Raw genomic sequence first — 56784 nt, 5'->3', positions numbered from 1 at the left:
GAATGTTCAGTTCGACCCGTAAAAGGCTGGGCATGGCAGGTGTCGGAATCAGACTACCGCCCTGCCGACAGCAAGCGAGCACCGGCAATCAGTGCATCAGGTTGTGCAGTCGCAATGAATACGCCGAAGGCTCTACGAAACGCGGGGAGGTGTTTGTCCGGGCACTGCTGGCCCGACGTTCCGAGAGTGGGCTGGAGACGCTGAGCTAGTTTATACGGGCGCTTCTTGGGATAAATCCGAAGGTTTGAGAAACATTGTTGGTGAAACAGTAATAATCCATGGCAACGAGGGGGTTTCAGCCCCTTATGTTTTCTCTTTTTTTGACCTGTGACTGATCTCAAAAGCACTAAGCGTTGAACACTAACGATCGTCGTTTCTGCAAGCGAAAGTCCGGATATCGCCAGCGGATTATTACTGCCTGCCCAATAATGTTTCTTAGTTCCCTGGATTTATCTGAAAAAAACATCGGCATAAACTTAGCCTTACGGCTCACACAACTAACAGGCCCTGCCACCTTCAGGGCCTGTTAGTTGTGTGAAGCGAAGACCCGAACGGCTTCGAGCATCAGCACCCCCGTCATAAACCCGCTCATGGACACCCCCTTGCACACCCAAGGAGGGACCAACTCGGCCCGGGATCAGGTGCTGACACCGCAGTTCTCAAGACGGTATCAGGCCAGAAAAGCCAGAGCAGGCCAGTTTCCAGCCCTGCCAGCGTGTCGTAGAGCGATACACCAACATTTTTTGCAACGGAGCACACCCCAATGTTTTTTTCTTTCCGCGCGCTGCTGACCACCAGCCTGTGCAGCGGTTTGTCGCTGTGTATCTTGAGTCCGTCTTCAGCACTGGCTGACACTTCCGACCTGATGAGTCGTTCGACACTCACCGGCGATTGGGGCGGTGAGCGCCAAAAACTGGCGGACAAGGGCATCACACTGACCGGTGACTACAGCTCTGAAACGATTTCCAACCTGCATGGCGGGATCAAGCGCGGTACGCGCTATGCACAACAAATACGCGTGGGCGCCAAGTTTGATCTGAGTAAACTGCTGGACACCCCGGACGCCGGATTTGTGCAAATTCTGGTTAACGACCGTCGCGGCCATAGCGCCACGGAAGACTTGCTCGGCAACCGCCTGTCTGCGCAAGAAAACTACGGTGGCGAATACACGCGACTGACCGAGTTCAGTTACCAGCGCAATCTGTTTTCTGCGGACGTGTCTGCCAAAATCGGTTACATGGTGATGGGCACCGATTTTGGTGGCATGCCGATCCTGACCAACTTTGTGAGCGCCGGCTTTTGTGCGCACCCATTGACCATGTCCAGCGGCAGCGGGTGGGGCAACTACCCGACGGCTCACTGGGGTGCAGAGTTGCGTTACGACGTCAACGACTCACTGACTCTGCAAACCGCGGTATTCCAGGTCAACCCGGAGCACAACAGCCTTCGCTCCGAAGCGTTTTCCATGCCCAGCCACGACTCCACCGGGGCCATTCTGCCGCTGGAAGCCATCTTCAATAACAACGCCTTTCTCAATGGCCAATACAAAGTCGGCTGGTACTACGACAGCTCTGACTCGCAAAAAATTGGCAGCACAGAAAAAAGCAGCAACCGCACCGGGGCTTACGTGTTGATGGACCAGGCAATCTGGAGGGATGAGCAAGACCCTGAAAGCGTGCTGCGCCTGTTCGGCCAGGCAGCCACCAGCAACGCAGCCACCTCCCCCATGCGTCGCTGGTACTCGGTCGGTCTGGTCAAGCAAAAGCCTTTTGCCAGCCGCCCCCATGACAGCATTGCCTTGGGTTATGGCCGGGCCGTACTCAACTCCCGTACGCGGGATGTTCAAGAAGCGACGGCGACCAGCTTCGGCGAATCCGAGATGATCGCCAACCTCGACAATGGCGAGCAGATGATTGAGCTTAACTATGGCGCCCAGGTCACTCCCTGGCTGCTGCTGCGTCCTGACCTGCAGTACTACATTGAGCCTGGCGCGTTCTCCGGCAAAAAAAGAGGCAACGCTTTGGCCGTGGGCTTACAGATCAAAGCAACGTTTTAAACAGAGGGATTGTGTGAGGTTCCAGCAAAAGCCTGCGGACCTTCACGATATCTCAACTTCAAGACTCAATGACCAAAGCACCCCTCATCCAAGATCGAAGCAGGTGATCGCTGCCAGATCCATAAGTCATCTCAACGCCTGAAAAATAACTGGGTGATCGCACTCACCGGGGAGAGCAAGGCAATTACAGCAGAGCAAGTCGAGGCAGAGGAATTGGGTTGATGCCCTCCGCCTCGACAGCCAAATCTTTGAGATCAAGGCCAACAGAAAATCACTTTGCTTATGGTGCAATCCATATCGTGGAAGACCGCCCGATTCATTGGTGTATTCTCACTGTTCTGACCTGTGGTCAGGCTCAATACTCAGTCCCTTGATCAAGTCATCGACTCTCTCCTTCGGCCCGGACTCGTCAGCCCGCCACCAACGGCTGGAAATGCGCATGGTGTAGCGACGACGGTACTCTGAAGGCGTTACTCCGGTAGCGCGTCGAAACAGGCGCCGGAAAGCACTGGCATCCTGATAACCGCAGTACTCCATCACTTCCGTTAGATCAACCAGGGTTACTTCCAATAATTGCTTGGCCCGCTCCACCCGAAGTCGGTGCAGATAGTCGAGCGGAGTCATGCCCTCCACTTCTTTGAAATGACGTAGCAAGGTGCGCGGGCTGGCTGCCGCTTCCTGGGCTACACGTTCCAGGCTATAGGCCGTCTGAATGTTCTGCTGAAGCCAGTGCTTGGCCCGGAACACCACGCTGTCCCGGGTCTTTACCGAAATGCCAGGAAAGTTCAGGCTCGAATGCTCAAAACGCATCGGGTGATAGAGCAACCCATTGGTCGCTATTTGCGCCATTTCTTCACCGGCAAAATGACGAATCAACTCCACCATCAAATCGCACACAGCCGCCGGTGCGCCCGCCGTAAAGACCAGCCCGTCAACCACCACCGGGCCCGCCATCGCCAACTGCACCTCAGGAAAGCTGGAGGCAAACCAATTGGCAATCATCCAGGTGACTGTCGCGCGCCGGCCGTCCAGCACACCGGCTCGGGCCAACATCACCGGGCCATTGAAACTGGCCGCGACGATGCGCCCTTGAGAGTGATAACGCGCGATGCAATTGAGCTCCTCGGCGCATTGATCGAGCACATGCTTCAGATCCGGCACGCTTTTCATCTGCACCCCCGGCACAAACAGCGCGGTCTGCGAGGGCCGCAACGATTTACGCCCACCGGCAGGCGACTGCATGCCTGACAACCAGTCCGCAAGCGGTAGCTCATTGCCCGCCGCGTCAATCAATCGCCAGTGAAAAAAAGCCCCTCGTTTATCCGGATTGCGCATCTGCCACAGGTTATTAAAGGTGCGCAGAATATCGATCACACTGAACAGCGTTCCGGTCATGCCATGGGGGCTGTGCAATAAATCTATTCGGACGTTCATAGACCTGCCTGGCGTTATTGAATTTATTTTTGGCGATATTAGCCCTACTTCCAAATGCTGTCTGCCTGCAACTCGTACTGCCCGCCCTGCCCTGTGCCCCTTGTCGGAACACTCAATACAACAGCCTGTTGACCCACTGTTATTCAGCGAGCTGCGCAAGCGGGCTGGCTCCTGCAATTCGCTGTGCCTGGGCGAACAGCATCAGGCTATTCATGCCTGTTTATAGCTGGCGATATCGACCCTATTGCTGTCGGTATTCGCCGTATTAAAGGGGATGACTTCAGCGCTAGACTGAAAAACGCCTGGCATTCACAAGAGAAACAAAAACAAAGGTATTAGTCAGTGACAACAACAATAAGAAAGAAGTGGGCCGTGACCCGGACTCCCGTATTTGCGGGGTTGGCCACGTCTGTGTTGAGCGTTGCCATGACTGCTCCGGCAATGGCTGGCGAGCTGGTATTCGGTGACCTCAAGTCAGGGTTGGGTAAAGGTATCGAGTGGCAGCAGGACGACACTCGCCTGAACCTCAAAGGTGCTCTGTCATTGGGTTCTGTGTGGCGCATGGACAAACCGAGCTACCGCTTGACCAGCTCCGAATACGGCATGAACCTGTTCAACGACGGCAACCTCAACTACAAGCGCGGCGATGCGGTTTCTACCTCTACCGAGGCCTACCTGCAGGCGGATCTGAGCCACCGTAATCTTGGCGTATTTGTAAGTGCCAAAGGCTGGTACGACTACACCCAAAAACACCAGAACGTCGACTACGGCAGCGTTCCAAACGGCTATCAATCCGGTGAACCGCTGAGCGATGACGGGTTTGACTCGCTGGCGCGTTTTTCCAATGCAGTCATCAACGACGCGTATGTTTACGGCACGTTCCAGCCTGGCGGGCACGACCTGCTGGTGCGACTCGGCGATCAGGCGATTCCCTGGGTCACGCCAACCACCATCGGCGGCGGTTTACAGGCAGTGAACGCTTTTGATTGGGCCGCGGCACGTCGAGCCACTTCAATTGCAGAAGCCCGTACCGTCGCGATGCCGACCCTTTACGCCAAGCTGGCGCTGACTGAAAACCTGTCGGTGGATGCATTCAACCAGTTTGAGTTCCGTCCCAGCGCTTATCCGGGGTGCGGGACCTTTCTATCGACCAGCGATTACGCTCAACCGGGGTGCGACCAGTTTCTTCTCAATGGCAGCATTTTGAGCTCCATGGCCGGGCGACCGATTTACACCACCGACGGCCAGGCCTTGAACAACCCTCTGGATTACGTGTCCCGTGGCCCGGACCATCGCCCCAGTAACAATCAGTTCGGCGCCAGCCTGCAATATTTATGGCAAGACGTCGGCATGTTCGGGCTGTATTTCGCTGACTACACCAGTCGTGAAGCAGTCACCCAGGCAGTACGTACTGGCCCCGGTGTTCTGACGCCGCCCGCCGCCAACCTCGGCCAGGCCAAACCAACGGGCATTGCCGCTTATTATCAACGCGCCTACCCGACCAGCATCCGGATGTACGCCCTTAATTTCAAAACCCGACTGCCAGGCGGCACAGGTATCTACGCTGAATACAGCTATCGTCCCAACCAACCGATCGCCTGGAACGGTTCCGATTTCATTGCTGGCCTGTTAGGGGGCAGCGGGCCCATGGGCTACCTGTCCAAAACGCCCACAGGCTATGTGGCCAGCGGTTTCGACAGGTTTCGAGTGAGCCAGCTCAATCTCGGCGCCAACCATCCTTTGGGCACTGTATTGGGCGGCGAGATGAAGTTGTCAGCCGAGGCGGGATTCAAATATGTCCACGACCTGCCCGACACTGACGACATCCGTTACGGACGCCCCGGCTTCGGCAGCGCGCCCTACGGCAACAGCTCGAAATGCACAGGCCCGGCGGCAAAATGTGCAATCGATGGTTTCGTCACGCCTTTCTCGTGGGGAGCTCGTTCCAAAGGGGAGATTCGTTATAGAAACGTCTTGCCTGAGCTTGACCTGACGCCTTCGTTAACCCTGGTGTATGACGTCAAAGGGCACGCCTATGACGGCGTGTTTTCCGAAGGGCGTTATGCACAGATTTTCGGACTGCAGGGGGAGTACAAAAGCGACTACAACTTTGAGCTCAACTACCTGAACACCGGGGGTGGCGATTACAACATGGTTGCAGACCGAAGCATGTTGGAAGCCAGTGTCGGCATGCGCTTCTGAAAAAGCTCCTCAATTAAAGGCCATACCCATGCACTCACTTCCCGATAAAAGACGTCCGTTCGTTGTTGCCTTGCTGATGACTGTGGTGATTATCAGCGTGCTGGATAAAACCATTTTTGCCTTCGCCGGCCCGCAGATTATTGACGAACTGAAACTGACGCCCGAGCAGTTCGGTTTTATCAGCAGCGCGTTCTTTTTTCTGTATTCGATCTCCGGGGTACTGGTGGGCTTTGTGGCCAACCGAATGCCAAGCCGCTGGATCCTTTCGGGCATGGCCTTGGTCTGGATGGCCGCGCAATTGCTCGCCGCCCTGTCCAGCAGCTTCGTCACCCTGCTCGTCAGCCGCGTCATGCTGGGCGCTGGTTGCGGCCCTGGCACAGCCGTCACCCAGCACGCCTGTTTCAAATGGTACGCCACCCGCGAGCGGGTGCTGCCTGCGGCGCTGATTCAAGTCGCAATCATGTTAGGCGCCATCGCAGGCGCCCTGGCCCTGCCGACCTTGATTGAACATTACGGCTGGCGTACGGGGTATGTGCTGCTGGCAGGTGTTGGCCTGGTGTGGCTGCTGCTGTGGCAACTGTTTGGCCGCGAAGGCCAGCATGACGATACAAAAACCGCCAATGGCAGCCTGTTGCCCACACTGCCCTACAGCCGACTGCTGCTCAATCGCACGTTTGTCTGCATTACTCTGGTCGCTTTCTGTAGCTATCTGCCCAATGCCCTGCTTTACAGCTGGCTGCCCACCTACCTGCAAAGAGGGCTGGGGATGACGCCGATGCAGTCCGGGTATCTGGTGCTCGCCACCACCCTGGGGGTGATATTCATGAATTTGCTGGTGTCCAGCCTGGCCCAACAAGCGATGAAGCGTGGCGCCAGCATACGCAAGGCGATGGTTATTCCGCCCCTCGTGGCATGCCTGATCGCAGCCGTGGCTTACATCATCATGGGCTTTAGCTCGACATCCCTGACAGTCACGCTGGGGCTGTTTCTTCTGGGCAGTATCCTTCTCAACTTGCTGTCAGCCTTTGGTTTCAGCATCGTCGCCCACATCGCACCGGCCCGACAGCGCGGAAGTATGCTGGCCATCCACATCGCCTTGTTGACTACGGCAGGCATGCTCGCACCTCTTCTGGTGGGTCAGGCCATCGGCTGGCAGGGAGGAGATTTAGTCACCGGTTTCGAACTGGCGATTGGCCTGTTCGGGATCGCACTTTTAGTGTTCACCGTACTTGGCCTGGTGCTCATCGACCCTGAGCGCACTCGTCGCGAACTTAACGCCATCCTTCCCGAGTCCGCCCCTTCAGCCGCCTGCCCGGCCCACATTGCGCAGTGACTACCCCCGCTCCCTGATCGCCAAATCTGGCACGACTGTTAATAGGACATCCATGATGGACGTATCCTGCTTTTCACAAAGCTACGCCGAAGCTCGGCAAAAATTCCTGCAGGCTTGCGCCAATGCCCATCTGGAAGTTGAATCCCGCGTCCACCCGTTACCCGGTCGCGATGGAGAAGAACTGGCACTTGATGTCGCACTTGTCGGTTCGCCCACAGCGGCCAACCTGCTGGTAGTGAGCAGCGGCGTGCACGGCGTTGAAGGCTTCTGCGGCTCGGCTGTTCAGGTGGATCATCTGCGCAATCATGATTGGAGCAGGCAGTGCCGCGCTCAGGATATGGCTGTGCTTTTTCTGCATGCAGTCAACCCTTACGGCTTCTCCTGGCTGCGTCGGGTCAACGAAGACAATGTCGATATCAATCGCAACTTCATGGACTTCGATCAGCCGTTGCCCGGTAACCCCGAATACACCTCGATCGCTCCGTTACTGGTGCCACGGCGTCAACCGCCCACTCTGCTCAGTACCCTCGGGCTCCTCGGGTATGCGTTACGCCACGGCACCAAAGCCTTGCAGTCGGCCATCACCCGAGGCCAGCACAGCGACCCTGACGGCTTGTTTTTTGCGGGCACCCAGCCCACCTGGAGCAACGTACAAGTTCGCCAGATCATTCGACATTATGGCGGCCAATGTCAGCGCATAGGCTGGATCGATGTGCATACAGGGCTTGGTCCCAGCGGCGTGGGAGAGCGTATTTATAAAGGACGCGATACCCCGGACGCGATTGCACGGGCACGAAGCTGGTGGGGTGAACAGGTCACCCTCAGCACACAAGGCACGTCTTCATCAGCGGTTTTAAATGGCACCCTTGATTTAGCCGTCATGCAGGAATGCCCCGACGCGCAATACAACGGATTGACCCTGGAGTACGGCACCAAACCCGGACCATTGGTGCTCAAAGCGCTACGTGCCGATCAGTGGTTGCACAACCAGGCCGCTGTCCCGACAGAACGGTTAATGCAGATCAAACGCCAACTGCGCGATGCCTTCTATATTGATACCGACCCATGGAAACGCCGGGTACTGCAGCAGGCGCAAGACGTGCTTGAGCTCACCCGGCTCGGGCTGGCCGGCACCTCGAAAGAACGCAGTTAAAACCGACTTGCGCTGTAATCATCAAGCAAACCAAGAGGATATTCAGGATGAATGCTTATATGTTTAAAGCCTTGAAGGAGCTTATACAGTCGATCAAATGCTGCCTCGACGGGCACGAAGCCGAGACCATCGACATACTGCGGCGCGTCGCTGATGGCGACCTGGAAATGGTCGAGACCATCAGCCCCGAGGAAGAGGCTTACGCGCGGGCGTTGTTCGGCTGGATTGCACAACAGGGCCCGAAGCGGGTCTTGGAGAGGCTTGAGCCGGTGCTCGCCGATCCTTCTCCATTACTCAAGGCGCAGATCCTGCTCGAGGATTTCCTGGTTGATCCCGGATTTGGAGTACTTCCCCCTGCCCTCAAGGACCCGATACACCAGCGCACCCTGCTCAGGCTTGGTCTTTTGCTGATGAGTTACATCTGCTATGAGCAGTTTCATTACCCGCAACCCGAAACAGGCGTGTATGACATCTCGGGCAATACTTTCCAGAAGACCAAGTGGCTTTACCGCTACTGGCTTAATCAACTTGAAGTTGCCGAAAAAGAGTCGGGGCTCGAAGGATTCTTCGCTGACCAGACCTTGAAGTTCCGTAACCTGAGTGACCCCTCAATTGAACAAGGGGGTGTGTTCCCGGTTATTCCCGTCCTCTCGGTTTCATGTGCGGGTGACTTGCTCGCGGTGGATGTGCTGACCCCCGAAAACACACCGCACCTGTTCGACGACATCACAGATTTTTACAGCAGCGCTGACATCGTTAGTGCCAACCTGGAGTCGACCGTTGATGAGAGCAAGCCTATAGGGCGCCATCAACAAACTGGCAAGCCGGCGCAAATGAACACCTCTGAAGCGATGTTCAACAAATTCCGCCATGAAGCGAAGATCAACTTCTTCAGCACAGCGACCAACCACGCGATGGACTGGGGCAAGGAAGGCGTGGAGGCCACACTCAAAGTGCTTGAGAAGTCAGGGGCCTACTACTCCGGCACTGCCCGTAGTCAGGCCGAGCAGGATGATGTCGTCGTCGTGGAAAAAAACGGCATCAAAGTGGCTCTCCTGTCTTACACCTTTGACCTCAACGGTCACTCACGGGACGGGGAGCTTTACCTGGCCAACGAAGTGAGATTCAACGACGTTGACCCGCCTACGGATTACGCGCTGATCAAAAAACAGGTCGCTGCCGCCAAGGCCAAGGGCGCCGACTGGATCATCGCCTACTGCCATTGGGGGTGGGAGTTCGAAATGTACCCCCATGAGAAAATTGTTGATGCCGCGCACAAGGTTATCGAGTGCGGCGTGGACACCATCCTCGGCAACCATGCGCACGTCAGCCAGCCAGCGCAAGTGATTCCACGCCATGGCAAGCAGGATGCGTTGGTCATCTACGCTTTCGGCGACTTTGTGAGCTTCCATCCAGAGAGTCGCAACTCAAAACTGGCCTACGCCGTAAAGTTCGATATTGGCAAAGCCCTTGGGGTGACCCGGCTGTATAACCTGAAGGTATTGCCCATCTATATCGTTAACGAAAAACGGGATACGACCGACTACAACTGTCGCATCGTCAAGTTCGAAAATGTCCTGAGCAACCCCGACCACTTTGGCCTGACCGAGCTGGAAAAGAGTCAACTGCCTCATCTGCGCGACAAGGTGTGGAACGCTATTCTGTCGCCGCTTTCGGACCTTTATTCAGACCTCTAAATAGCGGCTCGAACAATATCCGTTGTCAGCCGTGCTGGCTGCGAACGGGGCCACATGGCCCTCAAGAACAGATAGCGCCAAAGATTTTTCAAATCTATAGAAAAGGCATATCAAAGAAAAACGTGGGCGCGGTTGAAAGGCCCGAGATACTTTTGACCCTATGAAATAACTACTGTGCTCGGGTTTTTGACGAGCACAGTATATTTCGATTATCGCTTTCTACCGTCCGGCATGATTTCCCGCTTCAGCTTCACGGCCTTTAAAGCCGTGGGGCTGATGCTCAGCGAAGAATTGAATATCCCGCACAAAGTCGGCCAGCAACAATTTGGCCATGTCGATCGACATCCCCTGCTTGACCAGAATCCGCTGCACCACCACGTCTTCTACATTGGCAGGCAAGCTGTACGCTGGCACCAGCCAACCGCGGACGCGCAGGCGGTCCGCCAGGTCATACAGGGAGTAATTGGTTTTCGCCCCCGGCTTCAAACGCCAGGTCAGCGCCGGGATCCCCAATTGCGGATCACCGTTGTAGAGCATCTCGAACGGCCCGATCTTGACCAGCTCTCGCGCCAAAAATTGCGCTGTTTCGTAGCACGCAGAATGAATACGCTCATACCCCTCACGCCCCAGGCGCAAGAAGTTGTAGTACTGGGCAATGATCTGCCCGGCCGGGCGCGAAAAGTTCAGGGCGAAAGTCGGCATGTCGCCGCCCAGGTAGTTCACATGAAAAATCAGGCCTTCCGGCAGTTCCTTCGCATCGCGCCAAACCACCCAACCCGCGCCTATCGGTGCCAGGCCGAACTTGTGCCCGGAGGTGCTGATGGACTTGACCCGCGGTACACGAAAGTCCCAAAGAATGTCCGGTGCGCAAAACGGCGCCAGCATCGCGCCACTTGCACCATCGACGTGAAGGTCGACACTCAGGCCGCTGCTTTTTTCCAGATCGTCCAGGGCATCGGACAACGGTTTTACGGTTTCATACAGACCGGTAAATGTCTGGCCGAAGGTCGGCACCACCACGATGGTGTTTTCATCGACCCGCTCCAGCATGTCCTCAGGCCTCATGAACCAATGCCCCTCGGACATCGGTACTTCACGGATTTCTATATCCCAGTAACGGGCAAACTTGTGCCAACAAACTTGCACCGGACCGCACACCATATTCGGCGTAGTGGCAGCCTTGCCAGCCGCTTTGCGCTCCGCACGCCAGCGCCACAACGCAGCCAGACCACTGAGCATGCAAGCTTCACTGGAACCTACAGTTGAAGTGCCGAGGGTGGTGGCCGCCGCCGGGGAATGCCATAGATCCGCCAGCATATGGATGCAACGGTTCTCCAGTTCCGCCGATTGCGGATATTCGTCCTTGTCGATCATGTTCTTGTCGATCGACAGGTCCATCAGCTTGTGAACTTCATCCTCTTCCCATGTTTGGCAAAAAGTGGCGAGATTCTGGCGGGCGTTGCCATCCAGGTACAGCTCATCGTGGACCAACTGGTATACATCTCGTGGCGACTGCTCCGCCTCCGGGAAGCCCTTGGTCACAGCGGCGTGAGCCAGTTCAGAAGAACCAAAAACGGGATCTGTGGCCGACTTGTGCTTGATGCGGTGCAACGCCATAAGAACTCTCCTTGAGTAATGCAGGGTCTGTTTATTCACTTTGACTCAGCCTTCGCCAAGCCAGCATAGACAAGCATTTTGAGTCTGCTGTCCGATTCCCGACCACCGTGTATTTTCCGATCTATAGTTCCGTTTCTTTGAAGTACTCACGGAGCGAGCGCGATGAAGCAAAGACCCACGACCGCAGACAGCACGGTCAAACAAGCACTGGAGCAGGCACTGCAACAGTATTCAGGTAATCATCACGGCAAGAATGCCAGCTACATTCCTTTCCTGGCCTCAGTGCCATCCCATCTGTTCGGCATCAGCATCATGTTCTGCGATGGCACCCATGCCGAGGTAGGCGACACGGATTACGCCTTCGCCATCGAGTCGATTTCCAAAGTATTCACCCTCTCCCATGTACTCGATGAGGTAGGTCCACAGGCCTTGCGCAGCAAGATCGGCTGCGACCCCACCGGTGAGCCATTCAACTCGGTGGTGGCCCTGGAACTGCACAAAGGCCGACCGCTCAACCCCTTTGTGAACGCAGGCGCAATGGCCACTGTCAGCCTGGTTGAGGCCGATTGCGCCCAAGCTCGCTGGGACCGGATACAGGCCACCTACAACGCTTTTGCCGGGCGCGAATTGACAGTAAACGACGAGGTTTACCAATCCGAAACCAGCAGCAATCAACACAATCGCGGCATTGCCTGGCTGCTGCAAAGTTACGGCTACATGTACGCCGACCCCATGCAAGTGTGTGATGTGTACACCCGCCAATGCTCGGTGGCGATTACCTGTCATGACCTGGTGACCATGGGCGCGTGCCTGGCCAACGGCGGCGTCAACCCGATTACTGGCAAGCAAGTCGTGGCAGCCAAACACGTGGCGCCAATCCTCTCCGAAATGACCTTGAATGGTCTGTATGACACCACAGGCGACTGGTATTACAAGGTCGGCCTGCCGGGTAAAAGCGGGGTCGGTGGCGGCATTCTGGCTGTGGTTCCCGGCGTTTGCGCTATCGCCGCCTTTGCCCCGCCACTGGATGTGGCCGGTAACAGCGTTCGCGGTCAACTGGCCGCCGAATACCTTAGCCGCACGCTCAATCTGAGCCTGTTGCACGAATTCGCGTAAGGGAGCGGGTACTCATGGCTACCACCAGCAAAGCTAAAACCTACATGTCTTGGCTCACCATCTGCTTCATGATGGTTGCAGCCGTTGCCAGTATTCGTTCACTGCCCAGCATGGCCGTGTATGGCCTGGGTTCGGTTTTTCTCTATGTCATCCCGGCACTGCTGTTTTTTATCCCGGTTTCCCTGGTCGCCTCCGAACTGGGCACCGGCTGGAACGGCGGAATCTATGGCTGGGTCAGGCAAGCCTACGGCGACCGCCCGGGCTTTTTCATCATGTGGTTCATGTGGGTACAAGTGGTGGTCTGGTACCCGATTGTGCTTGGGTTTGGCGCAAGCACCATGGCGTATCTGATCAACCCGGAACTGGCCAAAAGCGGTGTCTTTACTGCCGCGGTCATCATCGTTTTGTACTGGCTATCGACATTTGTGGCACTTAACGGGCTGACGGCACTGTCGAAGCTGACATCATGGTTCATGCTGCTGGGCACCGCATTGCCCGCCGCGCTGCTGGTTTTGCTCGGCGTGGCCTGGCTGGTGCTGGGGCATGAGTCAGCAACACCGCTGACCTGGGATGCCTTGATTCCGGCCATTTTCGATACCCACACCACAGTTAAATCGGGCTCGCGCAACCTGCACCCGGATTTTTGGCAGGAATTCACCGGCGCCGTCACTGGCCTGGTTCTGATTGTGAGTAACTTCCTGGCGTTTGCCGGTATCGAAATGAACGCCATTCACGCCCGGGAATTGCGCGACCCGCAAAAAGAAATGCCCCGAGCGATTCTGTTGGCCTTCTTCATGATCCTGCTAGTGTTTATCCCGCCTACGGTGGCGATTTCGCTGGTGGTACCTGCTGACTCAACCAGCCTTACCGCCGGGGTTATCCAGGCTTATGCTGCGTTCTTCCAGGGTTTCGACATGCCTTGGGCAACCCCGATCATGGCCATATTGCTGATTATCGGTGCATTGGGCGGGGTTCTGGCCTGGACAGCCGGACCGTCCACAGGCCTGCTGTTTGTCGGCAAGGCCGGGATGCTTCCACCTGTGATGCAGGAGGTGAACAAGAAAGGCGTGCAGAAAAACATTCTGTATTTGCAGGCCATCATCGTCACCTTGCTGTCGACGATTTACATCTTTCTCGACAACGTATCCGACGCGTTCTGGATGATCAGCGCGATGGCTGCACTGATGTACCTGATCATTTACGTATTCATGTTTATGGCGGCCATGAAGCTGCGTAAAACACAGCCCAACGTAAAACGCGGTTATGTGCTCAAGGGGCTGCATGGCTGGTGCTATCTGGGGTTGTTTTCGACCTGTGTGGCGCTGATTTTCGGCTTTATTCCACCGAACAGCTTCAGCAGCATGCCATTTTTTGAGTATGCGGGGATTTTGTTGCTGGGGTTGATCGTGGCAGGCGTGCCGCCGTTTATCTTCTATGCGTTGCGCAAGCCGTCATGGCAGATGGTACCCAAAGCCGAGTCTGATCAATATTCTGCAGCGCTGCAGGATCTTCAAGCCGCGGACGACAAGGCTGCGAACGCGAGCACCAGCACGCCGCCGCCAGCATCCGCTGCAGCTCCAGGCGCAAGTTAAGGCATGTAGCCGCTGCTGAGGAACGAGGGCTGCGAAGCCATCACTGCGGTTCAGCCGATACACCGCGTGATGCCTCTCGCAGTTTGCGAACCCCGGCAGCGGCCACAGGTTCGCAAAAGGTTTTCTGCAGGAATAAAAAAGCATCCTTGAGGACGATTTTTTATGGACTGCAGCGCTACTCCGGCAGACGCCCCAGGTCGGGGTGTTTATCGAGAAAGGCCCGGTCGCGGCAGACGACCGGGCTGACAGGCTTGCTGGTCATCGTTTCCTCCAGGCAAAAAATACCCGCTATATGCGGGTTAATGGATAACGACCAAAAGGCTATGGTCAGAGCCGATTGCTTTCGTGCTGTTCACTCTGTCAAACGCATAAGTCAGCCAGGCGGTTGAGCTGCGTTTTGTCTTCTACACTCTTTTTCGGCCAGCTTTTGGACAAGCCTATGAAGGCCAAATATAAAAGGGAGTAACGATGATGGTTCGCAGAATTTTGGCCGTTGTGGCATTGGTACTGTTAGCCGGTTGCGCTATCAACAGGGCAGAAGTGGATGTTTTGCCGCCCGGCAAGACTCAGACACCTGCCCCCAGCAATGGCAAGAAGGTTTATATCCGCGCGGTTGATGATCGAGTTTTTCAGATCAAACCTACCAGCTTCGACATGCCTTCACTGAAGTACGACGAGATCGACGACAAGTCGATTACCGAGCGGGCGATTGCTCGTAAACGCAATAACTACAATATGGCCATCGGCGACGTGCTGCTGCCCAAGGGCCGTACCGTTTCAGAGCTGGTAGGTGATGCCGTAGCCAGCGCTTATCAGCAGGCAGGCTATGAGGTGGTTAGCGCTCCTGGTGCCCCTGATGTCCGTGAAGTCAAAGTACAAATCATTGAATTCTGGTCATGGTCCATGACGCAGGGTGTGCTCGACAAAGTACTGAGCAACAAGTCGTTTCTTCAGATAAAAACCCTTGGCATGCCTGAACAGACCTTGAAAACGCTGGTCAGTGAGAACGTGAAAGTGGCCACAGAAACCGACTGGAAGACAATCACCGAAGCAGGCCTTGAAGCCATTACTCAGGAAACCCTGAAGCAGCTCTAAGGGGCTCCTGAGCACTACAGGTCAGTGACCGTCTATTTCATGTACCCGCCCACGGTTGGTCATCGAAGTATTCGGTCACTCAATGTTTATGGTTACCAACCGCCTGCCCCCTGCCCGCTTTGCTTGGCAACACCAGTGGGATCGAATCTCTAAGGTCTAGCCGCCCGGCTTTCGATCTGTGTACCCGAAAAGAACACTATAAGCGCCACTGAGCAAACCGAGGTCTGGATAACGCCTAAGGTCAACACCGGCGCATACGCCAGCACCGACACCAACCAGGTAGTGACCGCCGCCGCCCCCATGGTCAAAAACCCGAGTAATGCCGACGCAAGCCCCGCCTCCTTGCCGAATGGCCCCATGGTGATGGCCGTCCCCAGCGGGTTGGCGTGGCCCATGCCGCAGAGGAAGATCACCATCGACAGCGAGTACCAGCCAAGTCCTGGGTCGCTCGGCCCCATCAGCAGCAGGCAGCCGGCTAGCACCGCAGTGCTCAGCCCGACAGTAGCAACGGTACGACTGCCGAACCGGCGGGCCAGGCGTGGCGCGGACATGCCGGCGGCGAAGACTACGAATACCGTGGCGGCGAAGTACAGCCCCGTCTGCAAGGAGGACAAGCCCATGCCGTTGATCAGGATCGCCGGAGCGGCGGCGAAAGAGGCGAACAGTCCGCTCATCAGCAAGCTCACTGCGGCACCCGGCAGAATGAAGCGGCTATGCGCGAGCAGCCGGCCGTAGGCGCTTACTACTTGTGGGATCGACTGTGTGGTTCGGCGTTCAGCCGGCAGCGTTTCGCCAAGGCCGCGCGCATAGAAAAACGCGATGACGACGGCAGCAATCCCCACCATCAGGAAAATTGCTCGCCAACCCAGCGCGGTGGTCAGCAGGCTGCCGAGCAGCGGTGAAAAACCGGGAGCTGCTGCGGTGGCGATCATGGTCAGTGACAGTGCTCGCGCCAGGGTTTCGCCTTCGAACAGGTCGCGTGCAATGGCGCGGGCCAGTACGGCGGCGGCGCAAACACCCAGGGCCTGGATGACGCGTCCGGCGATCAGCATGTCGAATGAGCCGGCACAGCCAGCAACCCAGGTACCGACGACGAACATAGAGAGGCCGCCGAGCACCAGGCGCTTGCGGCCGTAACGGTCGGCCAGCGGTCCGACCACCAATTGCGCGAGCGCGAAGGTGATGAAGAAGCTGGAAAGCGTCAGGCCCAGCTCGCGAGACGACACGCCGAGCTGCTGGCCGATGTCCGCAAAGGCGGGAAGGATGATGTTGGTGGACAGGCTGCTGATCGCAGACAGCCCCGCCAGCAGCGCCACGATCTTGCCGGTCAGCGGCGTGCCGCTGTGCCCGGCTGCTACATTGCCGAGGGTCACGGTTTCACGCGCCGCCCTCACGTTGTGGCCTCCCAGCGGCGGAACAACACGCTGGCGTTCACGCCGCCAAAGCCGAAGCCATTGGAGAGCGCGTAGGTGATTGGCATTTTTCGGGCATTGAGCCCGACCAGGTCGAGCCCCGTCGCGGCTTCGTCCGGGTTGTCGAGGTTCAGGGTCGGCGGCACGATCTGGTCGCGCAGCGCCAGCACCGTGAAGATCGCTTCGATGCCACCGGCAGCGCCAAGCAAGTGGCCGGTAGCGGATTTGGTCGAGGTGATAGCTACGCCTGCATCGGCGCCGAACAGCGTCTTGATAGCGGCCAACTCGCCGTTGTCGCCAACCTGGGTGGAGGTGGCGTGGGCATTGATGTGCTGCACATCCTCCGGGCTCAGGCCCGCCTGCCGCAGCGCCTGTTGCATGGCGCGGCGAGCGCCATTGCCATCCTCCGGCCCGGCGGTGAGGTGATAGGCATCCGCGCTGGTGCCGTAACCCACCAACTCCGCCAGCGGTGTGGCGCCACGTGCAAGGGCGTGCTCCAGGGATTCGATCACCAGCAAACCGGCGCCTTCGGACATCACGAAACCGTCGCGGTCACGGTCAAACGGCCGCGACGCTTGCTGCGGGTTCTCGGCGTAGCCGGTGGATAAAGCGCGCGCTGCCGCGAAACAGCCGAGGGTCACACGGTCGATCGCCGCTTCGGTGCCGCCACAGATGGCGATGTCGGCCTCGCCACTTCTGATCAAGCGAGCCGCATCGCCAATCGCCTGGACACCTGCCGCACACGCGGTGACCGGCGCGCCAAGGGGACCTTTGAAGCCGTTGCGGATGGACACATGCCCGGCCGCCATATTGGCCAGGAACGACGGCGCAGTGAATGGCGACAGCCGGCGCGGCCCCCGTGAATCGGTGGTGCGCACCGCGTCGGCAACAGCGCCGAAGCCGCCCACACCCGAGGCGATGATGGTTGCAGTTCGAACCTGTTCGGCTTCACTGGTCGGGTGCCAGCCCGCCTGCTCCAGCGCCTCATGGGCGGCGATCAGGGCGAATTCGATGAAGCGGTCCATCTTCTTGCGCTCCTTCGGCAGGATGACCTGCTCGGGTTGGTAACCCGCCAGCGCGTCTTCCTCGAACGTGGGCACCTGCCCGCCTACTGTCACGCCCGTGCCTTCGGTGATGTGCGCCGGCAGTGTGCGAATGCCCGAGCGCCCGGCCAGCAGGCGGCGCCACACTTCATCCACACCACAGCCCAACGGCCCGACCATGCCGGTACCGGTGACGACGATGCGTGTGTGCTGTTGAACGTTGCTCATTGGAACCTCTCTGTATCGTTCGGCGCTCTCCCGAGTTGCAGGAGAGCGCGTTGGTCGCAAGCGGCGTCAGGCGTTCGCCACAACGCTCAAATCATCGGTTTGGTCGCTTGGGCGGATCTTGAACCAGATGGAATACATTGCCGGCAGGAACACCAGGGTCATGACGGTGCCGACGAAAGTGCCGCCGATGAGGGTGTAGGCCAGGGTGCCCCAGAACACCGAATGGGTAAGGGGGATGAAGGCGAGAATCGCCGCCAGTGCCGTCAGCAATACGGGGCGTGCGCGCTGTACGGTGGCTTCGACCACCGCGTTGTACGGGTCCAGGCCCTCCTGCTCGTTGTGATGGATCTGCCCGATCAGGATCAGCGTGTTGCGCATCAGTATCCCCGACAGCGCGATCAGCCCGACCAGGGTGTTGATGCCGAACGGTTGCTGGAACAACAGCAGCACCGGCACCACGCCAATCAAGCCCAGCGGCGAAGTGAGAAAGACCATGACCATCGCCGATATCGAGCGCACCTGCAGGATGAGGATCAGCAGCGTCAGGGCGATCATGATCGGCAGCAGCGGCACAATCGCCTGGCGTACAGCGCAGGCACCGCGACGGCGACCTTCCTGGGCCAATGGGTGGCCTCCGAGATCGCCTCAAGTGGGCTCATGACTTTCAAGAGTTTTCCACACTCGACGCGGACAAGGCAGCGCGCTCGGAGATTTTCCATTCGCTGGCAGCCGCTCGCGAACACCAGGACAACTTCTACGCAGCCCGCCAGGTGTTCACATTTCGCCGCGATGAAATCAAGAAGCTCATGGGTTGGATCAACGACCTTCACCCCTCAAAAACCATCGAGCAGGTATTCACCTTGCTCGCGCGCGACGACGCAGACATCTACTGGCCAGCGATCGGCCTGGCGACCAAGTCAGTACGTCACCCAGCAAGGAGGCAATAGTGAGCACATCAAGCACAATACGCGTGAAGCTCAGCTTCCAATGGGGCGCCTGGCAATTCAGGGAGTGCTTCATCGCCATTTCCGAAGCCGTACGACAGGGCTACACCACCAACGATGAGCTGATCAACGTCCTGCCCCAATTTACGGTCAACCGCCTCGTCTTGGGTTTGGACAAACTGCTCGCAGCGGAGATGGCCCACCTCAACATGGACACGCTCTCCATCAATGATGACATGCGCATCGTCGAGGCACTCGCGGCTGGCCAGGTACTTGAGTTGCCGCTGAGCATCGAGCAACTGGAACGAAACGACTCACTGCTGAGCAAGATTCTGATGGGCATTGGCGTACGAAACCCGGCGGGTGCATTGTCGCTCTTGAAGCCAAAAGTTGAGGGGGTCTGAAATGACATCCAAAGAGCACTTCAACCAGGGTGACCTGAGCACATTCCCCTCCCCTGTCTCACCGGCACCCGACCTCATCGATCACATCGACGACTGGCTGGAGTACCTGGTCAAGCTCGTCGAGATCACAGCCGATCCGATCACCCGCGCAAAGTATGAACGGCAGATCAAGTACATCCTGCGATTCCGCAGTGGTGCTAACTGCAACGTCGCTCACAACAACATCTTGGCCAAGTATTACACCGAGGCGGCAGGATCCGGAGACGATGCATCGGGCAGCAAATCGGCTGAGAAAACCCACACTACCGCTCGCAAAACGAAGGTAGGTGCTGAGCTTGCCGAACTGGGCCTGAACCATTCGATGGCTATTCACGCCATGGCACCGGTGCAGGAGTGCTACCTGGCTGACATCTATGCCTACTCCCAAATCCAGAAAGCCCTGGCTGGCGAAGACATCTTCTTCCTTCAAGGGCCTCCAGGTACCGGTAAAACCACCGCAATCGTGGAGATCATCCTCCAGACCCTGCGCAGCAAACCCGACGCGCGAATCCTCATCAGCTCCGAAACACACGTCGCGGTCGACAACGCTCTTGATCGCCTGACCACTCACCTTTCAGTTGCCGATATGTCCATGGTGATGCGCTACCCACGCTTCATGGTCTCCACCCTGGAAAACCCAGCCTCCATCGAAGTCCAAGCGCTTGATCGGGCTGATGCCGTATGGAGAGATGCGTGGGAGAAAGCGCCGGAGCTCACAGAGCGTTTGTGGCAAAAGCTGGATCGCGGACGCACGAACAGCGATGGGAGTATCGAACTTCCTCGGTGGTTGGTGCGCAACCTCGCCGACCGGCATCAGATCATCGGCGTGACCTGCAACCAGGTGGATCACTTAATCGACAAGGACAGTGACATGTTCGACCTGGGCAAACTCGATTTCCGCGAGCATCTGACAATCGAGGTAGATACCGTCGATGCGTTCCAAGGGCGTCAGGCTGACGTCGTCTTCTTCTCGTTCGTGCGTACCGTCGGGCCCGCCACGTTCTATGCAGACGACCGACGCATGAATGTCGCCATCTCCCGGGCCAGAGACTGTGTCTACCTGGTGGGAAGCATCGAATACATCCGAAGCAAGGAGCTGCCGGCACTGACAGCGCTTGTGGGAAGACCGGTGATTTCTATGGTTGGATGAATCAGGCCGCGCAAGCCACGCTCTCAACGGCAGCCTACTCTGGTCACGCGGCTTCAGGTGGATCGATAGGGGCTGAGAGTTTGAATGGATAAGCTTCGAGCCCCAGACCTTCTAGCCCGGATTTGCTGACATTTCGTCTTATGGGGCTATTGGAACTTCTCGGTTAACCGACTCACGCGCACCGGCGCTGACGATCCTGAAAAGGAGGCAGGGATAGCAGGAAAACCCAAGGTCACTCGAAAAGTCACTAGGGCAGAAATGAAAAAGCCACCGTGAAGGTGGCTAAGTCATTGAATAATATGGTCGGGACGGAGTGATTCGAACACTCGACCCCTAGCACCCCATGTTCGATCTTATAAAGCCCTAAGTCGTTGTAATAGAAGAATAAATTCCTTAATTGAGGATCGCAAAATCAACGGTTTCTCGTGCATTAGCAAACGATAAACAGTGGCCTCCAGCATAGGTTTTGCGCAGATTTTGGTATACCGCCACCCTAGCCTTAGTTTCCCAATACTAAGGACTAGCATTGCCAGGTGCTCTTCAGCATTCGGCCAGATGCAGACGCTGAATACAGCTGTTAGCTCGGAGACCTACGTAAGGTTTCCACCCTAGCGTGTTCAAGCGCATTCAATAGCTCATCAGAAAGCTCGCGACGAGAGACGATGACGTCCTGATTTACCTGCCAAGCGATGCCAAGGTCAAAAGCAAACCCAGGATAGGCGATATGACTGTCTGTCTTTTTATGGATTGATGCTGGCTCAAACTTCGCCAGCGGAACTCTTACACGAGCAAATCTTGCTTTGATCTGCTTAAAACTCTCAAAAACCTGGGGTGGATCGTTGCACTGATTTTCTGACAATCGCTGAGTCAACGTTCGAACGACTTCATAGGCACCAAGTACCCATAGGTATGACTGGGTCACATGTCCTTGAATATCTTCGTATGCGGGTGAGATATTTTTTTGGCAGTAGTCATCCACAAGCTTTTCATCAGTTCCACATAACTTAACGTCCATGTCCCCGAGGCTCTGAACTAGCCCCATAAGATGGGGCTCGAACCTCATCAACCCAATAGAAACCTTTATCCATCGCTCAAAGCGATCGCTCTCGTCGAAAATCATACTCCCACCCTAAAAGCTCACAATGACTGTGCTGGCCAACTCAATTTCATCTTGCTTGCCCCTACCATTGAATCGCCCTCAGTCAGGTCAGCCAATATCCAAGTTCATTGTCCACCCTGATCCTGATGGTAGCTCAAGAACTGGACGGTGCGACTGGCCGCTTTGGGGTCGAAAGCTGCCCTTTGTGACAGGCTGCTATCGGCCAAAAACGGTCTTTCAGCATCTACGAAATTAGGGACGATCCAGAGCAGCGCTGCCAATCAAATAACGGCATAATCATGTGATGATAGCAATTGGCCATGTAAAGACTCTTCGAATGTTCGCCGGTTTCTTTTGGAAAAGGTACTGAAGCCCCTCGAAGGGAGGCACTGACAACAAAGTGGGAGAATTCTTTCTTGCTGGAGCACTTGGTCATTCCACGCTAGCGAAAAGCAGGCTTAGTAACGGCAGACGACTCTGCCCCTATAAACCGAACCTTAAGGATAATCCATGAGTGCCGATCACAACGATCATCGTAAACAACTGCAAAAAGCTCTTGAAAATCTTGACCTACCCAAAGCCCTTGAAGCTTTTGAACACCTCAGTACCGAAGAGGTGACAGCTGAGTTTGCAGCAAAACTGGCACAGCCTGGGGCTTTTCAGATTCGCGGGAATTGCACCAAACGTAACAAGTTTTACGATTCGCTTTTGAACGCCCCCGCTCTGACAAACCAACACTCGCAGGCACAGGAATTCGCTCTTGATCTACACCGCAAGGTTATGGTCGTTGAGCAGCTGTTTGATCAGACCCGTTCCTCTCTACCTAAGTGTGACATCTCCAAATTTCCTGAAGACATTCAATTCTGGAGCCATGTCGAACGAGCATCGCGAGAGCTCAAGCTTTTCCATGATGCAGGTCAAAAGGAAATGCATGAAATAGCCAATACGGGAGTGCCGTTTACGATGCCAGAAATGGCAATAGTCAAGGATCCAGATGGTAATGAAGTCAACGTGGATGCTGCTTTCTCTAGCATCATCAGCACGCTGAGCTTGACGTTGAAAATGCTCTCTTATGAGCACAAATTGCTCTCTGAAGGCAAAATGATCGCTCCACCAAAAACTGCGATCACTGATGATCACGCCTTCAAAGCAGGATCCATACAGCTATACGCGATGACCTGGGGCGCGCTTGAGGACGTCGCCAACCGGACGCTTTTCTTTGGAGGCGAAATCACCACCTTGGAAAAGGCCGGGTTCCTTCGTGACACTCTTCCTGAAAGCTTTTACACAAAATTCACTGATACTTGTGTTTTTCTCCGTGCCCCTTCGGAGCTTGAGGTTTACGACTTCCTAGCAAACCGTAGGCTTCACTCCTGGACGGTGCAGAACACTATGCGCCTCACGTACGGGACTAAACTGGACATACCCGTCATGCCCACAGGAGGGGCAGCACCGAGCCTTACAGCCGGTCGGTTCGTTTCAATGGAAGAAGCGATTACCCTTTCGACATTATCGGAAATTTTGTCCTTTGACGTTTTTTCAGACCAAGAGCGGTACCACGGCCTGACCCTACGAGAGTGGGTGCGAGGATATTCCGCGCTGAAGTTGATGGTAGAAGCCAAACAGACCGACTCCGGCTTAGTAGAGTTTGACAAGATAGAGCTGGAGCAGCGCTTCAAGGAATTCCAGATTCCTGAGTTTTGCGTTTCAAAGCTAATCAATCATCTGACGTTCGGCCAAGATAGCCGTGATCTCTACGACTCACCGCTGATCCGTTCGCAGGACCATAAATTTTCACTGCTCGCAAATGCAGTTATGTCCAGCAACCTTCCAAACGTACTCTTTTCGAGATTGGGCTCGCTCGAAACACAATTTGAGAAAAAAGGGAAAGGATTTGAAGATAAGGTCGTATCGTTTTTCCAGGAGCGGGACTATCGCTGTAAAACTACCAACTTCAGTATCGACAACGCCCAGTACGAGTACGATGCCTTGCTCTTGCTGGATGACACGCTGTTTCTGATCGAGTGCAAGAACACTTTGCTCTCGGGCAACCATGCGGTCCAGGCGCTGCGCTATGGCAAGTTTATCGCCGATACAGTCAAGCAGGTCAAACGTTTGGAAAGCGGTTTAAGAGCCCGTCCTGAGATCGTCGAATCACTGTTCGACCGGAAACTCTCCGATCTGACGTTAGTGCCAATGATTTTGAATTCTCTGACCTACTCTAGGGAGCCTGTGGATGGCGTATACGTTTCCGACTACTCAGCGTTGAGCAAATTTTTCGACGAAAGCACAATTTCTGAATTTAACTACGTAAATGGTGAGAAAAAGGTGAGAAAGGTGATCCATAGACTCTGGTCAGGTGAACGGCCTACCTCTCAAGAATTGCTTGAATACCTGTCTCTACCGCCTCAATTGAAACTAATAACGGAACACTTGACTTACTTCAATCATCCACGTTGTATGTCCGAGAACTCGATGTTCTTTTCAGGCGTGCTAGACGTAGACGAGTCCGCGATGCTTATAGCGAAACAAGAAGCGGCAGAAGTCAACTGACTCTGAAGACTGTGGCCAGCGACGCTGGCCACACATAATTTAGTAACCTATCTATGCTTCTGTAGACAGTTTAGAGCAACTACTTCTGGCCGAAAGCAGACTACGATCATGCGCATCACGGAGGAATCGTAATGAGCCAGTACCTTTTGAACTTCGAAAAACAGAACCCAAAAGTATAATGCATTCAATCACGAGGACAGAATATATGAAACATTGGGTGCGCGAAATTTCAGATCCATCGTTAAAGAGATCGTACGAGTTGTACTTACAAAAGCAAGAGAAAATTCTTACGTTTTATTTGGTGTCAGTTGCAGTAAGCAAACATGCTGAGTTTCCAAATCGGTTTCACAACACTTCCGTCAGGGCTAGCACAAACTTTGAGGAAATTGTGACCTCCATTCGCTCCGTGGGCCAAATCAGTGAAATGGTTAAAGATGGCAGATACGATCAACTCTCTAGGTCCATCAATATCATTGGATTGGTGACCTCTTTTGGTGATTTTTTCGACGACGTAAAAAATCAGCTGAACCTGAACCCTCAGGATATAAAAAAACCAATCGAGTTGCTCAGTCACACTAAAACACGATTGCTCGTAAGGCCCGCTGCGCTGAAAATTGCTCACCGCGTAAATGCTGAGTACGATCTTAATGCCCGAGTCTGCGATGACTACTCGCTAAGATGGATCAATTGTGTAATTAATTTGCGTCATATTTTTATGCACGAGTGTGGCAACTATACAGCCAAGTACTCCCAAGATATGTTCGCAACATGGGTGGATATGATTGAGGGTGAGCCAATTACTTTTGGTGAAAATCAATTCGACTCGGTGCTGTGGTTCCTGAACGACCACGTACGTGACTTTGTTGAGCGACTCGACAAAAAGCTTTCGCAATAAAACACTAAATCGCTCGCAGTTTCCTAGGCTCTTCCTGCCTCATTGTAAGTTACATATTAGCGATATGCCATTTGACCAAGCCTTGAATCAGCGGCTGCTTTTGGCCCTGAGTGTGTAAAAACGCGTCGCCAAAATCGAAGTGTGCGCTTCTACGTTAAATCTGAAATTTATCGGCACGTCAGCAGATGTGGATTTTGCCTAGAAGCGCGGTTTCCAGTCTCGTATGAGTAACTGTCGCACTGAAAAAAAATTTTACACAGCCTGGGCCAATAGCGGTCCGTCACAAACGGCGGCTATTGGCCAACAGCCGACCGTTCTCCCCTTCGACTTTCGACCCAAATCGGCGGGACGACGCCTCAGGTTTAAGTAGCTCCTAAGTTTTTTGAATCGTCGTATGAGCCAGTCTGAGGAGCTCGGGGATCACCGCTGCCAATCGATACAAACATCGCCTCTGGCTACTGCTGAATGCTCAGAGGTTCCACGCACGTTACGCCCGGCCGCTCCGAAACCCGGCCGAGCCCGCCATCCCCCATGATCCCAAGCACTGTGGAGCTCAATCGCTTCGGCAGTTGGATGCCGAACCCGAGCCTTGCCGTGCTTGTTATTCGGGCCAAAGGAATAGACCAGCTTGGAATCATTCGCTTCAGTATGAGGGGCGGGAACATCGGTGCTTGCGCTCCTAAGTCGCGCCCCATGATGAGGAACGAGCAAACCAACAGGCGCTTTTGCCTGAAGATGCTTAAAACAGTGGTAATCACAATCACCCGGCAAAATAATGCTTTGCTCCACAGGTGTAGAACACTCTATTGCGGCCACAAGTCCGGAATCGTTCCTGTCCCGACCTGTTCCTTGCGCCCATCGTAAAACGCGACCTCCAGCAAGCGGAACTTCTTGCACGGCCGATGAGGGGGGGCTCAGCAAAACTAGCCGTCCACCATTAGCCTCAATGTTTTTGGCGAAGGCGACGTGTCGTGGCCCGACGACCTGATCCGGCGCATACCATATCTTCGTCAACAGCGAATCCGCCCCTGGACGCGTCAGCATAGCCCCAGCCCAGTGATCGGTATCCCAATGAGAGAGGAAAACCGCTTTCGCACCGCCAGCCTCCAACGAGAGGCCTGGCGGACGAGTGTTCTGGTTGGCATAAACGCCGGCCCCAGCGTCAAAATAGATCTCCGGCGTGCCAGCTACTTTTGCAGCATGTGCGTTGCCTGAGATCGAAGCACTGGCACTACCCTGTCCTACGTCAAATACGACTACGTGATCGCACTCAGCATTACCGAACAAAGCTAAATCAGCCGTCTCGAATTGCTTCTGACGAACGCCGGGTAAGGTGAAAATTTCGCTCAACCTTTGCTGCTGAGCCGCAAGCTGTAAGTGGACTCTTACCTTCTCAGGCTTTGAGAAAAGTCCACTGTAAGCCGTCGCCAGCCGACCAGCAGAATTAGAGCTTTTGACTATTTTAAACCAGCGGGAGGGGTCATAATCACCGCCCTGACTACCATCGTCGTATCTATCCGACCTTGATTTTCGCAGGAACTCATCGGGAATTAAGTAATTGCTGAATCGGTATGGGAAACATAGCTCGCACGGAAAGTAACCACATAGACCGTCCAATTGCCTCGACTTCAAGGTCGAAAATACTACCTGCAAATGAAATAGAGGCATGCGATCAAAATCAGGAGTGGAATCAACGCGATAATCCCTCCCACCTCTGGCCCTACTCTGGTTGCTATCAATAAAATTTGCATCCACAACGTCGAAGCTGACACGGGCAGTTCTGCCGCTTCGACTGATTTCGACATCATCTACTCGGGCGTAACCAGCGCTCGGGAACTCGACAACCTCTCCCTCCCCAAATCGATTGAAATGATTGTTCATGCGCCCTCAGATTATCTAGACAATACAGTCGAACTCGCCGGGGGTAAGGATACACGAGTAGTCTTGGACATTGCTGCTCCTGGAATACGGACGCAGTACACGATGCTGAAACAAAGCTGCCCACTGCGATCGTTATTGCGAGATCTGGGCTCGCGAGTCAATTTGACTGATCGTCACAATGAGCTCAGATAATACGAGCGGTTCAAGGTACATCAGATATTCATGCTCGGTCACAGGCTCTGATGGGAATCTCCCTGTGAGTTGAACCTGCTGCTGAGGGGCTTCCACATCATCTCCCGCCTCATCCCCCAATCGGGATTGCTCGGTACAATCGCAGCGCGCAGCGTCCCCCTTCCCCAGCGACTATTTATTTCATCCATTACAGCCATCACCCGGGACGCTTCTGCTGGCTGGTTGATTGCAAACGTATCGTCTGAAAACTCACCAGGCTACCGAAGGTCCAGCAGCAAGACTTATGCCTTGCTGTATATTTAGACCCGAGTGTGAAACACATTGTCGAGTGCATCCACAACCGTCCTTGTCAGCAGACGTAGATCGCCTGTTGGATATCCGCCCCAAAGTCACCAGTGATATAGAGCTAACGCACGCAACTCGCTTGCTGGGGTACTCAACTGAGGAAATGACTAAGAAGAGGTATCGGCGGGTTGGAAATTGTTAAGCCCACAAAATGACCATCATGCTTCCAAGGTGATCATTGTGTAGGAGTCAAGCACGCAGAACACAATGATAGCTATCGACCCGAGGCACGTGAAATGTTTCGAAGCCTCCGAAACGGGATATCGCAGAAATGACACCTGAAAGAGCTTTTGAATCATAAGGTCAGTCAATCGCGGACACGTTCACACAGCCTAAGCATAAGGCCCCCACTCATGATTTTGTTACCAATTTAACCGTTGCACCGAAGCCAACAATTAGCTCATTATTCTCACGCTTATCTACGGGCAAAAAGGTGTAACTGCTGTGATTTTCACCACGATAAACTTTAGATTGCGATAATTTTTATGACGAAAAGGATATTCAACTGGTAAGCATATGAATTATGACATTATTGATATTTCAAATTTCACCCCGGAGGAGTACGAGCCACTTGGAACCAAGTCAAAATATTGGTGTTCTGACCCTCAAGGCAACTACTACTTATTTAAATCAATTGAAACTTTTGACGCATCCAATAACACTATCTTAAGAGATGGAGAGGATTGGTCAGAAAAGATCTCATGCGAAATTGCTAAGAAGCTATTAATCCCCTGCGCAAACTATGACCTAGCACGCGACCATTCTACTCGTGGAGTCATTACCAAAAATTTTATCTCCAGCGATAATGCATTCTTAGTAACAGGGAATGAAATCTTAAAAAACTACAGCGCCCCGATTAACAACGAAACCCAGAAAAAAAATGAACGCCAGAACATCATGCACGTCTATATTATTTTGAGACGCATAATTAGACACAAGCCATTAGGATTTAAAAGTAGGCCAGGCATTAAAAGTGCCGCAGATTTTTTTACAGGTTACTTGATGCTAGATGCACTCCTATCAAATCAAGATCGGCACAGCGAAAACTGGGGTTTGGTTGCAACTGCCAAAGGACGTTTTCATCTAGCACCATCGTTTGATCATGCCGCTGGACTAGGAAGAAATGAGTCCGACGAAACAAAGTTTAATCGTTTAACATCTCTTGATCGAGGGCAGCATGTTTCAACCTACGTACAGCGAGCAAAGTCATACTTCTATTTAAAAGATAGAAGATTACGTACATTAAAAGCATTTGAATACTTTGGGATATTAAACCCGCTCGCAGCGCTAAGCTGGCTGGAGCAACTAAATGAATTGACTACTGAGGAAATGCAAGCTATCATTGATCCAGTGCCTGTGGAAGTAATGAGCGATGTATCTAAAAAATTTGCCTACGAAATGCTTTGCTGCAACAAATCGAATATGATGGCCCTTGCGCCTTTTTTCAAGGAAAACCTAGATCCATCATTTAGAAAGCGGCAGATTAAAACATATGAGTAGTGTATTTGTAATTTGGCAGGATCCCGAAACAACAATGTGGGAACCTGTAGCCAAACTAACTGAATCTCATGGAATTTATAGTTTCACCTACACCCGCGGAGCACTAAACAAAAATTTCATTCCATTCCCACGAATGAATCTGCTAGACAAAGTATATGAATCAAGTGAACTTTTCCCATTCTTCCAGAACAGACTGATTCCTGAGCGGCGACCGGAATATTACACCATGCTCTCTTGGTTAGATATGGCACCCGGTGCTAATGACCCGCTCGACATTCTAAGTGCATCAGGCGGATCAAAAAAAACGGATAATTTTCGAATTATCAAAGTTCCACAGAAGACGGCTGACAACGAATACAAATTAAAGTTCTTCACGAGCGGAATTAAGTACATTTCCGACGAAGCTAAAAGAGAACTGTTAAGCCTGAACAACAGGATTAAACTTACCTGCATTATTGAAGATGGAAATCAAGCTGACTCGAACGCAATCTCTCTGATCAACCCTAGTACGGGGAATCATCTTGGCTACTACCCTCACTATCTGAATGAAGATTTAATCTACGTCAATCGCATGCTCGGAGTGACTGGGCCTGAACTGATTACTACTATCCCTGTTATTAAAATCAATTTAAGCGCACCAGAGCAGTACAGGCTCTTGTGTGAATCAGTCACCCCCTGGCCAGAAGGCTTTGTGCCATTCCAATCAGAAAAGTACAAACTTCTTAATACAAGAAATCGAGTCACTAGTCACTAACGATATCTGCATCAAAACGTAACTATTACGAGACTTAGAGACCTGCCTCTTGAATTACATCTTTAGCTGATAGCTTTTGGCTATCAGCAAAGGCTATGTAATTGTTTTTTCAGCTAACCCCCACCCTCCTAAAGCCTTCTCGTCGATACCGCTAAGCGAATAGGGGTATGTAGACGCTGTAGTGGCAAAATGATACCGTTATGATCCCTAAAATGGAGTCGGGATCATGAATATAAAAGTTAGCTTCCCATTGAACAATACTACCTCCAGCGAAGATGTATTTGCGGAGTGCATGAATTGGATAGTGGACTCCCCTTATACAAATTTTGCTCAAGAAGAACTTAACAAACTTAACAACGATGAAGACTTCAACTATTCAAACAACGAAGAACATATTGAATTTTCTCGTGCTGAGACAACCGAGCTCTTTGTTTCTTCGCTTAGATATACAAAATCCACTGCAAATGCGCAGTGGATTACAGAGATATCAACCAGAATAGAACACAACCAACACTGGATTAGCGTTATTTCAAGCATAGTAACTTCAACCGCGTCAAACGCACCTCCCGAATTAAAAAAACCTCTGATCGTTATACGACTTATTAGCCGATTTGGCGGGGGTAATGACGGCGATATTCCGATAAATATAACACCAATAATATTAGAAGAAACGGAAATTAGCAGGCAGATAGCTAAAGCTATAATCAACTCCAACAACAGCTGTTCCCTACCTATTGTTTACGTCAGCACGAACAACAACGATAATCACTGTTTAATTCCCGATAGGCTAGCCAGAAAACTAAGCGGAATGGCCCACGTCGTAGTCGAACCGAGCAGAGCCTTTTCACACAGCCTGCGAAAAGAAGTGGGCTCCAGAAATGTTTATGGCGGCGTCGTAGGCATATATTGGCCAAAAGGTACTGGAGTGACAATATTCCGGAGAGGACTAAAAGAGATAAAGTGCTTTGAGCATGAGATTTTTGAAGTAGTATGTGATGCATTGTCAGTTTTAATCCCCCCACAAAAATGCAGCTGGGAGGAAGTAAGTCATGTGAAGAACCGAAACGCAATTGAGCACCTAAAGCGTGAAGGCGTAAACGCAACCGAAGCACAGGAAGTCGCTAATTTATACGAAGCAGAACTTACAGAGAAGATAGAGAATATTCAAGTTCTTAATCGAGAAATCGAACGCCTCAGTATATTGGTTCGACACCTTGAAGCAAAAACGCCCGTTCAAGGAGGAATTATTATAAACACTGGCGACGAGGAAGATTATTTCGATGAGGAAATATTATCGCTAACCTTACTTGCTATTAAGGAGTACGCGTCAAAAAACGCGCACCCAAAATCAAGGCGCGAACATATTCTGAATGCCATCTTAAATGGCAATATGTCCAACGACCTGCATGACCAAAAAACAAAAATCCTAAAAGAAGCGCTTCGCGGGTATCGCGAAATGAACAAAAAGGTTAAAGATACATTTGAAGAACTGGGATTTTCAATTACCGCCGACGGTAAACACTGGAAAATCATGTACCAAGAAGATGATCGTTATACTTACATTCTACCAAAATCAGGTAGCGATCATCGCGGCGGCCTGAATGCCGCAGCCGACATATCTAACATAGTTTATTAGACTTACATTGCTCGCTGACTCATTAGGTCCGCCCAAGAGCCAAGATGATCTGAAGCGAGCAGTGAAGCCTTGCGCAATCGTTGAAACCGCCCTCCCACACTTAACAGTATCCCGGCGTCCGCACCGCTCACGCGTAAGCCAAGCTCGCTGGATTCGATGAAAAAGGATGGAATGTCCCAGTAGAGTAGAGGAGCTTCACAGGAAATACCTATTGCCTTTGGAAAGCCCGCTTCGGCGGGTTTTCTCGATGGTATCTACAGGTACTTGAATTGGTACTGATTCTGTATTTACTAAAAAAGCCCTCCAAAATCACTCCGCACCCAATTCATCACAATCAACTCCCCTGTCACCTCTGCCTTCCCCTGACGCTGATTCGTGGTCGTGTACCGGATCTCAGTCGTCTCAAAATGAAATCCTTCAAATACCCGCCGAATGTCCGGATGGTCGTTGATGCTGACCATCACCTTCCCTTTGCAGCGTCACATAAAGTCTGCCATACGCTCGTAGTTTTCAAACGGAAAGTCGACGCCATAGCCAGCGGTCTGCCAGTAAGGTGGGTCCATGTAGTGGAAGGTGTTCGGCCGGTCGTAGCGCTCAGCGCACTCAAGCCAGGGCAGGTTCTCGACGTAGGTGCCTGACAGGCGCTGCCAGGCAGCAGAGAGATTTTCTTCAATGCGCAGTAGGTTGATTGCAGGAGCAGTTGTGGCGGTACCAAAACTCTGCCCTGAAACCTTGCCACCAAAGGCATGGTGCTGCAGGTAAAAAAATCTGGCCGCGCGCTGGATGTCGGTCAGGGTTTCGGGGCGGGTCATTTTTTGCCACTCGAATATCTGCCTTGAGCTGAGAGCCCACTTGAATTGACGCACGAATTCCTCCAGATGGTTCTGCACCACCCGGTACAGGGTCACTAGGTCATCGTTGATGTCGTTTAGCACTTCGACGGGAGCAGGCTGTGGGCGCAGGAAGTACAGCGCCCCGCCGCCGGCGAATACTTCGACATAGCATTCGTGGGGTGGGAACAGGGGGGTTAGGCGGTCGGCCAGACGGCGTTTGCCGCCCATCCAAGGGATGATGGGTGAATACATATTATGCAAGACCTTTACTGTATGGATAAACAGGTTCTAGGCTTGCTCCGCTTTGTGCACGGAGCAGGAGCTTTGACTGGCTTGCAGGGCTAATCTGCGGGTTTGGTGGCCGGGCTGTATGTTGAAGCATCCAGCTTCGGCCGCTCCTTTTATTTCGTGCCTGATACTTCTTTGGCGTAGGCCTGGCAGGCCTGCAACGCGATCAGTCCTTGATCGCCGTCGCCGGTGATTCCGATAATTCGTTGAGCATGCGCTGGGTCAAGTCTGGCTCTATGAGCGCCATGAACCACGCCGCCGGCGCCGGTGGTGGTTTGCACTGCGTCACAACCAGTTGCGGCAGTGGCGTCGAGTTGGACTGACAGCCGCAGGTCAGCAGTAGCAAGGCGATCACGCAGAAGTGCCTGTTTCGTTTTCTCATCGGTAAGGGCTCGGTAGTGGGATTGGTCACTGGCTGCCAGCCATTGCTCCAGGGCGAGACGCTTGCCCTGTTCGGCCAGAATTTGCGCGGAGTTAGCGTTGGCCAGATTCGTGCGCTCGGTTTGGTGGGCGGCTTCCTTGGCGGCCAGTTGCTGGCTGTAGGCGTTGGCCTGCCACGCCCATGCGGCCCACGCGCTGCCAGCCATCAGGGCAAGGCAGACCAGCAGCACCCCGCCCCACTTCACCGCATCGTTCTTCACGCGAACACCTTGAGCGCCCGGGCATACAGCGCCTGACGATCTGCAGCGCCGGTCTGGCCACCGTTTATGCGCAGTGTTATTTTGTCGAGCTGGCCCGCATCAGCCAGCGTGTTAAGCCCCTTGGAAGCCCAGTACCAGGCTGCAGACATGCAGGCGTGCTGCGGCCTCTCAAGCAGCTCCGGCTGATTGAGCAGATCCAGTGCCAGTGCCTCGCCGCAGGTCATGTAATTGGCCCGGCCGGTGATCTGAATCAGGCCACGGCCGCGATACTTCTGGCCGTCACCATCAGCCTCAGATGTGTTGCCCAAACGCTTGGCGAGTGAGCCGGTGTCGTACTTGCTCAGGTACTGGTCGTTGCCCAATTCGCGCACGTAACGGAACTGACCGGACTCATGCCCGATCTGGGCGATAAACGCCGCCATGCGCTTAGTCCCGACGATCTGGTAGTGCTCCATCGCGGTGTTCAGTACAGGAACAAAAACGCCGGCTGATTGGCCGGCGTTAGGAAGGATCTGCTGCAGCTGCAGCGCGGTGATGGGCATTACACTTCTCCAGATTTAACAAAGCCCGAACCTTACGGGCATAGAAGTTATGAAAGCTTGCTTGCCAATGGTGGCTATATGAGGTCAAAGACATGAACGACAGACCTAAGCGGGGCTGGACCTGGGCGTACCAACTAATACGCAGCCTGAAGTGCTCTCCACTGTCTGCCGCCTATAGGGCAACGCTGTACGTGACTCGAGGCGATACAGGGACGTTCTACAGCGGGACTGCCTACAAGGAGTACCGCTTCCGTCGCAACACCCACTAGATCTGACTCTCATAGGGGGGGCTGCATGTGGGTTTAATCAGAATTCAGTTGTACGACTTTGAGTGTCTTCTCGGGCTTCTTGCCTTTGGCCTTGGCTTTTCCCTTCTTGCCGCCGTTGCATTCAATGGTGGTCGACCAGCCGGACTGAGTGAAAACCTGCTCTCGGGAATCCACCAGATACTCGCCATCGAGCCCGTCCTTGAACCCTTGAGCGCTGATCATTCGCTCAGCGAAAAGATCTGACCGGCCCGGCATTTCCAAGCGCACGCTGGCTGTTGAGCGATTAAACGCAGACAAACGCGCCTTGGCGGCCTGCTCGGCGGCGGTTTTGTTGGGGTGAATATGCCGATCGGTATGCACCGGCGGCAGCCCGTCTGGTGAGTCGTCGTTGTCCAGACTGATCACCTTCAACTTGCCAGTGGCTTTGTCCTGGTACTTGGTTTTCACCGTCTTGTGGTTGGAGCGATCGCCCAGTTGGAAGCTGTAGCGACTGACGTCTGCCTTGGTGATGGGCACGACGCCCAGCGTCTTGCCGCTGGCCGTAACACCGCCCTGTCGGGGCATAACGATCAGCTTCCCGTCAGCAACCTTGGCCGTACAGTCGTGCTGTTTGGCCAAGCGGGTAACAAAGTTAAAGTCTGACTCTCCCAACTGGTCTGCCCGGGGCACGATCGTGGCGACCTTGCATGCTGGCTCCCAGCCGTTGCGCCGAGCAATGGTGCTGACGATGCTGGCCAAGCTGTCGCCTTCCCAACTGCCGCTACGGGTGGTCTTGCCGCTGCCGCGCATATCACTGGCCTTACCGCGAATCACCAGCGTTGCCGGCGGGCCTGAGACTTCAATGTCGTCGACCACATAGCGGCCCTCCCGGGATAGCGTCGACCCGGCATAGCCCAGAAAAATCTCAATACTGGCACCGCGTGCCGGCAACGTGACGGCGCCGTCGCGGTCATCGATGCGCAACTCAAACTCGTCCGATTCCATCCCGGGCTTGTCTGAGGTGCGCAGCAACAACAGCCGATCGTTGATCATGCGGGTAATGTCGCTGCTGGTAATGCTGATCGCGGATCACATCCACAATAACGCGTGCTTCAAAGGTGACCGTCAGAGTGCTTTCGCCGGTACCGATATCAGTTCCAGGTTCGATCTCGGCAATGCCGAGGAAGACCGCTGGCAGCGGGATATGCTGCTTGATGTCAGGCCAGAAGCGGACCAACTGAACTCCTGAAAGTTTCTCCTGCAGGTGCTGCTCGATCGTTTGATACAACAGGTTTATTGTCGCGGCATCAGAGTCCCTTGCCTCCGTGATAGAGCCTGACCACTTTTGAACGTGGCCCGGCAGACGTGACCAGCGAAGTGCGGATCTGGTCGCGGGCCTTGAGCAACTCATCCACCGTGCGGTACTCCACGGTGCGATCGGCGTAGCGCACGGTTTTCTCGCCGCGCGCGATGGCCGCCTCAACCGCGTCGAGATGCTTTTGGGTAAAGGACAGCAACTGGTTCCACGCTGAACTCGGTATGCAGTACAGCCAATCAACCCGGGTACGTCAGTCCGGCATCGCTTGGCTGGCCGAGCAGTTGGGCATGGCCCTTACAGCAATTCCGGCTGATCACCGTGACGTGGCCTACCCGCTTTGCTCCGCAACACCAGTGGGATCGATACGCCTGTAAAAAACAGTCTCTGCTGCGCAGCAGCAGGCATTACTAAAGCTTTTCGCGCCACTGCGGGGGTGCTTATACCCCACATAAAGCTGCGCGAGGCAGCGCGCATTGATGCCCCGCTAAACGCTCAAAATCGCCCGCCCGCGCAGCTTGTGGTGGGGTATACGCACTCAGGCACCGCTATCAAAGGGGATGGCCATGCGTAAAGAGCTGATCAAAATTAGCGAATACCAACGCCGCCGCTGGGGTGAGAACGGGACACCGCTCTGCTCGCAAGCCATACGCAATTACATCCGCAACGGAAAGCTGCCGGGCGAGCAGATAGGCTCGCTCTGGTATGTGGACTGGAACGCACTGAACATAGCTGACGGCAACGATCTGGTCGCTATGGTGCTAAGAGGAGTTGCCTGATGGCTCCACGGCCACGCAATAGTGCGAACAAGCACCTGCCACAGAACCTGTACTTTGATCCACGCCGCTCGACCTACCGCTACCGTCGCCCCAGCGACGGTAAGTGGTTTCAATTCGGTACCGATCGGATCAGGGCCATTGATGCCGCAAAGCAGCTCAACCTGGCCTTTATGCAAGGCGCCGATCTGGTCCGCTCTGTGATGGGCAATCCATCGGGCTCATTTGCGGGTTTTCTGGATAAATACGAAGCCGAGATCTTGCCTCCCCGAGAGTTGGCCAAGGGTACGCTCGGACTGTACGCCGTTCACTTCAGACGCTTCCGAAAGCATTTTGAGGGCAAAGCCGTCGATCAAATAACCATTCGTATGGTTGCCGAATTGCTGGACACACTAACCCCAAGGAGCGCCAATCAAAGTCGCGCTCTGCTGGTAGATATTTTCAATCACGCAGCGTCCAAGGGCTTATGCCCCGACAATCCGGCATCGAGCACCATTAACCGTATCGAGAAGAAGCAACGCAAACGCCATACCGTGGAAGGCCTGAAAGCGATCAGGGAGGTCGCACCACCCTGGCTGCGCAACGCCATAGACTTGGCGCTGATCACTGCTCAACGTCGCTCCGATATTCTGGACATGCGCTTTGACGGTGTTCGGGATGGCTTCCTGTACCTGGTACAAAAGAAAACTGCCAAGGCCAGTGATACTGCGTGGATTCGTTTCAAGGTGACTGACGAGCTGCAGACCGTCATAACCCGCTGCCAGGACAACATCGCCTCCCCTTTCCTGATTCATCGCAAGCCGCAACGACTGCTGCAGAAGCAGGCGCAGACTAAAGAGCACTGGACGAAGGTTGAAGATCGCTTTCTAACGCGCTCTTTTAAAGAGGCCCGGGAACTTGCTGGCTGTTATGCGGAATGGAAAGAAGAGGAAATGCCGGGCTTTCACGAAGTGCGCGCGCTTTCGCTGCACCTGTACAAAAGAGCCGGTAAAGATGGCCAGACAATTGCGGGCCATGCCAGCGAGACCATGACCAAGAACTACCAGAAAGACCACGCCGATGTGATCTGGTCGGATGCGATTCCGGACCTGAATATCAGTGAAATCACCGGATAGTTTTGCGCGCATTTTGCGCCAGTTTTGCGCAGGCCAGAAACGAGAAAGGGGATCAAGCACCTAAGTACTTGATCCCCTTACAGAATATGGTCGGGACGGAGTGATTCGAACACTCGACCCCTAGCACCCCATGCTAGTGCGCTACCGGACTGCGCTACGCCCCGACTAGGCGTTACAACTTGATGGAACGTCGAGGAATATACCTTAAGCTTTTGAAATACGAAAGTATTTTAAAGCCAGATTTATTTACGAAGAACCTGCAGAACGTCCTCCAGTTCGGAGATCGTCTGGCGGATCAATTGTTTGTATTGGGTGGTGTCGTCTTTGGCCTCATCCCCGGAAAGTCGCAGCCGCGCGCCTCCGATGGTGAACCCTTGATCATAAAGCAGTGCACGAATTTGCCGGATCATCAGCACATCCTGTCGCTGATAATACCGGCGGTTTCCGCGACGTTTGACAGGGTTGAGTTGAGGAAACTCTTGCTCCCAGTAGCGCAGCACGTGCGGCTTGACCGCACATAGCTCGCTAACTTCGCCTATGGCGAAGTAGCGTTTGCCCGGAATCGGCGGGAGCTCGTCGTTATGACTTGGTTCCAGCATAAGCCTCTACTCGGGCCTTCAACTTCTGCCCTGGACGAAAGGTGACCACACGGCGAGCCGTGATCGGGATTTCTTCTCCCGTTTTCGGATTGCGGCCAGGCCGCTGTCGCTTGTCACGCAGATCAAAGTTGCCAAAACCTGACAATTTGACCTGTTCATTGTCTTCAAGAGCGTGCCTGATTTCTTCGAAAAACAGCTCGACCAATTCTTTGGCTTCGCGTTTATTCAGGCCCAGCTCTTCATAAAGACGTTCCGCCATTTCAGCTTTCGTCAGAGCCCCCATACGTCACTTCCTTAACGTGGCGTTCAACCTTTTTTCGAGCGAGGTGAGGATGTTTTGTGTCGTGGTGTTCACCTCATCGTCATTAAGAGTGCGCGATGGATGCTGCCAGGTCAAGCCAACTGCAAGGCTTTTTCTATGAGGATCAATGCCTTTACCCTGGTAGACGTCAAATAACCTGAGGTCTGTGAGCCATTCACCTGCATTTTCACGTATTACTTCCAGTACTGCACTGGCAGCAACATCACGATCAGCCAGCAGCGCCAAGTCACGACGCACTTCAGGAAAGCGCGACAACTCCTGGAATTTAGGCATTTTGCCCAACGCTACTTCAGCCAGCACCAGCTCAAAAACGAATACTGGACGATCAAGACCCAGATTTTTTGACAGCTCAGGGTGGATGGCACCGATATAGCCAACTTCGCGACCATCACGTTCGATACGTGCAGTCTGCCCCGGGTGCAATGCCGGGTGCTTGCCCGCTACGAAGGTGAACGAGTCCAGAGCGCCCGCGAAACCCAACACGGCTTCTACATCCGCTTTGACATCGAAGAAGTCAACTACGTCGCGCCCTTGCGCCCAACCCTCAGGAAGACGGCTGCCACAAACCACACCCGACAGCATCGGCTCTTGCTTGAGACCTTCCAGCTGACCGACAAAGCGCAGGCCGCTTTCAAACAAGCGAACGCGATCTTGCTGACGATTCAGGTTGTGCTGCAACGATTTGACCAGGCCCGGCCACAAAGAGGCACGCATAGCAGCCATGTCGTTCGAAATAGGGTTGGCCAACAACAGAGGCTCAACACCCGGGCTGAACAGCTCGAACTGTTTCGGATCAATAAAGCTATAAGTGATCGCTTCCTGATAACCACGAGCTACCAGCAAACGACGCAATTCAGGCAAATCGCTACGTGCTTCAGCCTTGGCCTGCGGAGCCAGGCGGGCTTGCGGATAACGGACTGGCAGACGGTTGTAACCGTAAAGACGAGCCAGTTCTTCGATCAGATCAACTTCAAGGCTGATATCGAAGCGATGGCTAGGCACTTCTACACGCCACTGCCCTGCACCATCAGCCGAAATTGTCAGCCCCAAACCACTGAGCAGACGCTCGACTTCAGCGGAGTCCATTTCCATGCCCAGCATCTGGCTGATACGCGCAGCACGCAAGGTAATCGGCGCGATTGACGGCAGATACTGTTCGTTAACGGTCTCAATGATCGGACCGGCTTCACCGCCAGTGATTTCCAGCAGCAGGCCAGTAGCACGCTCCATGGCTTCACGGGCCAGTTTCCAGTCCACACCACGCTCATAGCGATGCGAAGCGTCAGTGTGCAGACCATAAGAGCGGGCCTTGCCAGCCACAGCAATCTGGTCGAAGAAAGCACTTTCGAGAAACACATCCCGGGTCGAAGCAGATACGCCACTGTGCTCGCCGCCCATCACACCGGCAATGGCCAGCGCACGGGTATGGTCAGCAATCACCAGCGTATCGCTACGCAAAGTGACTTCCTGCCCATCAAGCAATACCAGTTTCTCACCCTCTTCAGCCATGCGCACACGAATGCCACCGTTGATCTCGGCGAGATCAAAAGCGTGCAACGGCTGGCCCAGCTCAAGCATCACGTAGTTGGTGATGTCGACTGCGGCATCGATGCTACGCACATCAGCGCGACGCAGACGCTCAACCATCCATAGCGGAGCAGGCTTCGACAGGTCGACATTGCGAATCACACGCCCCAGGTAACGAGGGCACGCTGCAGGTGCAAGCACTTCTACAGAGCGCACTTCGTCATGCACTGGCGCAACGGTCGCCACTACCGGACGTGTAACCGGGGCCGCATACAACGCACCTACTTCACGGGCCAGACCAGCCAGGGACAAGCAGTCACCCCGGTTAGGGGTCAGGTCGACCTCAATGCTGGCATCTTCGAGATCCAGATAAACGCGAATATCTTCGCCTACCGGTGCATCTGCCGGCAGCTCCATCAAGCCATCATTGCCTTCACCCACTTGCAACTCTGCTTGCGAGCAGAGCATGCCGTTGGACTCAACGCCACGCAGCTTGGCTTTTTTGATTTTGAAGTCGCCTGGCAGTTCGGCACCGATCATGGCGAACGGGATCTTCAGACCCGGGCGCACGTTTGGCGCACCGCATACGACCTGAAAAGTCTCCGAGCCATTGCTGACCTGGCAAACACGCAGCTTGTCAGCATCCGGGTGCTGCTCTGTGCTGAGCACCTCACCGACCACAACGCCACTGAATACACCGGCGGCCGGCGTAACGCTATCGACCTCAAGACCGGCCATCGACAGACGAGCAACCAGCTCATCGCGACCTACCTGCGGGTTAACCCAACCACGCAGCCATTGTTCACTGAATTTCATCCTGCTCTCCTAAGAATTCGTTACGACTAGCGAAATTGCGCGAGGAACCGCAAGTCGTTGTCGAAGAACAGACGCAAGTCGTTCACGCCGTAACGCAGCATGGCCAGACGCTCTACACCCATGCCGAAGGCAAAGCCAGAGAACTCTTCCGGGTCAATCCCGGACATACGCAGCACGTTCGGATGAACCATGCCGCAGCCCATAACTTCCAGCCAGCCAGTCTGTTTGCAGACCCGGCAACCTTTGCCGCTGCACATCACGCACTCCATATCCACTTCCGCGGATGGCTCAGTGAACGGGAAGTACGACGGACGGAAACGGACGGCCAGTTCTTTTTCGAAGAACACTCGCAGAAACTCTTCAATAGTTCCTTTAAGGTCGGCGAAATTAATATCGCGATCTACCAGCAGGCCTTCTACCTGATGGAACATCGGCGAGTGGGTGATATCGGAGTCGCTGCGGTACACACGGCCTGGGCAGACGATGCGGATCGGCGGCTGCTGCGATTCCATGGTGCGGACCTGTACCGGTGAGGTATGGGTGCGCAACAGCATGTTCGCATTGAAATAGAAGGTGTCATGCATCGAACGCGCCGGGTGATGGCCCGGGATGTTGAGCGCCTCGAAGTTGTGATAGTCGTCTTCAACCTCTGGGCCTTCGGCAATGCCATAGCCAATGTGGGTGAAGAACTGCTCGATACGCTCCAGAGTCCGGGTAACCGGATGCAGACCGCCGGAGGTCTGACCACGGCCAGGCAGGGTCACATCAATGGATTCGGCAGACAGTTTGGCGACCAGTTCGGCCTCTTCAAACAGTGCCTTGCGCGCATTGAGAACCTCTGTGACACGCTCCTTGGCAACGTTGATCAGGGCGCCGACCTGCGGCCGCTCTTCAGCCGGCAAATTCCCCAGGGTCTTCATCACCTGAGTCAATTCACCTTTTTTACCAAGGTATAGAACCCGGATTTGCTCCAGGGCATTGATATCTTCAGCGCTTTGCACAGCCTCTAGTGCTTGAGAGACCAGCGCATCCAGGTTTTCCATGTACAGACTCCAGATACAAAATAGGGGAAGAGCTTGAAGGCTCTTCCCCTATTTAAGACGTTTAGCACCTGGGCTCACATAGGTGAGCCCAGGTAACTGTCGGGGGTACTTAAGCCAAGGTGGCTTTAGCTTTCTCGACAATCGCAGCAAACGCCGCTTTTTCGTTCACTGCCAGATCAGACAGAACCTTACGGTCGATCTCGATGGAAGCTTTTTTCAGGCCGGCGATGAAACGGCTGTAGGACAGACCGTTGATACGTGCACCAGCGTTGATACGAGCGATCCACAGAGCGCGGAACTGACGTTTTTTCTGACGACGGTCACGGTAGGCGTATTGGCCTGCCTTGATTACCGCTTGCTTGGCAACACGGAATACGCGTGAGCGTGCGCCGTAGTAGCCTTTAGCCAGTTTCAGAATTTTTTTGTGACGTTTACGGGCGACAACGCCACGCTTTACACGAGCCATGAGTTACTTCCTCTATTCTTGACCGAAATTAGCAAAGGCGCAGCATGCGCTTCACTTTTGCCACGTCAGACGGATGCAGCAAGCTGCTACCGCGCAATTGACGCTTACGCTTAGTCGACATTTTGGTCAGGATGTGGCTCTTGAAAGCGTGCTTGTGCTTGATGCCGTTAGCAGTTTTCAGAAACCGCTTAGCAGCACCACTCTTAGTTTTCATCTTTGGCATGTTCGGTACTCCGCATTCAGTTGATAAACATAATCAAAAGGCCTGCCGTGCCCTAGTGATTACTTCTTCTTTTTCGGGGCGATGACCATAATCAGCTGGCGTCCTTCCATCTTAGGATGCTGTTCGACGGTCCCGTATTCAAGCAGGTCACCTTCAACCCGCTTCAACAGTTCCATACCCAGCTCCTGGTGGGCCATCTCACGACCACGGAATCTCAACGATACCTTGGCCCTGTCCCCATCACTCAGGAAACGTACCAGGTTGCGCAGTTTTACCTGGTAATCCCCTTCCTCCGTCCCTGGACGAAACTTGATTTCTTTAACCTGGATCTGTTTCTGGTTTTTCTTTGCAGCGGCAACCTGTTTCTTCTTTTCGAAGATAGATTTGCCGTAGTCCATCAGCTTACAAACTGGGGGTACTGCATCAGCGGAAATTTCCACCAAATCCAGTTTGGCCTCTTCAGCTTTAAGAAGCGCGTCTTCAATTGACACAATCCCAAGCTGCTCGCCTTCAGCCCCAATTAACCGAACCTCGCGTGCCGAGATATTCTCGTTGATCGGGGCCTTCGGTGCAGCTCGTTTATCTTGTCTCATTTCACGCTTAATAATAATTACTCCGAATCATGGCGACCACGCCGGGAAACCGCTTGTGCGAGGAATTCAGCGAATTGCGCGACGGGCATCGAGCCCAGGTCAGCACCTTCACGTGTACGCACAGCGACAGTCTGCATCTCGACTTCCCTATCTCCAATAACCAAGAGGTAAGGAACCTTGAGCAAAGTATGCTCACGGATTTTAAAGCCGATCTTTTCATTTCTCAAGTCAGACTTGGCACGAAATCCGCTCTGATTGAGAGTTTTTTCAACTTCGAGGGCAAAATCTGCCTGTTTATCAGTGATATTCAGGATCACTGCCTGGGTTGGCGCAAGCCACGCAGGGAAGGCACCTTCGTAATGCTCGATCAAAATACCGACAAAGCGCTCGAACGATCCAAGGATCGCGCGGTGCAGCATAACGGGATGCTTACGACTGTTGTCTTCGGACACATATTCTGCGCCAAGACGGATCGGCAGGTTGAAATCGAGCTGTAAGGTACCACATTGCCAGACACGACCCAGACAATCTTTCAGAGAAAATTCGATCTTGGGACCGTAGAAAGCACCTTCACCCGGCTGCAAATCGTACGCCAGGCCAGCACTGTCAAGGGCTGAAGCCAAGGCGCTTTCAGCGCGATCCCACAACTCATCAGAACCAACGCGCTTTTCAGGACGGGTCGAAAGCTTGAGTTCAATGTCCTTGAAACCGAAATCTGCATACACATCGAGTGTCAGCTTGATGAACGCTGCCGACTCGGCCTGCATCTGCTCTTCAGTACAGAAAATGTGTGCGTCGTCCTGAGTAAACGCACGAACACGCATGATGCCATGCAGTGCGCCCGATGGCTCATTACGGTGACATGCGCCAAATTCGGCCAGACGCAGCGGCAATTCACGGTAGCTTTTCAGCCCCTGATTGAATACCTGCACGTGACAAGGACAGTTCATCGGCTTGATCGCGTAATCGCGGTTTTCCGACTCGGTGGTGAACATGTTTTCAGCGTAGTTAGCCCAGTGACCGGACTTTTCCCACAAGCTGCGATCAACTACCTGAGGAGTTTTAATCTCCAGATAGCCGTTTTCGCGCTGAATCTTGCGCATGTACTGCTCAAGTACCTGGTAAAGCGTCCAGCCATTCGGGTGCCAGAACACCATCCCCGGCGCTTCTTCCTGGGTGTGGAACAACCCCAGGCGCTTGCCGATTTTACGGTGATCACGCTTTTCAGCTTCTTCAATACGCAGGACATAGGCTGCGAGCTGCTTCTTGTCAGCCCATGCAGTGCCATAGATACGCTGCAATTGCTCGTTTTTGGCATCGCCGCGCCAGTAGGCACCGGACAGCTTGGTGAGCTTGAACGACTTCAAGAAGCGCGTATTCGGAACGTGAGGTCCGCGGCACATGTCGACGTATTCTTCATGGAAGTACAGACCCATGGCCTGCTCGTTCGGCATGTCTTCAATCAGGCGCAGCTTGTAGTCTTCACCACGCTGGGCAAAAAGCTCGATCACTTCAGCACGCGGCGTCACTTTCTTGATGACGTCGTAGTCTTTTTCGATCAATTGCTGCATACGCGCTTCAATAGCGGCCATGTCATCCGGAGTAAACGGACGCTCATAGGCGATATCGTAATAAAAGCCTTCGTCGATAACAGGTCCGATTACCATTTTGGCTGTCGGATACAGCTGCTTGACTGCATGCCCCACCAAGTGAGCACAAGAGTGACGAATGATCTCCAGCCCCTCTTCATCCTTGGGAGTGATGATTTGCAAGGTGGCGTCATTTTCGATCACATCACAGGCATCAACCAGTTTGCCGTCGACTTTGCCGGCTACCGTGGCCTTGGCCAGGCCTGCGCCAATTGAAGCAGCTACTTCGGCTACAGATACTGGATGATCAAATGTACGTTGACTGCCGTCGGGAAGAGTAATAGTTGGCATGGCGCCTCCTCTCCTAGTGGTGACCCCTACCAAAGGTCACGTGGGTTGGGATGAGCCAGTACGCGATTCGGAGGTATGCCTGCCTCACAGTGGCAGGAGCCTTGCGGCCAACCGTAAACCGAACCAGAGTGACTGGAGTTCAAATAAAATAGGTTAATGGCTCTGCTTCGCGGCTCAGGAGCACACAACAACAGAAAAACGCCAAGGGCGGCATGCTAGCACAGAAGAATGAACGCCGCCCTCTCCACCGCTGTTCACTGAAAGCAATAAGGCGGTTTTTGCAAAATGGTGAACTTGAGCTGCACTATCCCCTCAGATACTCAGTGAAACAAATACAGCTTTAACGCCTATAAGGAGAATCACATGCGCTTGACTCACCTGCTTGCCCTCGTTGCACCACTGGCATTCCTCTTACCCCTCAGTGCCCAGGCCGATAACTGGCCCGCCGGTGCAAAAGAGGCATACATGAAGGATTGCACTGCAGCGGCCAGCCAAAGTGTCGATCAGAAAACCGCCCAGCAGCATTGCGCATGCGGTGCAGAAAAAATTTCCGAGAAGTTTTCGACTGCCGAGATCAAAGAGTTGATGAGCAAGACAAAAATGCCGAGCGTAGAGCTGCGGACCAAGGCTCTGGATGCTATTCAGGCCTGCCGGGCAACAAAATAGAGCCTGTTCAGGGGCTGATTTAAGCCTTGAGCAGAGCAAAAACGACCATAAAACGTCTTTTTGCTAAAAAAAATGCATCCTTTACTGCTTTTTTTCGAAGCTGCTTTAGCCATGAAACCCCCATAAAACGGGGACTTAAGGCATTTCAAGCGCCAGACAAATGCTAACAATGATGCAAACTGCCACTCAGGGGGGCTCCCAAACCGCACATTTCGACTATGATAGCTCGGTGTGCCCAGTTGGCCTGAGCAGCACAGTACTACTGAAAATATAAGTTTCTTGGAGATACACCATGTCTAATCGCCAAACCGGCACCGTAAAATGGTTCAACGATGAAAAAGGCTTCGGCTTCATCACTCCTCAAGGTGGCGGTGACGACCTGTTCGTACACTTCAAAGCTATCGAAAGCGACGGTTTCAAAAGCCTGAAAGAAGGCCAGACTGTTTCCTTCGTGGCTGAGAAAGGCCAAAAGGGTATGCAAGCTGCGCAGGTTCGTCCGGAGTAAATCTCCTTCGAACAAAAAAACCCCGTCCATGTGACGGGGTTTTTTATGCCTGCTCCAACGCTAAACGGGCTTAACCGCAGTTGACGCGGGTAATGATCGCGTTGTCATCTGCATTAAGATTCAAGCGGTCAGAGCGGTACTCAAGCGTCATGATGTCGTGTGGCAACAAGATCCGTGCATTCTGCGCGCCGGCCTTGACACGAGCCTGCTCCAGCAGCCCTGGCGACGCTTTCTGGCCGATCACAAATGCAGCTGCCTTAGCATCGCAACGACCACTGTTGGCCTCGGCGACAGGCTCTTTTGCTGTGCCCGGCGTGCTACAGCCAGACAGCGCTACAACCGCCAACAACGAACCCAATGTCACTAGCTTCCAAGACATGAAGCCTCCTTAAGATAAATAGTCGAAACCTTTGCGACAGTAATTCCGCAGATAGGTTGCACAGAGTCTCACGGTAAAAAACATTAACCGCAGGGCACAAGATATTGCCCGAGCGAAAAACAAGTGCACAGACCTAATAGTGACGGAATGTGTACACCTGCTAGTAAACATCAATGTAATCAAAAGGGGGGCGCGGCCAGTTGTCCTTCAGGGCGTTGTGGATCTGCATCACCCAGACCTCATCGCTTGCAGCTATCTTCCCGACATACCCCGATCCCGCGGCCCAGGTTTCAAGCCTGAAAAGTAGCTCGTCGATGTCTGTGCCACCTACGACACTTGACGAAATATAGGCAATGCCTGCCTTAGTCACGCGTAACTGAGTATGTACATCGTCACTGGCCGAGGCCAACAACCTGCGGACCGCATCAACCGTCAGCGCCTCAGGGTCGTTCAAATCAATTTGCATGTGCAGGTTCCGCCCTCAAAATCCCGAGTGTGGCACGCACACCGATCACATGCGAAAGTTGAAGCGCCAAAAGCTGCGGATCATGCTTAACTTTGAGCCCCAGATAGCATCAGCATGGCTTTTTGCTAAAATCGCGTTTCCCACCCCCCTCTTGAGATACCCATGACAACAGTCACCATCGATGCAGACATCAAAGCCAAATGGCCTCAAGGACAGTGCTCCTATAGCCCTGGAAGCCCGGAAGAGCTGGCCATCATCGGTATCGACCTGTTAGTCAAAGAGCTCGGCACCGAGTCGGCCAAAGCCTTTGTCAGCCAAATTTTCGAAAAGTACAAAGACCCCGACTTTACGAAAGTGACATAAGCCGACACAGGCTCAAGTCAGTTCAGCCGCCCCAGGCGCGCAGTCAGCAAATCAAAAAAGCCCTGGGCGTCGCCGTTCTCAACCCAAAAAGCGTTTTTTGGCTGTTTTAACGTGTCATACCAGTCTGCAATTGTTTGACCGAAGGTTGGGCCTTCGCGGGTATCGACGACCAAATTAACCTCTCGCCCGGAAAACAGCTCGGGCTTGAGCAGATAGGCAATCACACTGGCATCGTGTACCGGACCTCCTGGCAGTCCGTAATGCGCCATATCGTTCTTCACGTACTCATTCAAAATATCGCCAACCAATTTGCCGGCCGTATTGCCCAGCGAAGCAATTTGTTTCAGGCGTTGGTCGCTGGTCAGGATCTTGTGCGTCACATCAAGCGGGACATAAACCAGCTTGACGCCACTTTTCAGCACCACGTCTGCAGCATGGGGATCGGCGTAGATATTGAACTCGGCTACAGGAGTGATATTGCCGCCGTTGAAATGAGCACCGCCCATGACCACGACCTCCTTGATGCCCTTGGTGATATCAGGCGCCTGAATCAAGGCCAGCGCCAGGTTGGTTTGTGGCCCGAGCATGGCAATAGTGACACTGCCAGGCCTGGCTGCGCGTAACGTATCGATCAGGTAGTTGACTGCATTGGCCTGCTCAAGCCCTTTCGCAGGCTCGTGCACCGGCACACCCGTAACACCTTCCTGACCATGAATGTTCTCGGCGTAGATAGGCGTGCGCACCAGGGGTTTTGGAGCCCCGGCATAGACGGGAACCTCTTCACGACCAGCCCACTCCCGGGCAAGACGTGCATTGCGCGAAGTTTTGTCCAGGCGAACGTTACCCGCCACAGTGGTAATCCCCAGCACATTGAGCTGCTCGGGCGAGGCCAGCGCCAACAGCAATGCAACGACGTCATCAGCCCCGGGGTCAGTGTCGATGATCAGATCAATTTTGTCGGCAGCTTGAACACTAGAAATACTGAGAACGGACAAAAACAAGACACTCCTGATCAGATGATGAAAAATTTGCTTAAAACGCGACATGACTAACTCCTTGTATGATTTTTTAAAAAGTAACCCCTGCGATCAAAGCGATATTGCTGTAAGGACGGCACTCTCCCGTACGAACAATCACTTTTGCTTGCTGGCATAACTCCTTGAACTCACTGTGAGCGAGCAAATTCCTGCCCCCCAAATCGCCCCGACTGTTGTGCAGGTCGATGCCTGACAATGCCGCGCAAGGCGCTAGCAGCAGCTCGTGCGCCAGCACATGACTTTGCACCTGCATCTCACTGAGCACCGTGCTCAGCGTACTGCAAAAATCCGGCACCCCCTGCGTCAGCGCCAGATCAATCAGATCAACGCCCTTGGGCACTGGCAAACCGGCGTCAGCAATAATGACGATGTCACCATGCCCCAGCGAGGCAATAGCCCGAGAGAGCGCGATGTTGAGCAAAGGTGTTTTCTTCATGACGAGGCAAAGTCCTTTATATCCTGCAACCCGGGAATAGAGGGCTGCGCACCTGCACGGGTCACTGACAAGGCGGCCGCGGTCTGGGCAAAGCGGATCGCTTCGTCCTCCCCTTTGCCTGCGGCCAGCGCGGCCGAAAAGGCACCTACAAAGGTGTCACCGGCGGCAGTTGCATCTACAGCCTCTACCTTGGGGGCTGCAAAGTGCACGACCCGCTGCGCACTGACCAGCAATGCACCTTGCGACCCCAGCGTCACAATGATGTTGCTCGCCCCTAGTGCCATCAGGCTGCGCGCAGCCAATTCTGCGGACTCAAGGGAGTCGACTGGCACCCCGCTGAGTGCCCGGGCCTCACTTTCATTCGGGATCAAGTAATCAACCAGTGCATACCATTGCACCGGTAACGGCCCGCTGGCGGGAGCTGGATTGAGGACGACAATTTTATCCAGTTCACGCCCGCGCTTGAGGACATGACCGACCGTATCCATCGGCACCTCAAGCTGGCAAATAATGACCTTCGCCCCTTGCAGCATGCCGTCAACCGTCATGATGTCTTGAGCGTCGAGACAGCCATTGGCACCCGGCACCACCACTATGGTGTTCTGACTGTCGGTATCCACCACGATCAGCGCGACACCACTCGCACCCTGCGCCACAGTACGCACCGCCTGACAGTCGATGCCCTCGGCCTCCAGCCCCTCACGCAGTTGCACGCCGTACGCATCGGTGCCTACGCACCCGACCATAGCCACGCTTGCACCCAGACGCGCTGCCGCCACCGCCTGGTTCGCCCCCTTGCCGCCATGGACGGTGCCAAAGGCCTGCCCGAAGACTGTTTCACCCGGACGCGGCAGGCGCTCTGCACGGGTGACCAGGTCCATATTGAGGCTGCCAACCACCACTACATTTGCTTGCATGTATCGACACTCATCCATTGGATTTGCAGGAGGGTTGCACCGGCGCCCCGACATAGGCTGCTGTCGACTCTCGCAACACGATACTTGGCGTCACAATTCGCTGCTCCACCGCCCGCCCGGGCGATGCAATACGACGCAACAATAACTGCGCTGCCATTTCACCCAGTTGCAAAATCGACTGGCCGACGGTCGTCAGCGCCGGGTAGACATAGCGACTCATCTGCACATCATCAAAGCCTATGACTGACAGCTGGTCCGGTACTCGAATATTGCGCTCGGCAGCAGCCCGCAAAACGCCGATGCCCATCATGTCGTTGCAGGCGAAAATAGCCGAAGGCCGGTCGTTTTCCAGCAGCCTGACAGCCGCCTGATAACCCCCGACACTGCTGAAATCACTCTCGATCATCCAGGCCCCGGGCGCTGAAATTCCGGCTTCTGCCAACGCCCGCAGATAACCGGCAGTTCGTAGCTGCGCCACACGGGTGATTGCAGGGCCACCAATACAGGCAATGGCCCTGTGCCCCAGATCGAGTAAATGACGGGTGGCCAGATAGGCCCCCAGCTCGTGATCGATCCGCACCAGATCGGCATCGATACCTTCGAGATTGCGATCGACGATGACCATGGGCGTTCGTACACCGACCAGACCGCTCGCCAGCCCGAGGTCTCCACCGGCCGAGGCCACAACCAGCCCATCCACGCGCTTCTCAAGCAATACCCGCAGATAATTGCGCTGCTTGTCAGGATCATCGTCGCAGTTGCACAAAATGACGCAGTAATTGTTGCGCTCGCAATAGTCTTCGATACCTCGCGCCAACTCGGCGAAGTACGGGTTCAGGCTGTTGGCCACCAGCAACCCGATAGTCGCAGTGGTCTTGGCCTTCAAGGAGCGCGCGACAGCACTGGGCACATAATCAAGACGCGCAATGGCCTCCTCCACCTTTAAACGCACCGGCTCACTCACCGGGCGCGTTTTGTTCAGGACATGTGAAACCGTGGTGTAAGAAATGCCGGCCATAGCAGCGACATCTTTAATGGTTGCCATTATTCAGTTCCGTCGCCGTGCACGTTGACTGCGGTAAGTATCCAGGACCACTGCCATCACTATGACAGCACCGGTAATAATACGCTTTGTCGGCTCGGTTGCGCCGATTTGAGCCAGCCCCGCGGCCAATACCGAAATGATCAGCACCCCAAAAAAAGTGCTGATGACGGAGCCGCGCCCGCCCATCAAACTCGTTCCCCCGATCACCACCGCAGCAATAACCTGCAACTCAAGCCCCGACCCCGCATTGGGGTCTGCGGCTTCCAGGCGCGATATCTGAAACAACGCAGCTACGCCTGCAAGCAATCCCATCAAGCTGAAGACCAGGATCTTGTACGGTTTGGGATTGATACCGGACAGGCGAACGGCTTCCTCGTTAGTGCCGATCCCGATCAGATAACGGCCAAACACCGTACGCGTCAGCACCGCCTGAGCCACGACAATGATCAGCAACGCAATGATGAAAGAAGGCGAAATGCCAAATGCAATCGGGTTCGACAACCAGGCGAAAGCATCGCCTATGTAGGCCGTACGTGAGCCCGTCATTTGATAGGCCGCGCCCCGGGCCATTTCCAGAACGCCCAATGAAACAATAAAGGAAGGAATTCGCCAGGCGACACTGATCGACCCCGTGATCGTACCTGCCAGCGCAGCACAAGCCATGCCCAGCAAAGCCGCAGGCAAAATGCCCCAGCCCCACCCCAGAATTGCCACACTGACCGCTGACGCCGCCAATGCCAGTACCGACCCTACCGACAGGTCGATTCCACCAATGATCAATACAAACGTCATCCCGACAGACAGCACCATCAAGTCCGGAATCTGATTGGCCAGCGTGCTCAACGTGTCGTAGGAAAAGAAGTGATCGCTAAGACTTGAGAACAGCACAATCATGGCCAGCAAGGCGCCAGCCAGCCCCAGATAAGTGCCGGTTCCGTAATAGTTGCGTGCACTTTTTTGCACGGCGGCGGTGGACTTCATGAGGCTTCCTTTGGCGTTGCTTCTGCGAGCAACGCATCTCGTGTTTGATAACCTGCAAAAGCGGCTGCCAGCAGCTGCTCCTGACTCCAGTTGTTACGCTCGAACGTTTCTATCAGGCGCCCTGCTGACAGCACACCGATACGATCACAGATCAACATCAGTTCACGCAGGTCACTTGATACCACCACCAGCGCCCTGCCCTGACGGGTCAGCTCACCAAGCAGACGGTAGATATCAAACTTGGCACCGATATCGATGCCACGGGTGGGCTCATCAAACAGCAAAACCGTACAGTCGCGTTCCAGCCAGCGGCCGATGACCACCTTCTGCTGGTTACCGCCGGAAAGTTGCGACACCACTTGCCCGGGCCCTGAACTGCGGATGCCCATCGCGTCGATCTGGCGTTGCGCCAGCGCAGCCTCCTGCACACCGCTCACCAGCCCCAGACTGGAAACCCGGTGCATATTGCCCAAGCCTATGTTGGCACTGATCGACTGGGTCAATAGCAGGCCCTCACCTTTGCGGTCTTCGGTAATCAGGGCTATCCCTTGTTTGACGGCCTGCGCCGGAGAGCGGATCTTGACCACCTGCAGCGGGGACCCGACTGCAACGGTGCCGCTATCTGCCAGATCAGCACCGTAGATCAACCGCAAGAGCTCGGTCCGCCCGGCTCCGATCAAACCTGAAATGCCAAATATTTCGCCCTTTCTGACTTCAAATGAGACATCCCGCACCTTGTCTGACCGACCCAGCGCCGAGACCCTGAGCGCTGTCTCACCCAACTGGCGCGTCCCGAGCTCCAATGCATCGCCCAGTTCGCGCCCTACCATCAGATGGACCAATTGTTCGCTGCTGTAGTTGGCTATCGGCTCAACACACACCAGGCTGCCATCACGCAGCACAGCAATGCGCTGCGCCACCCGCGCCAGCTCTTCCAGCCGATGGGAGATGTAAATAATTGCCACGCCGCGAGCCTGAAGCCGCTCGATCTGAACAAACAGCATCTCGACTTCACGGGCCGTCAGCATGGCCGTCGGCTCATCCAGGATCAGCACATGGCAATCGCCAATCAAATTACGGGCGATTTCCACCATTTGCTGGTGACCAATGCCAAGATCGCCGACCAATGTGTCAGGGTCTATGGACTCCAGGCCTACCTGAGCCATTGCTTCAATGGCGGACTTGCGCAATTGCCTGCGATTGATCCAGCCCAGGTGGCCGGGCAGATTATCCAGAAACAGGTTCTCGGCCACGGTCAGGGTGGGGAGCAGATTGAGCTCCTGCATGACCATACGCACCCCCTGTCGCTCAGCTTCTGAACGACTGCCTGGCGTGTAGGCATGGCCATTGAATTGCATCTGCCCCTGAGTCGGTAACTCCAGACCGGCGATGACTTTTGACAGCGTGCTTTTTCCGGCGCCATTTTCGCCCGTCAAGGCCAGCACTTCACCGCGATACAACGCCAGATCGATGCCCGTCAAAACGGGTTGCGTATAGGTTTTGCCGATCCCGCTGACTGACAGGACCACGCTGGCATTGGGAGCAGACATAAAACTTCTCCGGGCACCTGCCCGACCGGGCAGGTGTCTGTGACAGCGAATGGGACTATTTTTTGGTTATCAGCTCGACCGGAGTATCAATCACGCCATCCTTGAGGTTCTCCACCGGCTCGTTCTTGAGCAGCTTGAGCGCGGTCTGGATGCCATAAACGGCCTGTTCGGCAGCCGCCTGATCAGCCGTGGCAAGCACACGGCCGTCCTCCAGCATCGGCTTGATCGCATCAATATTGTCATAGCCCACGACTTGCACCTTGCCTGCTTTACCCGCCGCACGGATTGCCGACACTGCCCCTACGGCCATGTTGTCATTGCCCGCCAGCAGCGCCTTCAGGTTCGGATATTCACTGAGCATGGCCGCAGCTTTTTTGTTGCCACCGTCGATTTCCCAGTCGCCCGATTGCGTCGATACAATTTTCATCCCTGCGGCGTCCATTGCATCCTTGAAGCCTGCGGTACGCATTTGCGCATTGGTGGTGGTCGATACACCTTCAATGATGCCCACCTCATCGCCCGGCTTCAGCTGCTTCGCCAGATAGTCCCCGACTTCACGCGCGCCCTTTCTGTTGTTCGGGCCCACGAACGGTACTTCGATACCTTTGCTTTTCAGCACTTCGGGGTCGAGCTGGTTATCGATATTGACCACTACGATTCCGCGATCCCGGGCTTTCTTGATCGCCGAAACCAGTGCTTTGGAGTCTGCAGGAGCAATTACCAGCGCATCGACTTTGGCAATGATCATCTGATTGATTATGTCAATTTGACCGGCTGTGTCGGTTTCATTCTTGATTCCGTTGGAGACCAGATCGAAATCCGCAGAATGAGCCTTTTGATAGGCCTTGCCACCGTCCTGCATAGTGACAAAGAACTCGTTGGCCAACGACTTCATCACCAAACCCACCTTGGGTTTTTGAGCAGTATCGGCGTGAGCGACAGAGAGGGTCAGGGAGGCTGCGGCCAACATGGCGACAGCGAGAAGGCGTCCAGCAAAGGGCAGCTTCATGGCAGTAACTCCGATCTTATGATTATTGTGAGCAACGTCCGGCCCGGATAAAGCCTGAAAAAATACAGGGTCAGAGCCCAGAGAATACGGCTCTAAAAGCACCGCGCAAACGTTTGCTTGAACCTCACTATGTAAAGCGGTTGGTTTTTTGTCAACGTGAAAAACAGACTGTAACGAGCCGACAAGCGGTCGAGTCTCCGAACAAATAACCGCCCGCTGTTCGGAAAACCGTCCAGAACTGCCCAATGTAAAAAACAAACAATAATTTATTCATATAAATCAAATAGTTAGATGCATCAAAAATACACTTTGCAGTGGCACAGTTAGTGCTTTGTTAGGCAGCGCGTGCGCAAGAGAAGGCACGTGCGGTGCTCGATGTCGGTACATCAGCAAGCCCACCAATAAGAGAGAAAATAATGAAACCTGCTGTGTTAAAAACCATTGTTCCGGCCGCCCTGGCCTTTCTGTTGGCCATGCCTGCCGTTCAGGCACAAGAGACCACCAAACCTAACGTTGTCATCCTGGCAACCGGCGGCACCATTGCCGGCGCAGGTGCCAGCGCAGCCAACAGCGCGACCTACACCGCCGCCAAAGTGGGTATCGACCAACTGATTGCCGGTGTTCCCGAACTGAGCCAATTGGCAAACGTACGCGGCGAGCAAGTCATGCAAATCGCGTCCGAAAGCATCACCAACGACAATTTGCTGCAATTGGGCCGTCGCGTCGCCGAACTGGCTGACAGCGAGGATGTCGATGGCATCGTCATCACTCACGGCACCGATACCCTCGAAGAAACGGCCTACTTCCTCAACCTGGTCGAAAAAACCGACAAGCCGATCATCGTCGTCGGCTCCATGCGCCCGGGCACTGCCATGTCCGCAGACGGCATGCTCAACCTGTACAACGCCGTGGCGGTAGCCGGCAGCAAAGAAGCACGGGGCAAAGGTGTACTGGTCACCATGAACGACGAGATCCAGTCGGGCCGTGATGTCACCAAATCAATGAACATCAAGACCGAAGCATTCAAGAGCCCTTGGGGCCCGCTCGGCATGGTGGTTGAAGGTAAATCTTACTGGTTCCGCTTGCCGGCCAAGCGTCACACCATGGATTCCGAGTTCGACATCAAAAACATCAAGTCCCTGCCAAACGTAGGCATCGCCTACTCCTATGGCAACGTCGACGACACTGCCTACAAAGCCTTTGCACAGGCCGGCGCCAAAGCCATCATCCACGTTGGCACAGGCAACGGTTCCGTGTCCTCGCGTGTAGTGCCTACCCTGCAGGCCCTGCGCAAAGACGGCATCCAAATCATCCGTTCTTCCCACGTTAATAACGGCGGATTCGTACTGCGTAACGCAGAACAACCTGACGACAAATACGACTGGGTTGTCGCCCACGACCTGAACCCGCAAAAAGCCCGCATCCTGGCCATGGTCGCCCTGACCAAAACCCAAGACAGCAAAGAACTGCAGCGGATGTTCTGGGAGTATTGATCTGATCCACGCCGGACACTGCCCAGTGTCCGGCGTTGAAACCACTCAACCTCCCCGGTGAGTGGTCCAATTAATTGATTTTTCTCCCCTTCTCGCACTAAACCGAAAAAACGCAGTCCGATCCGCAGCCAAATGAATTCAAACAGTTGCCAAATCCCATACAGTTAAATACTGTATGCCCATACAGCAACCAAGGATCGCATCATGGCTAAAAAACCGGTCAAAGCGCCACCCCTTCCAAGCCCCTACGAAATTTTCGGAACCCGCATACAAAAAATCATCAGCTCGCCTAAAGCTCAAAAAGACAAAATGGCGGTGCTTGAACGACTGGAGGGCGACAATCCCGAATTCTGGGAGCGCCTGTTAGAAGAGATCTCCGAAAACGACAATGTCACAATCGCCCATCGCGATGATGGCGGGGTCAATGTTTTCTGGACCGTACCAGAGGAAGATTGAGTCAATGAGGGTTCGTATACTGGCATTAGCCAGCCTCTTTACCGCTATAAGTGCCCATGCTGCGGCTCCGCAGACCTTCAGCGAAGCCAAGAAAGTCGCCTGGAAACTCTATGCACCACAGTCCACCGAGTTCTATTGTGGCTGTAAATACACCGGCAACCGGGTGGATCTCAAAGCCTGCGGGTATGTACCCAGGAAGAACGCCAATCGTGCAGCCCGTATCGAGTGGGAACACATAGTTCCCGCCTGGCAAATTGGCCACCAGCGCCAATGCTGGCAAAGCGGCGGTCGAAAAAACTGCACCCGCCACGACCCGGTCTACAAAGTGGCAGAGGCCGACCTGCACAACCTGGTGCCCAGCATCGGCGAGGTCAACGGAGACCGAAGCAACTTCAGTTTTGGCTGGCTCCCCGCGCAGGCGGGCCAATACGGTTCATGCCTGACCCAGGTCGACTTCAAAGCCAAGAAGGTCATGCCCCGGCCGTCAATTCGCGGCATGATTGCACGCACCTACTTCTACATGAGCAAACGCTACGACCTGCGCCTGTCCAAGCAAGATCGGCAACTGTATGAAGCGTGGAACAAGACCTATCCGGTCCAGGCCTGGGAGCGTCAACGGAATCAGGCCGTAGCCTGCGTCATGGGCCGTGGTAACGAGTTCGTCGGCCCGGTCAACCTCAAAGCCTGCGGCTGACAGCATTGCCTGCGCCACGCCTTGAACCCTGAACACCGGCAGGGTTCAAGGCAGCTTGCACTCCCGTAACCGACCTCTTTAACCCGCTCATTTGTTGCTGAACCGGCATTGCTCAACTATTACTCAGGGA

53 protein-coding genes, 1 tRNA gene and 3 pseudogenes are annotated in these 56784 nt (G+C 54.3%); 26 read left to right on the top strand and 31 right to left on the bottom strand.

What is annotated here, in order from left to right; all coding sequences use genetic code 11:
• Positions 1-763 precede the first annotated feature (763 nt).
• Positions 764-2056, top strand: coding sequence for a carbohydrate porin (locus tag WG29040_RS13865; RefSeq protein ID WP_010656347.1), 1293 nt, complete (start codon positions 764-766; stop codon positions 2054-2056).
• A gap of 330 nt (positions 2057-2386) precedes the next feature.
• Here the strand turns inward: WG29040_RS13865 and WG29040_RS13860 are convergent, their stop codons facing one another.
• On the bottom strand, positions 2387-3490 hold the full coding sequence (locus WG29040_RS13860; RefSeq protein ID WP_029612571.1) for a GlxA family transcriptional regulator: 1104 nt from the start codon (positions 3488-3490) through the stop codon (positions 2387-2389).
• A 372-nt stretch (positions 3491-3862) separates the two neighbouring features.
• Between WG29040_RS13860 and WG29040_RS13855 the strand changes: the two genes are divergently transcribed.
• From WG29040_RS13855 to WG29040_RS13840, 4 genes are read left to right on the top strand one after another with little or no spacing between them, the layout of a single operon-like run.
• Positions 3863-5692, top strand: a complete 1830-nt coding sequence (locus tag WG29040_RS13855) for a DUF1302 domain-containing protein (protein WP_256681549.1) — start codon at positions 3863-3865, stop codon at positions 5690-5692.
• Between the two features lie 28 nt (positions 5693-5720).
• Complete coding sequence (locus tag WG29040_RS13850) at positions 5721-7025, top strand: MFS transporter (protein ID WP_127196324.1); 1305 nt, start codon at positions 5721-5723, stop codon at positions 7023-7025.
• Positions 7026-7080: 55 nt separating this feature from the next.
• Positions 7081-8178 carry a M14 family metallopeptidase gene (locus tag WG29040_RS13845; protein WP_127196370.1) on the top strand — a complete coding sequence of 366 codons (1098 nt, stop codon included), beginning with the start codon at positions 7081-7083 and terminating at the stop codon, positions 8176-8178.
• A gap of 59 nt (positions 8179-8237) precedes the next feature.
• Complete coding sequence (locus WG29040_RS13840; protein WP_256681548.1) at positions 8238-9875, top strand: CapA family protein; 1638 nt, start codon at positions 8238-8240, stop codon at positions 9873-9875.
• Between the two features lie 219 nt (positions 9876-10094).
• On the opposite strand, the gene WG29040_RS13835 is transcribed toward WG29040_RS13840, so the two are convergent.
• Positions 10095-11492, bottom strand: coding sequence for a glutamate decarboxylase (locus WG29040_RS13835; protein ID WP_127196322.1), 1398 nt, complete (start codon positions 11490-11492; stop codon positions 10095-10097).
• A gap of 162 nt (positions 11493-11654) precedes the next feature.
• On the opposite strand from WG29040_RS13835, the gene glsA reads away from it, so the two are divergent.
• The 3 genes from glsA (at position 11655) to WG29040_RS13820 (ending at position 15295) form a co-directional block, all read left to right on the top strand.
• Positions 11655-12608 (top strand): glutaminase A, encoded by a 954-nt coding sequence (gene glsA, locus WG29040_RS13830; RefSeq protein WP_127196321.1) that lies wholly within the window; start codon positions 11655-11657, stop codon positions 12606-12608.
• 14 nt (positions 12609-12622) lie between these two features.
• Positions 12623-14200 carry an amino acid permease gene (locus tag WG29040_RS13825; RefSeq protein WP_127196320.1) on the top strand — a complete coding sequence of 526 codons (1578 nt, stop codon included), beginning with the start codon at positions 12623-12625 and terminating at the stop codon, positions 14198-14200.
• A gap of 471 nt (positions 14201-14671) precedes the next feature.
• Complete coding sequence (locus WG29040_RS13820) at positions 14672-15295, top strand: flagellar biosynthesis protein (protein WP_127196369.1); 624 nt, start codon at positions 14672-14674, stop codon at positions 15293-15295.
• 149 nt (positions 15296-15444) lie between these two features.
• On the opposite strand, the gene WG29040_RS13815 is transcribed toward WG29040_RS13820, so the two are convergent.
• The 3 genes and pseudogenes from WG29040_RS13815 to WG29040_RS13805 all read right to left on the bottom strand — a co-directional run.
• Entirely contained in the window at positions 15445-16668 is a 1224-nt protein-coding gene (locus WG29040_RS13815; RefSeq protein WP_256681547.1) for a multidrug effflux MFS transporter, read from the bottom strand.
• Between the two features lie 17 nt (positions 16669-16685).
• The gene (gene fabF / locus WG29040_RS13810) at positions 16686-17978 is read right to left on the bottom strand and encodes a beta-ketoacyl-ACP synthase II (protein ID WP_127196318.1); all 1293 of its coding nucleotides are present in this window, start codon (positions 17976-17978) and stop codon (positions 16686-16688) included.
• A gap of 66 nt (positions 17979-18044) precedes the next feature.
• A pseudogene (locus WG29040_RS13805) lies at positions 18045-18563 on the bottom strand (efflux RND transporter permease subunit); the annotation flags it as partial.
• Between the two features lie 38 nt (positions 18564-18601).
• On the opposite strand from WG29040_RS13805, the gene WG29040_RS13800 reads away from it, so the two are divergent.
• From WG29040_RS13800 to WG29040_RS13790, 3 genes are read left to right on the top strand one after another with little or no spacing between them, the layout of a single operon-like run.
• Positions 18602-18925, top strand: coding sequence for a hypothetical protein (locus WG29040_RS13800; protein WP_177412978.1), 324 nt, complete (start codon positions 18602-18604; stop codon positions 18923-18925).
• The gene (locus WG29040_RS13795) at positions 18925-19326 is read left to right on the top strand and encodes a hypothetical protein (RefSeq protein WP_127196317.1); all 402 of its coding nucleotides are present in this window, start codon (positions 18925-18927) and stop codon (positions 19324-19326) included. Before WG29040_RS13800 ends, WG29040_RS13795 begins: the two co-directional genes overlap by 1 nt.
• Before the next feature lies 1 nt (position 19327).
• Positions 19328-20515 carry a DEAD/DEAH box helicase gene (locus tag WG29040_RS13790; protein ID WP_127196316.1) on the top strand — a complete coding sequence of 396 codons (1188 nt, stop codon included), beginning with the start codon at positions 19328-19330 and terminating at the stop codon, positions 20513-20515.
• 577 nt (positions 20516-21092) lie between these two features.
• On the opposite strand, the gene WG29040_RS13785 is transcribed toward WG29040_RS13790, so the two are convergent.
• On the bottom strand, positions 21093-21635 hold the full coding sequence (locus tag WG29040_RS13785; RefSeq protein WP_127196315.1) for a hypothetical protein: 543 nt from the start codon (positions 21633-21635) through the stop codon (positions 21093-21095).
• Between the two features lie 489 nt (positions 21636-22124).
• Here WG29040_RS13785 and WG29040_RS13780 point away from each other — a divergent pair, with 489 nt between their 5' ends.
• The gene (locus WG29040_RS13780) at positions 22125-24167 is read left to right on the top strand and encodes a hypothetical protein (RefSeq protein WP_127196314.1); all 2043 of its coding nucleotides are present in this window, start codon (positions 22125-22127) and stop codon (positions 24165-24167) included.
• Between the two features lie 205 nt (positions 24168-24372).
• Complete coding sequence (locus WG29040_RS13775) at positions 24373-25062, top strand: hypothetical protein (protein WP_127196313.1); 690 nt, start codon at positions 24373-24375, stop codon at positions 25060-25062.
• A 420-nt stretch (positions 25063-25482) separates the two neighbouring features.
• Here the strand turns inward: WG29040_RS13775 and WG29040_RS13770 are convergent, their stop codons facing one another.
• Positions 25483-26943 (bottom strand): hypothetical protein, encoded by a 1461-nt coding sequence (locus WG29040_RS13770; RefSeq protein ID WP_127196312.1) that lies wholly within the window; start codon positions 26941-26943, stop codon positions 25483-25485.
• A 230-nt stretch (positions 26944-27173) separates the two neighbouring features.
• Complete coding sequence (locus tag WG29040_RS24730; protein ID WP_372238796.1) at positions 27174-27332, bottom strand: DUF4113 domain-containing protein; 159 nt, start codon at positions 27330-27332, stop codon at positions 27174-27176.
• Positions 27333-27996: 664 nt separating this feature from the next.
• Here WG29040_RS24730 and WG29040_RS13755 point away from each other — a divergent pair.
• From WG29040_RS13755 to WG29040_RS13745, 3 genes are all read left to right on the top strand, one after another.
• Entirely contained in the window at positions 27997-28980 is a 984-nt protein-coding gene (locus WG29040_RS13755) for a hypothetical protein (protein ID WP_127196311.1), read from the top strand.
• Complete coding sequence (locus tag WG29040_RS13750; RefSeq protein WP_127196310.1) at positions 28973-29734, top strand: hypothetical protein; 762 nt, start codon at positions 28973-28975, stop codon at positions 29732-29734. The genes WG29040_RS13755 and WG29040_RS13750 overlap by 8 nt, the downstream gene beginning before the upstream one ends.
• A gap of 226 nt (positions 29735-29960) precedes the next feature.
• Complete coding sequence (locus WG29040_RS13745) at positions 29961-31370, top strand: hypothetical protein (protein WP_127196309.1); 1410 nt, start codon at positions 29961-29963, stop codon at positions 31368-31370.
• A 290-nt stretch (positions 31371-31660) separates the two neighbouring features.
• Here the strand turns inward: WG29040_RS13745 and WG29040_RS13740 are convergent.
• The 4 genes and pseudogenes from WG29040_RS13740 to WG29040_RS13725 form a co-directional block, all read right to left on the bottom strand.
• Positions 31661-32455: pseudogene (locus WG29040_RS13740) on the bottom strand (DNA adenine methylase).
• Positions 32456-32604: 149 nt separating this feature from the next.
• Positions 32605-33132 carry a lysis system i-spanin subunit Rz gene (locus WG29040_RS13735; RefSeq protein ID WP_127196308.1) on the bottom strand — a complete coding sequence of 176 codons (528 nt, stop codon included), beginning with the start codon at positions 33130-33132 and terminating at the stop codon, positions 32605-32607.
• Entirely contained in the window at positions 33129-33674 is a 546-nt protein-coding gene (locus WG29040_RS13730) for a glycoside hydrolase family 19 protein (protein ID WP_127196307.1), read from the bottom strand. The genes WG29040_RS13735 and WG29040_RS13730 overlap by 4 nt, the downstream gene beginning before the upstream one ends.
• A gap of 302 nt (positions 33675-33976) precedes the next feature.
• Complete coding sequence (locus WG29040_RS13725) at positions 33977-34975, bottom strand: phage late control D family protein (RefSeq protein ID WP_127196306.1); 999 nt, start codon at positions 34973-34975, stop codon at positions 33977-33979.
• 7 nt (positions 34976-34982) lie between these two features.
• Here WG29040_RS13725 and WG29040_RS24330 point away from each other — a divergent pair, with 7 nt between their 5' ends.
• Complete coding sequence (locus WG29040_RS24330) at positions 34983-35171, top strand: hypothetical protein (protein WP_165878357.1); 189 nt, start codon at positions 34983-34985, stop codon at positions 35169-35171.
• 58 nt (positions 35172-35229) lie between these two features.
• Here the strand turns inward: WG29040_RS24330 and WG29040_RS13715 are convergent, their stop codons facing one another.
• Positions 35230-35436 (bottom strand): phage head-tail joining protein, encoded by a 207-nt coding sequence (locus WG29040_RS13715; protein WP_127196368.1) that lies wholly within the window; start codon positions 35434-35436, stop codon positions 35230-35232.
• Here WG29040_RS13715 and WG29040_RS24545 point away from each other — a divergent pair.
• From WG29040_RS24545 to WG29040_RS13695, 3 genes and pseudogenes are all read left to right on the top strand, one after another.
• Positions 35426-35614 (top strand): annotated as a pseudogene (locus WG29040_RS24545) (hypothetical protein); the annotation flags it as partial. The gene WG29040_RS13715 and the pseudogene WG29040_RS24545 sit on opposite strands and share 11 nt — an antisense overlap.
• A gap of 189 nt (positions 35615-35803) precedes the next feature.
• Positions 35804-36016 (top strand): hypothetical protein, encoded by a 213-nt coding sequence (locus tag WG29040_RS13700; protein WP_060693524.1) that lies wholly within the window; start codon positions 35804-35806, stop codon positions 36014-36016.
• On the top strand, positions 36016-37128 hold the full coding sequence (locus WG29040_RS13695; protein WP_127196304.1) for a phage integrase Arm DNA-binding domain-containing protein: 1113 nt from the start codon (positions 36016-36018) through the stop codon (positions 37126-37128). The genes WG29040_RS13700 and WG29040_RS13695 overlap by 1 nt, the downstream gene beginning before the upstream one ends.
• A gap of 87 nt (positions 37129-37215) precedes the next feature.
• Here WG29040_RS13695 and WG29040_RS13690 read toward each other — a convergent pair.
• The 9 genes from WG29040_RS13690 to thrS form a co-directional block, all read right to left on the bottom strand.
• A tRNA-Pro gene (locus WG29040_RS13690) sits at positions 37216-37292 on the bottom strand.
• A 78-nt stretch (positions 37293-37370) separates the two neighbouring features.
• Positions 37371-37727 (bottom strand): MerR family transcriptional regulator, encoded by a 357-nt coding sequence (locus WG29040_RS13685; RefSeq protein WP_003442193.1) that lies wholly within the window; start codon positions 37725-37727, stop codon positions 37371-37373.
• Entirely contained in the window at positions 37708-38010 is a 303-nt protein-coding gene (gene ihfA / locus WG29040_RS13680) for an integration host factor subunit alpha (protein WP_002553164.1), read from the bottom strand. Before ihfA ends, WG29040_RS13685 begins: the two co-directional genes overlap by 20 nt.
• 3 nt (positions 38011-38013) lie before the next feature.
• Positions 38014-40392: a phenylalanine--tRNA ligase subunit beta gene (pheT, locus tag WG29040_RS13675; RefSeq protein ID WP_003442190.1), complete on the bottom strand. Its 2379-nt coding sequence runs from the start codon at positions 40390-40392 to the stop codon at positions 38014-38016.
• A 26-nt stretch (positions 40393-40418) separates the two neighbouring features.
• On the bottom strand, positions 40419-41435 hold the full coding sequence (pheS, locus tag WG29040_RS13670; protein ID WP_003442187.1) for a phenylalanine--tRNA ligase subunit alpha: 1017 nt from the start codon (positions 41433-41435) through the stop codon (positions 40419-40421).
• 109 nt (positions 41436-41544) lie between these two features.
• Complete coding sequence (gene rplT, locus WG29040_RS13665) at positions 41545-41901, bottom strand: 50S ribosomal protein L20 (protein ID WP_003442184.1); 357 nt, start codon at positions 41899-41901, stop codon at positions 41545-41547.
• Between the two features lie 28 nt (positions 41902-41929).
• Complete coding sequence (rpmI, locus tag WG29040_RS13660; protein ID WP_003442181.1) at positions 41930-42124, bottom strand: 50S ribosomal protein L35; 195 nt, start codon at positions 42122-42124, stop codon at positions 41930-41932.
• A 59-nt stretch (positions 42125-42183) separates the two neighbouring features.
• Positions 42184-42735, bottom strand: a complete 552-nt coding sequence (infC, locus tag WG29040_RS13655; protein ID WP_171970586.1) for a translation initiation factor IF-3 — start codon at positions 42733-42735, stop codon at positions 42184-42186.
• Positions 42735-44657, bottom strand: coding sequence for a threonine--tRNA ligase (gene thrS / locus WG29040_RS13650; RefSeq protein WP_010656382.1), 1923 nt, complete (start codon positions 44655-44657; stop codon positions 42735-42737). Before thrS ends, infC begins: the two co-directional genes overlap by 1 nt.
• 363 nt (positions 44658-45020) lie before the next feature.
• Between thrS and WG29040_RS13645 the strand changes: the two genes are divergently transcribed.
• Both WG29040_RS13645 and WG29040_RS13640 read left to right on the top strand, forming a co-directional pair.
• Positions 45021-45323, top strand: coding sequence for a hypothetical protein (locus WG29040_RS13645; RefSeq protein ID WP_003442172.1), 303 nt, complete (start codon positions 45021-45023; stop codon positions 45321-45323).
• A gap of 292 nt (positions 45324-45615) precedes the next feature.
• Positions 45616-45828: a cold-shock protein gene (locus WG29040_RS13640; RefSeq protein WP_003179963.1), complete on the top strand. Its 213-nt coding sequence runs from the start codon at positions 45616-45618 to the stop codon at positions 45826-45828.
• A gap of 70 nt (positions 45829-45898) precedes the next feature.
• Here the strand turns inward: WG29040_RS13640 and WG29040_RS13635 are convergent, their stop codons facing one another.
• Together WG29040_RS13635 and WG29040_RS13630 are read right to left on the bottom strand one after the other, a co-directional pair.
• A complete protein-coding gene (locus tag WG29040_RS13635) occupies positions 45899-46207 on the bottom strand; it encodes an I78 family peptidase inhibitor (protein ID WP_003442169.1) in 309 nt (102 codons plus the stop codon).
• 160 nt (positions 46208-46367) lie between these two features.
• The gene (locus WG29040_RS13630) at positions 46368-46673 is read right to left on the bottom strand and encodes a hypothetical protein (RefSeq protein ID WP_003442167.1); all 306 of its coding nucleotides are present in this window, start codon (positions 46671-46673) and stop codon (positions 46368-46370) included.
• A gap of 162 nt (positions 46674-46835) precedes the next feature.
• On the opposite strand from WG29040_RS13630, the gene WG29040_RS13625 reads away from it, so the two are divergent.
• The gene (locus WG29040_RS13625) at positions 46836-47036 is read left to right on the top strand and encodes a hypothetical protein (protein ID WP_003442163.1); all 201 of its coding nucleotides are present in this window, start codon (positions 46836-46838) and stop codon (positions 47034-47036) included.
• 17 nt (positions 47037-47053) lie between these two features.
• Here WG29040_RS13625 and WG29040_RS13620 read toward each other — a convergent pair whose 3' ends face one another.
• The 7 genes from WG29040_RS13620 to WG29040_RS13590 are packed head-to-tail and all read right to left on the bottom strand — an operon-like array spanning position 47054 to position 54011.
• On the bottom strand, positions 47054-48082 hold the full coding sequence (locus tag WG29040_RS13620) for a nucleoside hydrolase (RefSeq protein ID WP_127196303.1): 1029 nt from the start codon (positions 48080-48082) through the stop codon (positions 47054-47056).
• 22 nt (positions 48083-48104) lie between these two features.
• Positions 48105-48509, bottom strand: a complete 405-nt coding sequence (gene rbsD, locus WG29040_RS13615; protein ID WP_010656384.1) for a D-ribose pyranase — start codon at positions 48507-48509, stop codon at positions 48105-48107.
• A complete protein-coding gene (gene rbsK / locus WG29040_RS13610; RefSeq protein ID WP_100917173.1) occupies positions 48506-49426 on the bottom strand; it encodes a ribokinase in 921 nt (306 codons plus the stop codon). Before rbsK ends, rbsD begins: the two co-directional genes overlap by 4 nt.
• Before the next feature lie 10 nt (positions 49427-49436).
• The gene (locus tag WG29040_RS13605) at positions 49437-50471 is read right to left on the bottom strand and encodes a LacI family DNA-binding transcriptional regulator (protein ID WP_003442131.1); all 1035 of its coding nucleotides are present in this window, start codon (positions 50469-50471) and stop codon (positions 49437-49439) included.
• 3 nt (positions 50472-50474) lie between these two features.
• Positions 50475-51452: an ABC transporter permease gene (locus WG29040_RS13600; RefSeq protein ID WP_003442129.1), complete on the bottom strand. Its 978-nt coding sequence runs from the start codon at positions 51450-51452 to the stop codon at positions 50475-50477.
• On the bottom strand, positions 51449-53002 hold the full coding sequence (locus tag WG29040_RS13595; protein WP_003442127.1) for a sugar ABC transporter ATP-binding protein: 1554 nt from the start codon (positions 53000-53002) through the stop codon (positions 51449-51451). The genes WG29040_RS13600 and WG29040_RS13595 overlap by 4 nt, the downstream gene beginning before the upstream one ends.
• 55 nt (positions 53003-53057) lie before the next feature.
• Entirely contained in the window at positions 53058-54011 is a 954-nt protein-coding gene (locus WG29040_RS13590) for a sugar ABC transporter substrate-binding protein (protein ID WP_003442126.1), read from the bottom strand.
• 416 nt (positions 54012-54427) lie between these two features.
• Here WG29040_RS13590 and WG29040_RS13585 point away from each other — a divergent pair, with 416 nt between their 5' ends.
• From WG29040_RS13585 to WG29040_RS13575, 3 genes are all read left to right on the top strand, one after another.
• Positions 54428-55504, top strand: a complete 1077-nt coding sequence (locus tag WG29040_RS13585) for an asparaginase (protein WP_003442123.1) — start codon at positions 54428-54430, stop codon at positions 55502-55504.
• 204 nt (positions 55505-55708) lie between these two features.
• On the top strand, positions 55709-55960 hold the full coding sequence (locus WG29040_RS13580; RefSeq protein ID WP_003442121.1) for a DUF1654 domain-containing protein: 252 nt from the start codon (positions 55709-55711) through the stop codon (positions 55958-55960).
• A gap of 4 nt (positions 55961-55964) precedes the next feature.
• The gene (locus tag WG29040_RS13575; protein ID WP_003442120.1) at positions 55965-56654 is read left to right on the top strand and encodes an endonuclease; all 690 of its coding nucleotides are present in this window, start codon (positions 55965-55967) and stop codon (positions 56652-56654) included.
• The last annotated feature ends 130 nt before the right edge of the window (positions 56655-56784 follow it).

The sequence above is a fragment of the Pseudomonas sp. PAMC 29040 genome, from assembly GCF_003994535.1.
Classification (GTDB): domain Bacteria; phylum Pseudomonadota; class Gammaproteobacteria; order Pseudomonadales; family Pseudomonadaceae; genus Aquipseudomonas; species Aquipseudomonas paraversuta.
Note: the sequence above shows the minus strand (reverse complement) of the source record. Positions and strands in the feature narration are given on the sequence as shown.

Excerpts from the sequence above, each read along its gene's own strand:
- WG29040_RS13865 (WP_010656347.1), top strand. The coding sequence starts at position 764 with ATGTTTTTTTCTTTCCGCGCGCTGCTGACCACCAGCCTGTGCAGCGGT.
- WG29040_RS13860 (WP_029612571.1), bottom strand. The coding sequence starts at position 3,490 with ATGAACGTCCGAATAGATTTATTGCACAGCCCCCATGGCATGACCGGA.
- WG29040_RS13850 (WP_127196324.1), top strand. The coding sequence starts at position 5,721 with ATGCACTCACTTCCCGATAAAAGACGTCCGTTCGTTGTTGCCTTGCTG.
- WG29040_RS13845 (WP_127196370.1), top strand. The coding sequence starts at position 7,081 with ATGGACGTATCCTGCTTTTCACAAAGCTACGCCGAAGCTCGGCAAAAA.
- WG29040_RS13840 (WP_256681548.1), top strand. The coding sequence starts at position 8,238 with ATGTTTAAAGCCTTGAAGGAGCTTATACAGTCGATCAAATGCTGCCTC.
- WG29040_RS13835 (WP_127196322.1), bottom strand. The coding sequence starts at position 11,492 with ATGGCGTTGCACCGCATCAAGCACAAGTCGGCCACAGATCCCGTTTTT.
- glsA (WP_127196321.1), top strand. The coding sequence starts at position 11,655 with ATGAAGCAAAGACCCACGACCGCAGACAGCACGGTCAAACAAGCACTG.
- WG29040_RS13825 (WP_127196320.1), top strand. The coding sequence starts at position 12,623 with ATGGCTACCACCAGCAAAGCTAAAACCTACATGTCTTGGCTCACCATC.
- WG29040_RS13820 (WP_127196369.1), top strand. The coding sequence starts at position 14,672 with ATGGTTCGCAGAATTTTGGCCGTTGTGGCATTGGTACTGTTAGCCGGT.
- fabF (WP_127196318.1), bottom strand. The coding sequence starts at position 17,978 with ATGAGCAACGTTCAACAGCACACACGCATCGTCGTCACCGGTACCGGC.
- WG29040_RS13800 (WP_177412978.1), top strand. The coding sequence starts at position 18,602 with ATGGGTGGCCTCCGAGATCGCCTCAAGTGGGCTCATGACTTTCAAGAG.
- WG29040_RS13790 (WP_127196316.1), top strand. The coding sequence starts at position 19,328 with ATGACATCCAAAGAGCACTTCAACCAGGGTGACCTGAGCACATTCCCC.
- WG29040_RS13785 (WP_127196315.1), bottom strand. The coding sequence starts at position 21,635 with ATGATTTTCGACGAGAGCGATCGCTTTGAGCGATGGATAAAGGTTTCT.
- WG29040_RS13780 (WP_127196314.1), top strand. The coding sequence starts at position 22,125 with ATGAGTGCCGATCACAACGATCATCGTAAACAACTGCAAAAAGCTCTT.
- WG29040_RS13775 (WP_127196313.1), top strand. The coding sequence starts at position 24,373 with ATGAAACATTGGGTGCGCGAAATTTCAGATCCATCGTTAAAGAGATCG.
- WG29040_RS13770 (WP_127196312.1), bottom strand. The coding sequence starts at position 26,943 with ATGAACAATCATTTCAATCGATTTGGGGAGGGAGAGGTTGTCGAGTTC.
- WG29040_RS24730 (WP_372238796.1), bottom strand. The coding sequence starts at position 27,332 with ATGGCTGTAATGGATGAAATAAATAGTCGCTGGGGAAGGGGGACGCTG.
- WG29040_RS13755 (WP_127196311.1), top strand. The coding sequence starts at position 27,997 with ATGAATTATGACATTATTGATATTTCAAATTTCACCCCGGAGGAGTAC.
- WG29040_RS13750 (WP_127196310.1), top strand. The coding sequence starts at position 28,973 with ATGAGTAGTGTATTTGTAATTTGGCAGGATCCCGAAACAACAATGTGG.
- WG29040_RS13745 (WP_127196309.1), top strand. The coding sequence starts at position 29,961 with ATGAATATAAAAGTTAGCTTCCCATTGAACAATACTACCTCCAGCGAA.
- WG29040_RS13730 (WP_127196307.1), bottom strand. The coding sequence starts at position 33,674 with ATGCCCATCACCGCGCTGCAGCTGCAGCAGATCCTTCCTAACGCCGGC.
- WG29040_RS13725 (WP_127196306.1), bottom strand. The coding sequence starts at position 34,975 with ATGATCAACGATCGGCTGTTGTTGCTGCGCACCTCAGACAAGCCCGGG.
- WG29040_RS24330 (WP_165878357.1), top strand. The coding sequence starts at position 34,983 with ATGTCGCTGCTGGTAATGCTGATCGCGGATCACATCCACAATAACGCG.
- WG29040_RS13700 (WP_060693524.1), top strand. The coding sequence starts at position 35,804 with ATGCGTAAAGAGCTGATCAAAATTAGCGAATACCAACGCCGCCGCTGG.
- WG29040_RS13695 (WP_127196304.1), top strand. The coding sequence starts at position 36,016 with ATGGCTCCACGGCCACGCAATAGTGCGAACAAGCACCTGCCACAGAAC.
- WG29040_RS13685 (WP_003442193.1), bottom strand. The coding sequence starts at position 37,727 with ATGCTGGAACCAAGTCATAACGACGAGCTCCCGCCGATTCCGGGCAAA.
- ihfA (WP_002553164.1), bottom strand. The coding sequence starts at position 38,010 with ATGGGGGCTCTGACGAAAGCTGAAATGGCGGAACGTCTTTATGAAGAG.
- pheT (WP_003442190.1), bottom strand. The coding sequence starts at position 40,392 with ATGAAATTCAGTGAACAATGGCTGCGTGGTTGGGTTAACCCGCAGGTA.
- pheS (WP_003442187.1), bottom strand. The coding sequence starts at position 41,435 with ATGGAAAACCTGGATGCGCTGGTCTCTCAAGCACTAGAGGCTGTGCAA.
- rplT (WP_003442184.1), bottom strand. The coding sequence starts at position 41,901 with ATGGCTCGTGTAAAGCGTGGCGTTGTCGCCCGTAAACGTCACAAAAAA.
- rpmI (WP_003442181.1), bottom strand. The coding sequence starts at position 42,124 with ATGCCAAAGATGAAAACTAAGAGTGGTGCTGCTAAGCGGTTTCTGAAA.
- thrS (WP_010656382.1), bottom strand. The coding sequence starts at position 44,657 with ATGCCAACTATTACTCTTCCCGACGGCAGTCAACGTACATTTGATCAT.
- WG29040_RS13645 (WP_003442172.1), top strand. The coding sequence starts at position 45,021 with ATGCGCTTGACTCACCTGCTTGCCCTCGTTGCACCACTGGCATTCCTC.
- WG29040_RS13640 (WP_003179963.1), top strand. The coding sequence starts at position 45,616 with ATGTCTAATCGCCAAACCGGCACCGTAAAATGGTTCAACGATGAAAAA.
- WG29040_RS13635 (WP_003442169.1), bottom strand. The coding sequence starts at position 46,207 with ATGTCTTGGAAGCTAGTGACATTGGGTTCGTTGTTGGCGGTTGTAGCG.
- WG29040_RS13630 (WP_003442167.1), bottom strand. The coding sequence starts at position 46,673 with ATGCAAATTGATTTGAACGACCCTGAGGCGCTGACGGTTGATGCGGTC.
- WG29040_RS13625 (WP_003442163.1), top strand. The coding sequence starts at position 46,836 with ATGACAACAGTCACCATCGATGCAGACATCAAAGCCAAATGGCCTCAA.
- WG29040_RS13620 (WP_127196303.1), bottom strand. The coding sequence starts at position 48,082 with ATGTCGCGTTTTAAGCAAATTTTTCATCATCTGATCAGGAGTGTCTTG.
- rbsD (WP_010656384.1), bottom strand. The coding sequence starts at position 48,509 with ATGAAGAAAACACCTTTGCTCAACATCGCGCTCTCTCGGGCTATTGCC.
- rbsK (WP_100917173.1), bottom strand. The coding sequence starts at position 49,426 with ATGCAAGCAAATGTAGTGGTGGTTGGCAGCCTCAATATGGACCTGGTC.
- WG29040_RS13605 (WP_003442131.1), bottom strand. The coding sequence starts at position 50,471 with ATGGCAACCATTAAAGATGTCGCTGCTATGGCCGGCATTTCTTACACC.
- WG29040_RS13600 (WP_003442129.1), bottom strand. The coding sequence starts at position 51,452 with ATGAAGTCCACCGCCGCCGTGCAAAAAAGTGCACGCAACTATTACGGA.
- WG29040_RS13595 (WP_003442127.1), bottom strand. The coding sequence starts at position 53,002 with ATGTCTGCTCCCAATGCCAGCGTGGTCCTGTCAGTCAGCGGGATCGGC.
- WG29040_RS13590 (WP_003442126.1), bottom strand. The coding sequence starts at position 54,011 with ATGAAGCTGCCCTTTGCTGGACGCCTTCTCGCTGTCGCCATGTTGGCC.
- WG29040_RS13585 (WP_003442123.1), top strand. The coding sequence starts at position 54,428 with ATGAAACCTGCTGTGTTAAAAACCATTGTTCCGGCCGCCCTGGCCTTT.
- WG29040_RS13580 (WP_003442121.1), top strand. The coding sequence starts at position 55,709 with ATGGCTAAAAAACCGGTCAAAGCGCCACCCCTTCCAAGCCCCTACGAA.
- WG29040_RS13575 (WP_003442120.1), top strand. The coding sequence starts at position 55,965 with ATGAGGGTTCGTATACTGGCATTAGCCAGCCTCTTTACCGCTATAAGT.